The 56,529-nt window shown below is 52.4% G+C and carries 57 protein-coding genes, 1 other RNA gene and 1 pseudogene (2 of these 59 only partly in view); 36 read left to right on the forward strand and 23 right to left on the reverse strand.

Annotated elements, in window-relative coordinates; genetic code table 11:
- The 6 genes and pseudogenes from yajC to N7268_RS10870 all read left to right on the forward strand — a co-directional run.
- A protein-coding gene (gene yajC / locus N7268_RS10845) for a preprotein translocase subunit YajC (RefSeq protein ID WP_002890398.1) crosses the window boundary here: on the forward strand, positions 1-278 show its 3' portion. It extends 55 nt beyond the left edge of the window; the window shows 278 of its 333 coding nt (coding positions 56-333); the start codon falls outside the window, past its left edge; it ends in the stop codon at positions 276-278.
- A 27-nt stretch (positions 279-305) separates the two neighbouring features.
- Positions 306-2,153 carry a protein translocase subunit SecD gene (secD, locus tag N7268_RS10850; RefSeq protein WP_260862907.1) on the forward strand — a complete coding sequence of 616 codons (1,848 nt, stop codon included), beginning with the start codon at positions 306-308 and terminating at the stop codon, positions 2,151-2,153.
- Positions 2,154-2,163: 10 nt separating this feature from the next.
- Positions 2,164-3,135: a protein translocase subunit SecF gene (gene secF, locus N7268_RS10855; RefSeq protein WP_198905130.1), complete on the forward strand. Its 972-nt coding sequence runs from the start codon at positions 2,164-2,166 to the stop codon at positions 3,133-3,135.
- Between the two features lie 290 nt (positions 3,136-3,425).
- Positions 3,426-3,532 (forward strand): annotated as a pseudogene (locus tag N7268_RS10860) (type I toxin-antitoxin system toxin Ldr family protein).
- 155 nt (positions 3,533-3,687) lie between these two features.
- A complete protein-coding gene (locus N7268_RS10865; protein WP_260862909.1) occupies positions 3,688-4,053 on the forward strand; it encodes a VOC family protein in 366 nt (121 codons plus the stop codon).
- Positions 4,054-4,078: 25 nt separating this feature from the next.
- Complete coding sequence (locus N7268_RS10870; protein ID WP_260862910.1) at positions 4,079-4,771, forward strand: helix-turn-helix transcriptional regulator; 693 nt, start codon at positions 4,079-4,081, stop codon at positions 4,769-4,771.
- Positions 4,772-4,845: 74 nt separating this feature from the next.
- On the opposite strand, the gene N7268_RS10875 is transcribed toward N7268_RS10870, so the two are convergent.
- Together N7268_RS10875 and N7268_RS10880 are read right to left on the reverse strand one after the other, a co-directional pair.
- Entirely contained in the window at positions 4,846-5,724 is an 879-nt protein-coding gene (locus N7268_RS10875) for a nucleoside-specific channel-forming protein Tsx (protein ID WP_260862911.1), read from the reverse strand.
- 297 nt (positions 5,725-6,021) lie between these two features.
- Positions 6,022-6,561, reverse strand: coding sequence for a DUF3251 domain-containing protein (locus tag N7268_RS10880; protein WP_260862912.1), 540 nt, complete (start codon positions 6,559-6,561; stop codon positions 6,022-6,024).
- Positions 6,562-6,715: 154 nt separating this feature from the next.
- On the opposite strand from N7268_RS10880, the gene nrdR reads away from it, so the two are divergent.
- The 6 genes from nrdR to pgpA all read left to right on the forward strand — a co-directional run bounded on the left by nrdR (position 6,716) and on the right by pgpA (position 10,826).
- Complete coding sequence (nrdR, locus tag N7268_RS10885) at positions 6,716-7,165, forward strand: transcriptional regulator NrdR (RefSeq protein ID WP_103771102.1); 450 nt, start codon at positions 6,716-6,718, stop codon at positions 7,163-7,165.
- Between the two features lie 3 nt (positions 7,166-7,168).
- Positions 7,169-8,272, forward strand: a complete 1,104-nt coding sequence (gene ribD, locus N7268_RS10890) for a bifunctional diaminohydroxyphosphoribosylaminopyrimidine deaminase/5-amino-6-(5-phosphoribosylamino)uracil reductase RibD (RefSeq protein WP_260862913.1) — start codon at positions 7,169-7,171, stop codon at positions 8,270-8,272.
- Positions 8,273-8,366: 94 nt separating this feature from the next.
- Entirely contained in the window at positions 8,367-8,837 is a 471-nt protein-coding gene (gene ribE / locus N7268_RS10895; RefSeq protein WP_046476205.1) for a 6,7-dimethyl-8-ribityllumazine synthase, read from the forward strand.
- A 19-nt stretch (positions 8,838-8,856) separates the two neighbouring features.
- Complete coding sequence (gene nusB, locus N7268_RS10900; RefSeq protein WP_000801129.1) at positions 8,857-9,276, forward strand: transcription antitermination factor NusB; 420 nt, start codon at positions 8,857-8,859, stop codon at positions 9,274-9,276.
- 76 nt (positions 9,277-9,352) lie between these two features.
- Complete coding sequence (thiL, locus tag N7268_RS10905) at positions 9,353-10,330, forward strand: thiamine-phosphate kinase (protein ID WP_260862914.1); 978 nt, start codon at positions 9,353-9,355, stop codon at positions 10,328-10,330.
- Complete coding sequence (gene pgpA, locus N7268_RS10910; RefSeq protein ID WP_198905124.1) at positions 10,308-10,826, forward strand: phosphatidylglycerophosphatase A; 519 nt, start codon at positions 10,308-10,310, stop codon at positions 10,824-10,826. Before thiL ends, pgpA begins: the two co-directional genes overlap by 23 nt.
- Positions 10,827-10,903: 77 nt before the next feature.
- Here the strand turns inward: pgpA and yajO are convergent, their stop codons facing one another.
- Genes yajO through xseB form a run of 4 tightly spaced genes read right to left on the reverse strand, consistent with a single transcriptional unit; the run spans position 10,904 to position 14,962 of the window.
- Positions 10,904-11,878, reverse strand: coding sequence for a 1-deoxyxylulose-5-phosphate synthase YajO (gene yajO / locus N7268_RS10915; RefSeq protein WP_260862915.1), 975 nt, complete (start codon positions 11,876-11,878; stop codon positions 10,904-10,906).
- A 54-nt stretch (positions 11,879-11,932) separates the two neighbouring features.
- Positions 11,933-13,795, reverse strand: coding sequence for a 1-deoxy-D-xylulose-5-phosphate synthase (gene dxs / locus N7268_RS10920; protein ID WP_260862916.1), 1,863 nt, complete (start codon positions 13,793-13,795; stop codon positions 11,933-11,935).
- Between the two features lie 24 nt (positions 13,796-13,819).
- Positions 13,820-14,719, reverse strand: a complete 900-nt coding sequence (gene ispA / locus N7268_RS10925) for a (2E,6E)-farnesyl diphosphate synthase (RefSeq protein ID WP_198905121.1) — start codon at positions 14,717-14,719, stop codon at positions 13,820-13,822.
- Positions 14,720-14,962 carry an exodeoxyribonuclease VII small subunit gene (gene xseB, locus N7268_RS10930; protein ID WP_096759458.1) on the reverse strand — a complete coding sequence of 81 codons (243 nt, stop codon included), beginning with the start codon at positions 14,960-14,962 and terminating at the stop codon, positions 14,720-14,722.
- Between the two features lie 196 nt (positions 14,963-15,158).
- On the opposite strand from xseB, the gene thiI reads away from it, so the two are divergent.
- Positions 15,159-16,607 carry a tRNA uracil 4-sulfurtransferase ThiI gene (gene thiI / locus N7268_RS10935; RefSeq protein WP_260862917.1) on the forward strand — a complete coding sequence of 483 codons (1,449 nt, stop codon included), beginning with the start codon at positions 15,159-15,161 and terminating at the stop codon, positions 16,605-16,607.
- An 89-nt stretch (positions 16,608-16,696) separates the two neighbouring features.
- Here thiI and yajL read toward each other — a convergent pair whose 3' ends face one another.
- Complete coding sequence (gene yajL / locus N7268_RS10940; protein ID WP_260862918.1) at positions 16,697-17,287, reverse strand: protein deglycase YajL; 591 nt, start codon at positions 17,285-17,287, stop codon at positions 16,697-16,699.
- Positions 17,250-18,161, reverse strand: a complete 912-nt coding sequence (gene panE, locus N7268_RS10945) for a 2-dehydropantoate 2-reductase (RefSeq protein ID WP_260862919.1) — start codon at positions 18,159-18,161, stop codon at positions 17,250-17,252. The genes yajL and panE overlap by 38 nt, the downstream gene beginning before the upstream one ends.
- A gap of 174 nt (positions 18,162-18,335) precedes the next feature.
- Between panE and N7268_RS10950 the strand changes: the two genes are divergently transcribed.
- Positions 18,336-18,827, forward strand: a complete 492-nt coding sequence (locus N7268_RS10950) for a YajQ family cyclic di-GMP-binding protein (protein WP_003831002.1) — start codon at positions 18,336-18,338, stop codon at positions 18,825-18,827.
- A gap of 45 nt (positions 18,828-18,872) precedes the next feature.
- On the opposite strand, the gene N7268_RS10955 is transcribed toward N7268_RS10950, so the two are convergent.
- The 8 genes from N7268_RS10955 to N7268_RS10990 all read right to left on the reverse strand — a co-directional run bounded on the left by N7268_RS10955 (position 18,873) and on the right by N7268_RS10990 (position 27,735).
- On the reverse strand, positions 18,873-20,237 hold the full coding sequence (locus tag N7268_RS10955) for an MFS transporter (protein WP_260862920.1): 1,365 nt from the start codon (positions 20,235-20,237) through the stop codon (positions 18,873-18,875).
- 147 nt (positions 20,238-20,384) lie between these two features.
- Positions 20,385-21,275: a heme o synthase gene (gene cyoE / locus N7268_RS10960; RefSeq protein ID WP_144243050.1), complete on the reverse strand. Its 891-nt coding sequence runs from the start codon at positions 21,273-21,275 to the stop codon at positions 20,385-20,387.
- 11 nt (positions 21,276-21,286) lie between these two features.
- Positions 21,287-21,616, reverse strand: a complete 330-nt coding sequence (locus N7268_RS10965; RefSeq protein ID WP_003831006.1) for a cytochrome o ubiquinol oxidase subunit IV — start codon at positions 21,614-21,616, stop codon at positions 21,287-21,289.
- Positions 21,616-22,230 (reverse strand): cytochrome o ubiquinol oxidase subunit III, encoded by a 615-nt coding sequence (locus N7268_RS10970; protein WP_003831007.1) that lies wholly within the window; start codon positions 22,228-22,230, stop codon positions 21,616-21,618. The genes N7268_RS10965 and N7268_RS10970 overlap by 1 nt, the downstream gene beginning before the upstream one ends.
- On the reverse strand, positions 22,220-24,211 hold the full coding sequence (cyoB, locus tag N7268_RS10975; protein WP_260862921.1) for a cytochrome o ubiquinol oxidase subunit I: 1,992 nt from the start codon (positions 24,209-24,211) through the stop codon (positions 22,220-22,222). Before cyoB ends, N7268_RS10970 begins: the two co-directional genes overlap by 11 nt.
- Before the next feature lie 18 nt (positions 24,212-24,229).
- Positions 24,230-25,177, reverse strand: a complete 948-nt coding sequence (cyoA, locus tag N7268_RS10980) for a cytochrome o ubiquinol oxidase subunit II (protein ID WP_260862922.1) — start codon at positions 25,175-25,177, stop codon at positions 24,230-24,232.
- Positions 25,178-25,636: 459 nt separating this feature from the next.
- A complete protein-coding gene (gene ampG / locus N7268_RS10985) occupies positions 25,637-27,112 on the reverse strand; it encodes a muropeptide MFS transporter AmpG (protein ID WP_260862923.1) in 1,476 nt (491 codons plus the stop codon).
- 44 nt (positions 27,113-27,156) lie between these two features.
- Positions 27,157-27,735: a lipoprotein gene (locus N7268_RS10990; RefSeq protein WP_260862924.1), complete on the reverse strand. Its 579-nt coding sequence runs from the start codon at positions 27,733-27,735 to the stop codon at positions 27,157-27,159.
- Positions 27,736-28,043: 308 nt separating this feature from the next.
- Between N7268_RS10990 and bolA the strand changes: the two genes are divergently transcribed.
- From bolA to fadM, 9 genes are all read left to right on the forward strand, one after another.
- Positions 28,044-28,361 (forward strand): transcriptional regulator BolA, encoded by a 318-nt coding sequence (gene bolA, locus N7268_RS10995; RefSeq protein WP_042285914.1) that lies wholly within the window; start codon positions 28,044-28,046, stop codon positions 28,359-28,361.
- 346 nt (positions 28,362-28,707) lie between these two features.
- Positions 28,708-30,006 carry a trigger factor gene (gene tig, locus N7268_RS11000; protein ID WP_198905113.1) on the forward strand — a complete coding sequence of 433 codons (1,299 nt, stop codon included), beginning with the start codon at positions 28,708-28,710 and terminating at the stop codon, positions 30,004-30,006.
- 247 nt (positions 30,007-30,253) lie between these two features.
- On the forward strand, positions 30,254-30,877 hold the full coding sequence (clpP, locus tag N7268_RS11005; RefSeq protein ID WP_003021624.1) for an ATP-dependent Clp endopeptidase proteolytic subunit ClpP: 624 nt from the start codon (positions 30,254-30,256) through the stop codon (positions 30,875-30,877).
- 126 nt (positions 30,878-31,003) lie between these two features.
- Entirely contained in the window at positions 31,004-32,278 is a 1,275-nt protein-coding gene (gene clpX / locus N7268_RS11010) for an ATP-dependent protease ATP-binding subunit ClpX (protein WP_198905112.1), read from the forward strand.
- A 184-nt stretch (positions 32,279-32,462) separates the two neighbouring features.
- Positions 32,463-34,817: an endopeptidase La gene (lon, locus tag N7268_RS11015; protein WP_016152052.1), complete on the forward strand. Its 2,355-nt coding sequence runs from the start codon at positions 32,463-32,465 to the stop codon at positions 34,815-34,817.
- 190 nt (positions 34,818-35,007) lie between these two features.
- Positions 35,008-35,298 (forward strand): nucleoid-associated protein HU-beta, encoded by a 291-nt coding sequence (gene hupB / locus N7268_RS11020; protein WP_219352570.1) that lies wholly within the window; start codon positions 35,008-35,010, stop codon positions 35,296-35,298.
- Positions 35,299-35,501: 203 nt separating this feature from the next.
- Positions 35,502-37,376: a peptidylprolyl isomerase gene (ppiD, locus tag N7268_RS11025; protein ID WP_260862925.1), complete on the forward strand. Its 1,875-nt coding sequence runs from the start codon at positions 35,502-35,504 to the stop codon at positions 37,374-37,376.
- A gap of 146 nt (positions 37,377-37,522) precedes the next feature.
- Positions 37,523-37,897: a helix-hairpin-helix domain-containing protein gene (locus N7268_RS11030; protein ID WP_260862926.1), complete on the forward strand. Its 375-nt coding sequence runs from the start codon at positions 37,523-37,525 to the stop codon at positions 37,895-37,897.
- Positions 37,898-38,001: 104 nt separating this feature from the next.
- A complete protein-coding gene (gene fadM, locus N7268_RS11035; RefSeq protein WP_198905109.1) occupies positions 38,002-38,400 on the forward strand; it encodes a YbgC/FadM family acyl-CoA thioesterase in 399 nt (132 codons plus the stop codon).
- 55 nt (positions 38,401-38,455) lie between these two features.
- Here fadM and queC read toward each other — a convergent pair whose 3' ends face one another.
- Complete coding sequence (gene queC / locus N7268_RS11040; RefSeq protein ID WP_260862927.1) at positions 38,456-39,151, reverse strand: 7-cyano-7-deazaguanine synthase QueC; 696 nt, start codon at positions 39,149-39,151, stop codon at positions 38,456-38,458.
- A 64-nt stretch (positions 39,152-39,215) separates the two neighbouring features.
- Positions 39,216-40,916, reverse strand: coding sequence for an SgrR family transcriptional regulator (locus tag N7268_RS11045; RefSeq protein ID WP_260862928.1), 1,701 nt, complete (start codon positions 40,914-40,916; stop codon positions 39,216-39,218).
- Positions 40,917-41,087: 171 nt separating this feature from the next.
- Between N7268_RS11045 and cof the strand changes: the two genes are divergently transcribed.
- Positions 41,088-41,906, forward strand: a complete 819-nt coding sequence (gene cof, locus N7268_RS11050; protein WP_260862929.1) for an HMP-PP phosphatase — start codon at positions 41,088-41,090, stop codon at positions 41,904-41,906.
- A gap of 51 nt (positions 41,907-41,957) precedes the next feature.
- Here the strand turns inward: cof and N7268_RS11055 are convergent, their stop codons facing one another.
- Entirely contained in the window at positions 41,958-43,013 is a 1,056-nt protein-coding gene (locus N7268_RS11055) for a PLP-dependent cysteine synthase family protein (RefSeq protein ID WP_260862930.1), read from the reverse strand.
- Positions 43,014-43,125: 112 nt separating this feature from the next.
- Here N7268_RS11055 and decR point away from each other — a divergent pair, with 112 nt between their 5' ends.
- The 6 genes from decR to N7268_RS11085 all read left to right on the forward strand — a co-directional run bounded on the left by decR (position 43,126) and on the right by N7268_RS11085 (position 50,408).
- The gene (gene decR, locus N7268_RS11060; RefSeq protein WP_198905104.1) at positions 43,126-43,584 is read left to right on the forward strand and encodes an Lrp/AsnC family transcriptional regulator; all 459 of its coding nucleotides are present in this window, start codon (positions 43,126-43,128) and stop codon (positions 43,582-43,584) included.
- A gap of 44 nt (positions 43,585-43,628) precedes the next feature.
- Positions 43,629-45,401 (forward strand): SmdA family multidrug ABC transporter permease/ATP-binding protein, encoded by a 1,773-nt coding sequence (locus tag N7268_RS11065; protein WP_260862931.1) that lies wholly within the window; start codon positions 43,629-43,631, stop codon positions 45,399-45,401.
- The gene (locus N7268_RS11070; protein ID WP_260862932.1) at positions 45,394-47,172 is read left to right on the forward strand and encodes a SmdB family multidrug efflux ABC transporter permease/ATP-binding protein; all 1,779 of its coding nucleotides are present in this window, start codon (positions 45,394-45,396) and stop codon (positions 47,170-47,172) included. The genes N7268_RS11065 and N7268_RS11070 overlap by 8 nt, the downstream gene beginning before the upstream one ends.
- 224 nt (positions 47,173-47,396) lie before the next feature.
- A complete protein-coding gene (gene glnK / locus N7268_RS11075) occupies positions 47,397-47,735 on the forward strand; it encodes a P-II family nitrogen regulator (protein WP_002891893.1) in 339 nt (112 codons plus the stop codon).
- A gap of 31 nt (positions 47,736-47,766) precedes the next feature.
- Positions 47,767-49,053 (forward strand): ammonium transporter AmtB, encoded by a 1,287-nt coding sequence (gene amtB / locus N7268_RS11080; protein WP_260862933.1) that lies wholly within the window; start codon positions 47,767-47,769, stop codon positions 49,051-49,053.
- A 320-nt stretch (positions 49,054-49,373) separates the two neighbouring features.
- The gene (locus tag N7268_RS11085) at positions 49,374-50,408 is read left to right on the forward strand and encodes an MBL fold metallo-hydrolase (protein ID WP_260862934.1); all 1,035 of its coding nucleotides are present in this window, start codon (positions 49,374-49,376) and stop codon (positions 50,406-50,408) included.
- A 98-nt stretch (positions 50,409-50,506) separates the two neighbouring features.
- Here the strand turns inward: N7268_RS11085 and tesB are convergent, their stop codons facing one another.
- Positions 50,507-51,367, reverse strand: a complete 861-nt coding sequence (gene tesB, locus N7268_RS11090; RefSeq protein ID WP_260862935.1) for an acyl-CoA thioesterase II — start codon at positions 51,365-51,367, stop codon at positions 50,507-50,509.
- Positions 51,368-51,579: 212 nt separating this feature from the next.
- On the opposite strand from tesB, the gene N7268_RS11095 reads away from it, so the two are divergent.
- On the forward strand, positions 51,580-52,149 hold the full coding sequence (locus N7268_RS11095) for a YbaY family lipoprotein (RefSeq protein WP_198905098.1): 570 nt from the start codon (positions 51,580-51,582) through the stop codon (positions 52,147-52,149).
- Between the two features lie 31 nt (positions 52,150-52,180).
- On the opposite strand, the gene N7268_RS11100 is transcribed toward N7268_RS11095, so the two are convergent.
- Positions 52,181-52,570, reverse strand: coding sequence for an MGMT family protein (locus N7268_RS11100; RefSeq protein WP_260862936.1), 390 nt, complete (start codon positions 52,568-52,570; stop codon positions 52,181-52,183).
- Positions 52,571-52,654: 84 nt separating this feature from the next.
- Here N7268_RS11100 and ffs point away from each other — a divergent pair.
- From ffs to N7268_RS11115, 3 genes are all read left to right on the forward strand, one after another.
- An RNA gene (gene ffs, locus N7268_RS11105) (signal recognition particle sRNA small type) lies at positions 52,655-52,751 on the forward strand.
- Positions 52,752-52,951: 200 nt separating this feature from the next.
- Entirely contained in the window at positions 52,952-53,203 is a 252-nt protein-coding gene (locus tag N7268_RS11110) for a hypothetical protein (protein ID WP_260863548.1), read from the forward strand.
- A complete protein-coding gene (locus N7268_RS11115) occupies positions 53,200-53,418 on the forward strand; it encodes a hypothetical protein (protein WP_260862937.1) in 219 nt (72 codons plus the stop codon). The genes N7268_RS11110 and N7268_RS11115 overlap by 4 nt, the downstream gene beginning before the upstream one ends.
- Positions 53,419-53,453: 35 nt before the next feature.
- Here N7268_RS11115 and N7268_RS11120 read toward each other — a convergent pair whose 3' ends face one another.
- The gene (locus N7268_RS11120) at positions 53,454-54,881 is read right to left on the reverse strand and encodes a PLP-dependent aminotransferase family protein (RefSeq protein WP_260862938.1); all 1,428 of its coding nucleotides are present in this window, start codon (positions 54,879-54,881) and stop codon (positions 53,454-53,456) included.
- An 89-nt stretch (positions 54,882-54,970) separates the two neighbouring features.
- On the opposite strand from N7268_RS11120, the gene N7268_RS11125 reads away from it, so the two are divergent.
- Positions 54,971-55,582 (forward strand): YczE/YyaS/YitT family protein, encoded by a 612-nt coding sequence (locus N7268_RS11125; RefSeq protein ID WP_260862939.1) that lies wholly within the window; start codon positions 54,971-54,973, stop codon positions 55,580-55,582.
- 82 nt (positions 55,583-55,664) lie between these two features.
- Positions 55,665-56,018: a DUF1428 domain-containing protein gene (locus N7268_RS11130; RefSeq protein WP_198905093.1), complete on the forward strand. Its 354-nt coding sequence runs from the start codon at positions 55,665-55,667 to the stop codon at positions 56,016-56,018.
- Positions 56,019-56,072: 54 nt separating this feature from the next.
- Here N7268_RS11130 and N7268_RS11135 read toward each other — a convergent pair whose 3' ends face one another.
- Positions 56,073-56,529: the final stretch of an EAL domain-containing protein gene (locus N7268_RS11135; RefSeq protein WP_260862940.1), read on the reverse strand. It continues 1,094 nt past the right edge of the window; 457 of the gene's 1,551 nt are visible here — the last part of the coding sequence; its start codon lies off the right edge, out of view; the stop codon is at positions 56,073-56,075.

Below are 56,529 nucleotides of genomic sequence, written 5' to 3' on the forward strand. Positions count from 1 at the left end.
GCCCGATGTCTCTGATTCTGATGCTGGTGGTGTTTGGTCTGATTTTCTACTTCATGATCCTGCGCCCGCAGCAAAAGCGCACCAAAGAACATAAAAACCTGATGAACTCCATTGCCAAAGGCGATGAAGTGCTGACTAACGGTGGCCTGGTCGGTCGCGTGACCAAAGTAGCAGAAACTGGCTACATCGCTATCGCGCTGAACGACACCACTGAAGTGGTTATCAAACGTGATTTCGTAGCTGCCGTTCTGCCGAAAGGCACGATGAAGGCGCTGTAATTTATTGTTTTCCCAAAGGGAACTGCCGTGTTAAACCGTTATCCTTTGTGGAAGTACATCATGCTGGTCGTCGTCATTGTCGTCGGCCTGCTTTACGCACTTCCCAACCTGTATGGTGAGGATCCGGCTGTTCAAATCACTGGCGTGCGCGGTGCCGCCGCCAGTGAGCAAACGCTGATCCAGGTCCAGAAAACGTTACAAGAAGAAAAAATTACACCTAAGTCTGTGGCTCTGGAAGAGGGCGCTATTCTTGCGCGCTTCGACTCCACCGATACCCAACTGCGCGCACGTGAAGTGCTGCTGGGCGTGCTGGGTGATCAATACGTCGTGGCGCTTAACCTTGCTCCGGCAACACCACGCTGGCTGGCTGCGATTCACGCAGAACCGATGAAACTCGGTCTCGACTTGCGTGGCGGCGTTCACTTCCTGATGGAAGTGGATATGGACACCGCGCTGGGTAAACTGCAGGAACAAAATATCGATAGCCTGCGCAGCGATCTGCGTGAAAAAGGCATTCCTTATACTACCGTTCGCAAAGAAGACAACTACGGTTTGAGCATCACTTTCCGTGATGGTAAAGCCCGTGACGAGGCTATCTCTTACCTGAGCAAGCGTCATCAGGATCTGGTGATTTCAAGCCAGGGCAGCAATACGCTGCGTGCGGTGATGACCGATGCACGTCTGAGCGAAGCGCGTGAATACGCGGTCCAGCAGAACATCAACATTCTGCGTAACCGTGTTAACCAACTGGGTGTTGCTGAACCTGTAGTACAACGTCAGGGCGCGGATCGCATTGTCGTTGAACTGCCTGGTATTCAGGATACCGCGCGTGCGAAAGAGATTCTGGGTGCAACTGCAACGCTGGAATTCCGTCTGGTGAATACCAACGTTGACCAGTCTGCTGCGGCATCGGGTCGTGTACCGGGTGACTCGGAAGTGAAACAGAGCCGCGAAGGGCAGCCCGTTGTGCTGTACAAACGCGTGATCCTGACCGGTGACCATATCACCGATTCCACTTCGAGCATGGATGAGTACAACCAACCGCAGGTTAACATCTCGCTGGATAGCGCAGGTGGTAACATCATGTCTAATTTCACGAAGGATAACATTGGCAAGCCGATGGCGACCCTGTTCGTGGAGTACAAAGACAGCGGTAAAAAAGATGCCACCGGTCGTGCCATTCTGGCGAAACAGGAAGAGGTGATTAACATCGCCAACATCCAGTCTCGTCTGGGTAACAGCTTCCGTATCACCGGTATCAACAACCCGAACGAAGCGCGTCAGCTTTCTCTGCTGTTGCGTGCCGGTGCGTTGATTGCGCCAATTCAGATTGTTGAAGAACGTACCATCGGCCCAACTCTGGGTATGCAGAACATCAAACAGGGTCTGGAAGCATGTCTGGCCGGTCTGGTGGTGTCTATCCTGTTTATGATCTTCTTCTACAAGAAGTTCGGTCTGATTGCGACAAGCGCGCTGATTGCGAACCTGGTTCTGATTGTCGGTATCATGTCTCTGTTGCCGGGTGCGACGTTGAGTATGCCGGGTATTGCGGGGATCGTCTTAACCCTTGCGGTTGCGGTCGATGCTAACGTACTGATCAACGAACGTATCAAAGAAGAGTTGAGTAACGGACGTTCGATACAGCAGGCGATCAACGAAGGTTATGCGGGCGCGTTCAGTTCCATTTTCGATGCCAACATTACGACGCTGATTAAAGTCATCATCCTGTACGCAGTCGGCACTGGGGCAATTAAAGGGTTCGCGATTACTACCGGTATTGGTGTGGCGACGTCGATGTTTACCGCGATTGTCGGTACACGTGCCATCGTAAACCTGTTGTATGGCGGCAAGCGCGTCAAAAAGCTGTCAATCTGAGGAGTGCGATGTGGCACAGGAATATACTGTTGAACAATTGAACCACGGCCGTAAAGTCTGGGACTTTATGCGCTGGGACTACTGGGCTTTCGGCATCTCTGGTTTCCTGCTGATTGCGGCCATCGTGGTGATGGGCGTACGTGGGTTTAACTGGGGACTCGATTTCACCGGTGGTACGGTGATTGAAATTACGCTGGAAAAACCAGCGGAAATGGACGTGATGCGCGATGCGCTGGAGAAAGCGGGCTTTGTTGATCCGCTGCTGCAGAACTTCGGGAGCAGTCACGACATTATGGTGCGTATGCCGCCAACTGAAGGCGCAAACGGTGGTCAGGTGCTGGGCAGCAAAGTGTTGAGTGTGATTAACGAATCCACCAACCAAAACGCAGCGGTGAAGCGAATTGAATTCGTTGGACCAAGCGTGGGGGCTGACCTGGCACAAACGGGTGCGATGGCGCTGATGGCTGCGTTGATCTCCATCCTGGTCTATGTCGGTTTCCGCTTCGAGTGGCGACTGGCGGCAGGGGTGGTTATTGCGCTGGCGCACGACGTGATTATCACACTTGGGATCCTGTCGTTGTTCCATATCGAGATTGACCTGACTATCGTCGCATCATTGATGTCGGTAATCGGTTATTCGCTGAACGACAGTATCGTGGTCTCTGACCGTATTCGTGAAAACTTCCGCAAAATTCGCCGCGGTACGCCTTACGAAATCTTTAACGTGTCATTGACCCAGACGTTGCACCGTACGTTGATTACCTCCGGTACCACGTTGATGGTAATCCTGATGCTGTTCCTGTTTGGTGGCCCGGTGCTGGAAGGCTTCTCGCTGACGATGCTGATCGGGGTCTCCATCGGTACTGCCTCTTCTATCTATGTGGCATCAGCGCTGGCGCTGAAGCTGGGTATGAAGCGTGAGCACATGCTGCAGCAGAAGGTCGAGAAAGAAGGGGCGGATCAGCCGTCTATTCTGCCTTAATCAACGCAAAGCGTAAGAACTGGAATCCCGATCGCAAGGTCGGGATTTTTTTTGCTCGTAGTATGCTGATTTCGTGTGGTTATGAAGGAACGGAGTAGAATCGTTGACAAGCCGGGGTGACCCGGTGAGGCGCAGTGTTGCGGGGGCTTGATCCCCGGTGGCCTTGTCGCTGGAAAGAGAAAACCCCCGCACATTGTTCGGTATTCACCGGCAACGCAACGGGGGCAATCCTAACCCTAGACAAGTTCAGGATAGCCGCGAACCGTTGCCATTGCAACCAAGGTGGCTATATGACTCTTACAGAGTTAAGCATTATTTTTTGGCACGATCTGGCAGCACCAGCGCTGGTCGGCATAGGCACCAGTCTTTTTTTGGCTGGTGGCGTAGCAGGAAGTAATGTTCTGTGGGCGTAACTCGCCATCGCATGGCAACATGCGCCCGAAACGGGCCAGAGGGCAACTTCTGGCCCTTTTTGCAAACATTACTGACAGTATGCTGTCAGTAGGCCTGACTTATATTTCTCCTGAACTTACCACTGAGGCAGGAGGAAGTATGAAAAATGTCATTAACTGGTTCGAAATCCCGGTCGCCGAAATGGAACGTGCCATTGCGTTTTATGAACCGATCATGCAGGTCTCATTACGTCGCGAAAATATGGATTGTGCCGAGCTGGCTGTTTTCCCTCATCAGGATCCGGCGCCCGGCGGCGCACTGGCAAAATTTGAGGGCATCACCCCTTCGCAACAAGGCGCTATTATTTATCTGCATACAGACGATCTCATGGCAACACTTGACCGTGTCGCAACGGCCGGGGGGAAGTGCGTATTGGGTCCGCTAGAACTGGGGCAGGATATCGGCACAATTGCGCTATTTACCGACAGTGAAGGCAATCGTGTTGGCTTGCATCAACCTGCATAATATTTCATAAATACAGAGAGTTAAAATGACCAGGCGCGCCGATCGTTTATTTCAGATTGTACAGATCCTGCGTGGCAGGAGGCTGACAACGGCGGCGCACCTGGCGGAGCGGCTCGAGGTCTCACCGCGTACGATTTACCGGGATATCTCTGATTTGTCGCTATCTGGCGTGCCCGTCGAAGGTGAGGCGGGCAGCGGCTATCGCCTGATGGCGGGATTCGATCTCCCTCCACTCATGCTCACGCAACGTGAATCAGAAGCACTGATGGTCGCCATTCGTCTGTTGAAAACCTGGGGTGGTGACGCCCTCTCGCGGGAGCTGGAGTCGGCACAGGAAAAAGTGTTGGCCATTTTACCGCAGGAAAGTCGCCGCAAGGCTGAGCATTCACGGATCTATGCCCCGGACTTTGGTACTCAACCGCACTCACGCAGCACGTTTGATCTTATCCATCGTGCCGTATCGGCACAGCAGGTGTTGGCATTACATTATCGTGATGAGGGAGGGCAGCTTTCGTGGCGGGATGTGCAGCCGATGGGGTTATTTTTCTGGGGGGAGCACTGGCTTCTGGTCGCATGGTGCGAAAGGCGTGAGGATTACCGCTGTTTCCGTGTTGATCGTTGTCTCTGCGTTACTCCCGTGGACAGGCATTTTCGTGAGGATGTCGGACGGTCGCTAAGCGACTTTTTGCGTAAAGTTCGCTGTGACGATAAGCCATAAAAAAGCCAGCGGTTACGCTGGCTTTTACGCGGTGGTTTCCGGGCTTGCGCAGTGCCACCCGGAACCCGGCAAAATTAGAAGTTGTAACCGACAACCAGGTAACCACCCCAGCCGGTAGAACGCACGTTTTCGTTCATCCAGTTCAGGTCAGCGTCATCCTTCCACTGACCACCGTTGTGCCAGTAACGCGCAACGACGGAATAGTGCCAGTGGTCGTAGTTCAACGCCAGAATATGGCTGGAGGCGATAGAATTATTCGTACGCGCCTTGTTGCCATTCACATCAGTGAAGTCCTTGTCGCCCAGATCGGAGCCCCAGTCAAAGTTGGTGAAGCCGATATAGCTCAGGTTACCGCCCCACAGTTCAGTGATCGGGACGAAGTATTTCACTTTGAAACGGTAGCCGTCCCATTCGTTTTCGTTTGCTGCGCCATAGTTCTGCCACTGATACTTCGCGTACACGTTCAGGGACAGGCTCATTGGCAGCCCTGTGTCGATATCGGTACCCAGACCCATATACCAGGTGCTCTGACGGCCATCTTCGTTACGACCCATATCGTAAATATAGTTGTTGGCGAAGTACCACTCTTTGAACGGACCAAAGCTCAGGTCAGTCCCGGTCAGTTTATCGATGGAGAAACGCGGTTCAATTTCCATAAACAGCGGGGAACCGTGGTTCCAGATACCTTTCGCATCGGTGTTACCACCGAAGAATACTGGTGCATCCATGTAACCATAGAAGTCGAACCAGTCTTTTTTAGCGAAAGCTTCATATTCCAGATAGGTATCGTTACGGATCTGCGGTCCGAAACGCGTGTGGTAGCTACCCACTACGTTAACGCTCTGATGCCACCAGTCGGAAAGATACTGCGGTTTGTCATTTTCTGCCGCATTCGCGGTAAATGACGCGGAGAGCGCCAGCACTGCACCGGCTGCAAGTAATGTTTTTTTCATATGTATGCCACTGTTTGAAATCCCTTTCGGGAGTGAAAAAGGCGCAAATTGCGTTTCTAAATATTTCGTATTTCTTCGGAGCCTATTATAAAAATCATTGTTCACAAAAATATGTCTTGTTTCACAGTTCTATCATTTACGTAATCGATTGCGTTCACGTTTGCGTACTTTGGGTGGCGAATTGTACTGGCTCTTGTAAATGTTGCCAAGTTTTACGAAAAATATCGCGGGTGTCACTGGGGTAACAAAATGAAGGAGAGTCTTGTTGCGGAACGCACAAAACGTTCCGCAAAAAGTTTATTGTGTAACAGGCTGGATATCGTGGATGCGAACGAACCCTAACTGGTCCGGTGAGAGGCCATTAAGTTGCAACGGAATGTCAACGTCACTCGGCGCAAGGATACTGGCCGGAGCGTTTATCAACTGGTTCTGGACATTCACTTCCTGATAATTATCCGTGGTGCCCTGGATTTGCCCGAACTCTACGGTTCCGCTAAAGGCGGGTAAAGGTGTGTCGGACTCACCCTGAATACGCAACGTCAGGCGTGTACCGTCTGCATTCGGCGCAATATTTATCAGCGACATCCGCAGGGTGCCAATCTGACTATTCAGGCGGGCTGGGGTTTTGGAACCCGGCAACAGATAAACACCACGGGTAGATTTCGCATTCAACATATTTTGCTGTGTTATTTTTACCGTTTCCTGATTGAGTTGCGTCATTTCTTTATTCAGCGTGCTAACGCTTTGATGCATCTGGCGTACTTCGCTTTGCTGCGCACAGGCGCTCAGACTAAAGAGGCTTCCCACCAGGAGAATTCTTAGGTAACGTCTTGTCATAGTGATTACTTCCTTCATTGTCGCGATAGCATAATGGTAGTGTGCGTGGAGCACGAAGGCATCGATCCTTTGTCTCAAAAGCGCTCCGCCTTTGTTGTCGGGTCAGTTCAGGGTAAAATAGATCTCTGATAACCACTGAGGTACAGGACGCCGTATGCATTGCCCATTCTGTTTCGCCGTAGACACAAAGGTGATTGACTCTCGTCTTGTAGGCGAGGGTTCCTCTGTTCGCCGCCGCCGGCAGTGTCTGGTTTGTAACGAACGCTTTACCACTTTTGAAGTGGCCGAACTGGTCATGCCGCGCGTTGTGAAAAGCAACGATGTGCGTGAACCTTTTAATGAAGATAAACTGCGCAGCGGCATGCTCAGAGCGCTTGAGAAACGACCGGTCAGCGCAGATGACGTCGAGATGGCGTTGAACCATATAAAATCACAACTGCGTGCGACTGGCGAGCGCGAAGTGCCGAGTAAGATGATCGGCAATCTGGTGATGGAGCAACTGAAAAAGCTCGATAAGGTGGCATACATTCGCTTTGCTTCTGTCTATCGCAGTTTTGAAGATATTAAAGAATTTGGCGAAGAGATTGCTCGCCTACAGGACTAAGCCATGCAGGATGAATTGTACATGGCGCGAGCGCTGAAACTGGCTGAGCGCGGGCGTTTCACCACGCACCCTAACCCTAACGTGGGTTGTGTGATTGTAAAAGACGGGGAGATCGTCGGTGAAGGATACCATCACCGTGCGGGCGAACCTCACGCCGAAGTCCATGCACTGCGTATGGCCGGCGAAAAAGCGCAAGGCGCGACAGCCTACGTCACGCTTGAACCTTGCAGTCATCATGGTCGTACACCACCGTGCTGTGATGCGTTAATTGCCGCTGGCGTGACGCGTGTTGTCGCTGCCATGCAGGATCCTAACCCGCAGGTGGCGGGGCGCGGACTTTACCGCTTGCAGCAAGCGGGCATTGACGTCAGCCATGGGCTCATGATGAGTGAAGTCGAGCGACTGAATAAAGGCTTCCTTAAACGGATGCGTACGGGATTCCCGTATCTGCAACTTAAACTGGGTGCGTCGCTGGATGGGCGTACGGCCATGGCCAGCGGTGAAAGCCAGTGGATCACCTCGCCGCAAGCGCGGCGTGACGTGCAGCGTTTGCGCGCGCAAAGTCATGCCATCTTAACCACCAGCGCAACGGTGCTGGCAGATAATCCGCAGCTTACCGTCCGTTGGGAGGAGCTGGGTGAGTCTACGCAGGCAAGTTACCCGCAGGAGAACCTGCGACAGCCGATCCGCATTGTTCTTGATAGCCAGAACCGGGTAACACCGGAACATCGTATTGTGCAGCAGCCTGGAGAAACCTGGATTGCCCGCACCCAAGAAGACTCGCGCGTCTGGCCTGAGTCTGTTCGCACCCTGAGCGTGCCGGAACATAACGGGCATCTGGATCTGGTGGTGCTAATGATGCAACTGGGTAAGCAGCAAATTAACAGCATCTGGGTTGAAGCTGGACCCACGCTTGCGGGAGCGCTCTTACAGGCAGGCCTGGTTGATGAGCTAATCGTCTATGTTGCGCCTAAACTGTTAGGGAGCGATGCGCGAGGATTATGTGTGCTGCCGGGGCTTGAGAAACTGGCTGATGCCCCCCATTTCAAATTCAATGAGATACGCCATGTGGGGCCGGACGTCTGCCTGCATTTAACCACTGCGTGAGGCTTTCTGAATAAGAGGAAGCAGCGCACAGAATATTATGATAAAATCCGCCCCCCTTGCGGGGCCATAATCAAAATCGACCCGAAGGAAGACTATGAACATTATTGAAGCTAACGTTGCTACCCCGGACGCTCGCGTCGCCATCACCATTGCGCGTTTCAACAACTTTATCAATGACAGCCTGCTGGAAGGTGCGATCGACGCCCTGAAACGTATTGGTCAGGTTAAAGATGAAAACATTACCGTCGTTTGGGTTCCAGGCGCATATGAGCTGCCGCTGGCGGCTGGCGCACTGGCAAAAACCGGTAAATATGACGCGGTGATTGCGTTAGGTACGGTGATTCGTGGCGGTACCGCACACTTTGAATATGTGGCTGGCGGAGCAAGCAACGGCCTGGCGCATGTCGCTCAGGAGAGCGAAATTCCGGTGGCCTTCGGTGTTCTGACCACCGAAAGCATTGAACAAGCTATCGAACGTGCTGGCACCAAAGCTGGCAACAAAGGCGCAGAAGCTGCACTGACTGCGCTTGAAATGATTAATGTATTGAAAGCCATTAAGGCCTGATTTTTGTAAGGGGAAATCCGTGAAACCTGCTGCTCGTCGCCGCGCCCGTGAGTGTGCCGTCCAGGCGCTTTACTCCTGGCAGTTGTCCCAGAACGACATCGCTGATGTTGAATACCAGTTCCTGGCGGAACAGGACGTAAAAGATGTAGACGTTCTGTATTTCCGCGAACTGCTGTCCGGGGTGGCGACTAACAGCGCGTACCTGGATGGACTGATGAAGCCTTACCTGTCTCGTCTGCTGGAAGAGCTGGGTCAGGTAGAAAAAGCCGTACTGCGTATTGCGCTGTTTGAACTGTCTAAACGTAGCGATGTGCCTTATAAAGTGGCCATCAACGAAGCGATTGAACTGGCGAAAACCTTCGGCGCTGAAGATAGCCATAAATTCGTCAACGGCGTACTGGATAAAGCAGCACCTGTGATTCGCCCCAACAAAAAGTGATCCTGAGGCCGGTAGGATGGCGGAACCTGTTTCCGCTGTCTCCGGCTTTTTCTTTTTTCCTGCTGAGGCATAACGTATGGCATGCGGCGAGTTTTCCCTGATTGCCCGTTATTTTGACCGAGTTAGAAGCTCACGTCTTGATGTCGAAACCGGTATTGGTGACGACTGCGCACTCTTGAACATTCCCGAAAAACAGACCCTTGCGATCAGCACCGACACGCTGGTGGCGGGTAATCACTTCCTTCCTGACATCGATCCTACTGACCTTGCCTGGAAAGCGCTGGCGGTTAACTTGAGCGATCTGGCGGCGATGGGGGCAGACCCGGCGTGGTTGACGCTTGCACTGACATTACCTGACGTCGATGAAGCCTGGCTTGAAGCCTTCAGTGATGGTCTGTTCGAACTCCTTAATTATTATGATATGCAGCTGATCGGCGGGGACACGACGCGTGGCCCCTTGTCGATGACGTTGGGTATTCATGGCTACGTTCCGGTAGGCCGGGCCTTAAAACGTTCTGGTGCGAAGCCGGGGGACTGGATTTACGTCACCGGCACGCCTGGCGACAGCGCGGCCGGGCTGGCGATTTTGCAGCACCGATTGCAGGTCGCAGACGCAAAAAATGCGGACTATTTGCTTAAACGCCACCTGCGCCCAACTCCCCGTATATTGCAGGGGCAGGCCCTGCGCGATCTCGCCAGCGCGGCGATCGATCTGTCTGACGGACTGATTTCCGATCTGGGGCACATCGTTAATGCCAGCGGCTGCGGCGCGCGGGTTAACGTCGATGCGTTGCCTTATTCCGCCGCGGTTGAGCAATGCGTCGAGCCTGAGCAGGCGCTACGCTGGGCGCTCTCCGGCGGTGAAGACTATGAATTGTGCTTTACCGTACCGGAGATTAATCGTGGCGCTCTGGACGTGGCGCTGGGACATCTGGGCGCATCGTTTACCTGTATTGGGCAGATGAGTGCGGACGTGGAAGGCATTCACTTTACGCGTGACGGTAAGCCTGTCACTTTTGACTGGAAGGGATATGACCATTTTGCCGCGCCTTAAAAAAGATGTCGCAAAAAGCCGCTTGAGCATGCGTAACCCGTGGCATCTGCTTGCCACCGGGTTTGGCAGCGGGCTGAGTCCAGTCATACCCGGTACAATGGGATCGCTTGCCGCGATCCCATTTTGGTATGTCATGACGTTTCTGCCGTGGCAGCTTTACTCGCTGGTTGTCATGCTGTCGATTTGTATTGGCGTCTATTTATGCCATCAAACGGCGAAAGATATGGGCGTACACGATCACGGCAGTATTGTCTGGGACGAGTTTGTCGGGATGTGGATCACGCTGATGGCGTTGCCGACTCTCGACTGGCAATGGGTTGCCGCCGGATTTGTGATTTTCCGTATTCTGGATATGTGGAAACCCTGGCCGATCCGCTGGTTCGATCGTAATGTGCATGGCGGGATGGGGATCATGGTGGATGATATTGTCGCCGGCGTGATTTCGGCGGGGATATTGTACTTTATTGGCCACCACTGGCCGGTTGGTATTATTTAAACGGGGTTGCCGGAGGGTGGCGAACCACCTGATCCGGCCTCCAGATACAGCATACGCGGACGTCGTCGCTCCGACAGTTATTTAAAACCGACCACCGGATGCTGTTTGTACGGCGTTTCCAGTTCGGCAATCTGCTCCGGTTGCAACGTGATATCCACTGCGTTGAGCAACTCATCAAGCTGTTCTTCCCGCGATGTACCGATAATCGGCGCGGCAACGCCGGGTTTGCTTAGCAGCCACGCCAGCGCCACCTGCGCACGCGTCGCGCCAAGCTCCTCACTGACGCCGCTCAGCCGTGCTGCAATTTGAGCATCATTTTCATCGCTCTCACGATACAAGTTTTTACCCACTTCATCCGAGACCAGGCGTGCTGTGGTTTCTCCCCAGGGACGCGTCAGACGGCCACGTGCCAGCGGACTCCACGGGATCACTGCCACACCTTCCCGGGAGCAAAGCGGTAGCATTTCACGTTCTTCTTCGCGGTAGATGAGATTGTAGTGATCCTGCATGCTGACAAACTGCGCCCAGCCGTGCTGCTTTTGTAAGGCAAGCGCCTGAGCAAACTGTGAGGCATGCATTGAAGAGGCGCCGATGTAGCGTGCTTTACCGGATCTCACGACGTCGTTTAGGGCTTCCAGCGTTTCTTCGATCGGCGTGTTGTAATCCCAGCGGTGAATTTGCAGGATATCGACATAGTCCATGCCAAGGCGGGTCAGGCTGTCATCGATGGAACGTAGGATTTGCGGGCGGGATAAACCTTCAGCCAGATCGTCAACCTGGTGAAACACCTTTGTTGCGACCACCACTTCTTCACGGCGGGCAAAATCACGTAGAGCCCGGCCGACAATCTCTTCACTGCTACCTGCGGAATAGCTGTTGGCAGTATCGAAAAAGTTAATACCGCCCTCAAGGGCGCGTTTGATGATGGGGCGACTGCTTTCTTCCGGCAGGGTCCAGGCATGATTGCCGCGATCGGGTTCGCCGAACGTCATGCAGCCCAGACAAAGCCGAGAAACCCGAAGGTCCGTTTTTCCTAAGGTGTTGTATTGCATGCTATCACTCCTGCTATGAATCATCTTTTAAGCATAGCAGGAGCGAAGAGGGGATTATGCCAGCCAGGCGTTGATTTTGGCCTCAATTCCGGCGGCATCAAGACCAAGATCCGCGCGGGCTTCGTCCTGGGTGCCTTGCGGGATGAAGAAGTCCGGCAAACCAATATTCAGCACCGGCACCGGTTTACGATGGGCCATCAACACTTCGTTCACGCCGCTGCCCGCGCCGCCCATAATGGCGTTTTCTTCCAGAGTGACCAGCGCCTCGTGGCGGGCGGCCATCTCCAGAATCAACGTTTCGTCCAGCGGTTTCACAAAGCGCATATCGACCAGGGTAGCGTCAAGTGACTCCGCGACTTTCGCGGCTTCCGGCATCAGCGTCCCGAAATTAAGGATCGCCAGTTTGCTCCCGTGACGTTTCACAATGCCTTTACCAAGAGGTAATTTCTCCAGCGGCGTTAACTCAACACCGACCGCATTACCGCGCGGGTAGCGCACAACGCTCGGGCCATCATTGTAGTGATAGCCGGTGAACAGCATCTGACGGCATTCGTTTTCATCACTCGGAGTCATAATGACCATTTCCGGGATGCAACGCAGGAAAGAGAGATCGAACGCCCCCTGGTGGGTTTGCCCATCGGCCCCCACGATCCCTGCCCGGTCAACGGCAAACAACACCGGCAGTTTCTGAATCGCGACATCGTGCAGCACCTGATCGTAGGCGCGTTGCAGGAAGGTTGAATAAATAGCCACCACTGGCTTGTAGCCGCCGATAGCCAGACCCGCTGCAAAGGTTACCGCGTGCTGTTCGGCAATCGCCACGTCAAAGTAGCGGTCCGGGAATTTGCGAGAAAACTCCACCATGCCGGAACCTTCGCGCATCGCCGGGGTGATCGCCATCAGCTTGCTATCTTTGGCGGCGGTTTCGCACAGCCAGTCGCCGAAGATTTTTGAGTAGCTCGGCAGGCCGCCGCTGCTTTTTGGCAGACATCCGCTGGAAGGATCGAATTTAGGCACCGCGTGGAAGGTGATCGGATCTTTTTCCGCTGGCTCATAGCCACGACCTTTCTTGGTCATGATGTGCAGGAACTGAGGACCTTTCAGGTCACGCATATTCTTCAGCGTAGTGATCAGTCCCAGAACGTCATGACCGTCTACCGGGCCAATATAGTTAAAGCCCAGCTCTTCAAACAGCGTTCCCGGTACGACCATGCCTTTAATGTGTTCTTCGGTGCGTTTGAGCAGTTCTTTAATCGGTGGGACGCCAGAGAACACTTTCTTTCCGCCTTCGCGCAGAGACGAATAGAGCTTGCCGGAAAGCAATTGTGCCAGGTGATTGTTCAACGCGCCGACGTTTTCTGAAATCGACATTTCGTTGTCGTTGAGGATAACCAGCATGTCGGGCTTAATATCCCCTGCGTGGTTCATCGCTTCAAACGCCATACCGGCCGTGATGGCGCCATCGCCGATGACGCAAACAGTACGGCGCTCTTTACCTTCTTTCCCCGCAGCAACCGCAATGCCGATGCCTGCGCTGATGGAGGTGGAGGAGTGCCCGACGCTCAGGACGTCATATTCACTCTCTCCGCGCCACGGGAACGGATGCAGGCCGCCTTTCTGGCGAATGGTGCCGATTTTATCGCGGCGACCTGTCAGTATTTTGTGCGGGTAAGCCTGATGTCCCACATCCCAGATCAACTGGTCGAAGGGGGTGTTGTAGACGTAGTGCAGCGCGACGGTAAGCTCTACCGTGCCCAGACCGGAGGCGAAATGCCCGCTGGAACGGCTCACGCTGTCGAGCAAATAGCGGCGCAGTTCGTCGCAAAGCTTTGGCAGGCTCTCTTTAGGCAGCAGTCTCAACTCCTGGGTGGAGTCAACCAGTGCCAGGGTCGGGTATTTGGCTATATCAAAACTCATCGCAAGCTCATTGGATATGTAGGTTTATTTATCACGCTGGATTATGTAGTCCGCTAGCGCTTCCAGTGCCGAGGTATCGAGTGACTGTGCGGCCAGCAGGTTTAGCGACTGGCGGGCGTCCTCAATTAAATCCCGGGCTTTATTCCGGGCTTGCTCAAGACCCAGAAGTGCAGGATAGGTACTTTTGCCAAGCTGCTGATCGGCACCCTGACGTTTACCCAACGTTGCAGTATCGCCCACCACATCCAGTATGTCATCCTGAACCTGGAAGGCCAAACCGATGCTTTCTGCGTATTTGTCGAGTATCGGTAGTACATTTCGTCCTGTGTCGCCGGCGCTTAATGCACCCAGACGAACAGCGGCGCGAATCAACGCACCGGTTTTATGGCGATGGATACGCTCCAGCGCATCCAGCTCAACCTGATGGCCTTCAGCGGCCAGATCCAGCGCCTGACCACCACACATCCCTGCAATGCCGCTGGCCTGAGCCAGTTCAGAGAGCATCGCGATGCGATCACGGTCGGCAACCTCCGGCATCGGCGCATCGCTGAGAATGGAGAATGCCAGCGTTTGCAGTGCATCCCCGGCCAGAATCGCGTTCGCCTCGCCAAATTTCACGTGGCAGGTCGGCAAACCGCGACGCAGATCATCGTCGTCCATGGCGGGTAAATCGTCGTGCATCAGCGAATAGGCATGGATACATTCGACGGCGGCTGCGGGGGCATCAAGGGTACTCAGGCTGACGCCAAACATCTGACCGGTTGCGTAAACCAGGAACGGGCGCAGACGTTTACCGCCTAATAATGCGCCATACTGCATGGTTTCGACCACGGGAGTGTTCTGAAAGGGCAGTGGCGCAATAAAACGGCTCAGTGCCTGGTTGGCCTGCTCAACGCAAGCCTGTAGCTGCTGCGTAAAATCCATTTATTCATTATCCGGTGTAAAAGGCGTGAGTGCGGCGTCTTCAGTCTCTGACAGCAGGATTTGCACGCGCTGTTCAGCCTGTTGCAACTTAACCTGCCCTTGACGTGCCAGCTGTACGCCACGTTCGAATTCGTTCAGCGCCTCTTCCAGCGGCAGATCGCCGCTTTCCAGACGGGTAACAATCTGTTCCAGCTCGCTCAGCGCAGTTTCAAAGCTGGCGGGCGCTTCATTTTTCTTCGGCATAATGAATGTCAGACTCTCAATATTTTCAGCCCCAGCCATGGTAACGGACTTAGAGCAATTATCAAATAACGCGCAATGTGCACAGCATGCCCGCGAAAGTGGTATACTCCCGCGCCTGGATGCAGCCGCAGGTATGGGCTGCTGTATTATTCTCCAATACAAGCCTTTGATGGCTTGCCAAAGAACCATTGCCGCCATGAAGTTTATCATTAAATTGTTCCCAGAAATCACCATCAAAAGCCAATCTGTGCGTTTGCGCTTTATAAAAATTCTGACAGGGAACATCCGTAACGTTTTAAAGCACTATGATGAAGACCTTGCCGTCGTTCGCCACTGGGACCACGTTGAGGTTCGCGCCAGGGATGAAAGCCAGCGTCAGGATATTCGCGACGCGCTGACCCGTATTCCGGGTATCCACCATATTCTTGAAGTTGAAGACGTGCCGTTCACCGATATGCACGATATTTTCGAGAAAGCACTGGTACAGTATCGCGATCAACTGGAAGGAAAAACGTTCTGCGTACGCGTTAAGCGTCGCGGTAAGCATGAGTTTAGCTCTATCGAAGTGGAACGTTATGTTGGCGGTGGATTGAACCAGCATATTGAATCCGCGCGCGTGAAGCTGACGAAACCCGATGTCACCGTTAATCTTGAAATCGAAAACGACCGTCTGCTGCTGGTAAAAGGGCGCTATGAAGGTATTGGCGGTTTCCCGATTGGCACGCAGGAAGATGTTCTGTCGCTGATTTCCGGCGGTTTTGACTCTGGTGTTTCCAGCTACATGCTGATGCGTCGTGGTTGCCGCGTGCATTACTGCTTCTTTAATCTCGGCGGTGCCGCGCATGAAATCGGCGTCCGTCAGGTTGCGCATTATCTGTGGAACCGTTTTGGTAGTTCGCATCGTGTGCGTTTTGTCGCCATCAACTTTGAGCCGGTGGTGGGCGAGATCCTTGAGAAAATCGATGACGGCCAGATGGGTGTGGTTCTCAAGCGTATGATGGTTCGCGCGGCCTCTAAAGTGGCTGAACGCTATGGTGTACAGGCGCTGGTGACCGGCGAAGCGCTGGGTCAGGTATCCAGCCAGACGCTGACCAACCTGCGCCTGATCGATAATGTTTCTGACACCCTGATTCTGCGTCCGCTGATCTCTCACGACAAAGAGCACATCATTAATCTGGCGCGTGAAATTGGCACTGAAGACTTTGCCCGTACGATGCCGGAATACTGTGGCGTGATTTCGAAAAGTCCGACAGTGAAAGCGGTTAAAGCGAAGATTGAAGCTGAAGAAGAGAACTTCGATTTCTCTATCCTCGACAAGGTGGTTGAAGAAGCAAACAATATCGATATTCGCGATATTGCTCAGCAGACGCAGCAGACCGTGGTGGAAGTGGAAACCGTTAGCGGTTTTGGTCCGAACGACGTGATCCTTGATATCCGCTCTGTGGATGAACAGGATGACAAACCGCTGAAGGTTGACGGTGTGGATGTGGTTTCTCTGCCGTTCTATAAGCTGAGCACCAAATTCGGCGATCTGGACCAGAATAAAACCTGGTTGCTGTGGTGTGAACGCGGAGTGATGAGCCGTCTGCAGGCGCTTTATCTGCGTGAGCAGGGCTTTGAGAACGTGAAGGTGTATCGCCCGTAGTTAGGGTGTTGCCCGGTGGTGCGATGCTACCGGGCCCACAATCTTATAGGCCGGATAAGACGTTTACGCCACTATCCGGCACCCTCATCTTACTCGTAGTAGTTATAAATTCCCGCCGCCATGACCAGTTGTGACGCCACTTCATGTGCCTTTTCGCGGCCAACCAGCAGCTCAATCATTTTTAAGCCGAAGTCGATAGACGTCCCCGGTCCCTGGCTGGTTAACAGGTTGACGCGAGGATCCCACACGACGCGCTTGTCCTGCCATTGTTCCGGTGGAATACCCTCTTTTAATCCAGGATAGCCGGTCATATTGCCCATGGGGAAAATAGCGTGCGGGACGAGTACCGTCGCGGCGGCTGCACAAATAGCGGCAACAATACGCCCCGAGCGGTGAAACTGTTTCACGGTTTCGACCAGCAGCGTGCTGTCGCGAAAACACTCAGCACCTTTAATGCCGCCAGGCAAGACGATGATGTCGTAATCACCGTCTGCGACTTCGACCAGCGGTGCATCGGCCAGCAGCTTCACGCCGCGAGAGCAAACGATAGTGAGGTTACCATCGCTGGCCACGCTGGCGGTTGTCACCTGAATTCCGCCGCGAACCAGCAGATCGATAGTGGTGACCGCTTCGGTCTCTTCACTACCAGGGGCGAGGCAAACCAGTGCCTGAGCGCTCATACTCACTCTCCTTTCGCTTTACCATTTCAAACAGATGGGCATTTTCCGGGACGGCAATGCCATGGGCACGCGCGCGCTTTAATAAATAGCCGGTAATATAGTCGATCTCGGTATGGCGCATGGCACGAATGTCCTGCAGCATCGATGAGATATTTTCTGCCGTACTGTCAATCACTTGCTCGACATAATAGCGTAAATCATCGGTTGATGTATGGTGACCTTCGCGTTCGATGACGGCCGCCACTTCCTGACAGATGAGCGCGATTTTTTCCGGATGCTGGCGTAACTCACCGTTTGGACAATCCCACAGCGCGGTCAGCGGGTTAATGACACAGTTCACCGCCAGCTTACGCCACAGTTCAGCGCGAATCGTGTTATGCCACGCAACATCCGGCAGAACATCTTGCAGGATTTCAGCCAAATAACTGAAATCACCGTCCTGTTCACGAGCCGGGCCAATACGCGTTGTTCCTTTTGCCACATGAATAATGACATTCCCGTCACGGCGTGCCGCGTGGGTTGTGGTTCCGATCAGCAGCGGTTGGGCGATGCTACGCAGCTCTTCAATTGTTCCCATTCCGTTGTGAATCAACAGGATTGGCGTCGTTTCAGGCAGAATTGTGGCAAGACTTTTTACCGCGTCAGAAACTTGCCAGGCTTTTAGGGTGACCAGTAACAGATCGCTCTTCGCCAAAAAATCAGGGTCGTTTGCCGTCAGGGACTCATTAAATACTGACCCGTCCGTGTCAATCAGGTTAACGCTGCAATAAGGTTGTGGCACACGTAGCCACCCTTGTACTTCATGTCCATGTTTGCACAGCGCTGTAAGCCAAAGCTGCCCTAAGGCTCCACATCCCAGCACGGTAATTTTCATTCTTCCTCCTCACCTGCAACAGCTCCAGATGTTATTCCATATCGGCTGTACCCCATTATTGTTCGCCGATATCAGTACCACGTACAATGACAGGATACAGCCTAGTATAGCGCTGTCTGTTGTGTAACTTTGCAGGTATTATGCTTTGCATCAAAAATGAAGGGAGAAGAAAAGATGCCATCTTTCGATATTGTCTCTGAAGTTGATCTTCAGGAAGCCCGTAACGCGGTTGATAATGCCAGCCGCGAAGTGGAGTCACGCTTCGATTTTCGTGGCGTTGAGGCCACTTTTGAACTCAATGAGTCAAATAAGACGATTAAGGTGCTGAGCGAATCTGATTTCCAGGTCAATCAGTTACTGGATATTTTACGTGCCAAGCTGCTGAAACGCGGCATTGAAGGGACGTCGCTGGACGTGCCGGAAACGTTTGTTCACAGCGGTAAAACCTGGTTTGTGGAAGCGAAGCTGAAGCAGGGCATTGAAAGCGCTGTGCAAAAGAAAATCGTTAAGCTGATTAAAGACAGCAAGCTGAAGGTGCAGGCGCAAATTCAGGGCGAAGAAATTCGTGTAACTGGCAAGGCGCGTGACGATCTGCAATCTGTTATGGCGCTGGTTCGTGGTGGTGATTTGGGACAGCCATTCCAGTTCAAAAACTTCCGCGATTAAGGCTATGCCGGGTGGCGGGCTGTCCGCTACCCGGTATTCTTACGATCACGCCTGGCTTATGACCTGCTCAACGTCAAAGCGGTTGGTCACCTTGCTGTCAATCTTCACGTAGGCCGAATGCTCCTTCGCCACAATTAGCACTTCGCTTACCCCTTCTTTTGCCAGCAGGCGTTGCTTCAGAACATCATCCGCGGTTATCTGTGGTGGGATTTCTATGCGCAGGCTGCTGACATACGGCGGCTCTTTCATCGTACTTGCCACCAGCAGCCAGACGGCGGCCAGCAAGGCCCCGGCGAGAAACACCGCCTGACCATCGAACATTTCGACCACCCAACCACCGAGTGAACCGCCAATTGCCACGCCGAGAAACTGGCTGGTGGAGTAAACGCCCATTGCTGTCCCTTTATAACCCGCAGGGGATTCTTTGCTGATCAGCGAGGGGAGGAGGGCTTCCATCAGGTTAAACGCCAGGAAGAATAGCTGAACTCCCGCAATCAGCCCCCAAAAATGCGCATCTGCTCTCCACAGCACAATCTCTGCGATGAGGATCAACACCACGCATGACAGGAATACGCGCTTCATCCGGCGTTTCACTTCAGCGTAGATGATGAACGGAACGACGGAAACGAAAGACAGTAGCATTGTCACCAGATAAATTTTCCAGTGTTCGGCGGCAGGGAAACCGGCCTTCGCGAGCTGGCCTGGCAGGGCGACGAAAGTGGACATCAGTAAAATGTGCAGACACATGATGCCGAAATTGAGCTTCAGGAGTTTAGGCTCCGCCAGCACTTTGCTGAAGCTCCCTTTTACCATGCCAGACTCACGGTTTAACACATGGGTTGTGCTATCAGGAACCACCCAAAGCGTCAGCGCGATACCGGTGGTCGCCAACGCGGCGATCATCCAGAACAGCGCGTGTAACCCCAGCGCATGAGTGACGATCGGCCCGAGCACCATCGCAATGGCAAAGGTGATACCAAAGCTGACGCCAATAAATGCCATCGCCTTTGTACGGTTTTGCTCGCGGGTCAGGTCAGACAGCAGGGCCATCACCGCGGCGGCAATGGCCCCGGAGCCTTGTAATGCGCGACCGAGAATAATTCCCCAGATAGAGTCTGAGAGCGCGGCAATCACGCTACCGAAAACAAATACCGCCAGTCCGCCGACAATGAGCGGTTTACGGCCGATACGGTCAGAAAGCAGTCCGAAGGGGATTTGGAAGATGGCTTGCGCCAGGCCATAAATACCGATAGCCAAACCGATGAGCGCTTCGCTGGCACCCTGTAGCGCCATACCGTATGTGGTCAGAACCGGCAGGACCATAAACATGCCAAGCATGCGCAAAGAGAATACGGTCCCTAAACCCCAGGTGGCGCGCAACTCACCGGGCGTCATTTTATAATCGTTCATTCCCACCTCTGTATTGATTTCGCGAATAGTGTAAAGCGGTAAGCTGGCGGGGTAAATACACGGTTAATGAGTAAATATTACGTTTCAGGAGGGATTGTGACGCACATAAAAAAGGGTGCCTAAGCACCCTTTTAGCATTCACTGATGTTACCAGACGTATGTCAGCAGGTTCTGCGAGTTTGGCACCATAAAGTCAACGGACATCATCACGGAGAGCGCGGTAATGGCGATAATGGAGAAGCCAAACAGCTTACGCGCCCAGACGCGGTCGTCTTCGACTTTATAACCACGCAACGCCATACCTAACCACCAGACGCTCACGGCAGCTGCTACCACCAGATATTTGTATCCAGCGTAACCGCCCAGCGAGAGCATTAGCGTAGCGATGGCAAACGCAATGATATACAGCGTGATGTGGTTCTTCGCGACTGAGATGCCTTTCACCACCGGCAGCACCGGAATGTTGGCAGCCTGATAATCCTTGAAGCGGAAAATCGCAATCGCGTAAGAGTGCGGCATCTGCCACAGGCTGAAAATAGCCAGCAGAATCAGCGCACCGCTATCGAACTCACCGGTCACTGCGCAGTAGCCAATAACTGGCGGCGCAGCGCCGGAAAGTGAACCAATCAGCGTGCCATAAACGGAATGACGCTTCATGTACAGGCTATAAACGCCCACATAGACCACGAAGCCCATTACGCCCAGCCAGCAGGCCAGAGGATTCGCACCAAACCACAGCAGCATAAAGCCAGCAATACCCAGCAGGGTGGCGTATACCAGCGAGACCGCAGGTGAAATCAGACCTTTAACCAGCACGCGGTTTTTGGTCCTCTCCATCTTCCTGTCGATATCCCTGTCGATGTAGTTGTTAAATACACAACCCGACGCCACAACCAGTGACACCCCAACCAGCGTGTAGATAAACAGGGGATAATCAATGCTGCCCTTAGAGGCCAGCAGGAACCCCCCAATCACCGAGATCAGGTTGCCAAAGATGATGCCTGGTTTCGTTACTTGCAGGTATTGCTTAAACATCATAATCGCCGCTCTTAGTGCATCATCATGTTGTAGTTAAGGTTCCACATAATCCAGATGGAGCCCACAACCAGGATGGCGATGATTAGCACAGTAAAGACAAAGGCCGTCATGTTCCAACCTTCATCAGATTTGCTATTCATGTGCAGGAAGCACACCAGGTGCACCAGAATCTGTACCACTGCCATTGCCAGAATAGTTCCCAGAATGACGGCCGGAGAGGCAGAACCTGTCATGACCATCCAGAACGGAATGACCGTCAGGATGATCGACAGGATAAAACCTGTCATGTAGGTTTTTACGCTGCCATGGGATGCGCCGCCGCTCTCGTTAGAATGACTCATTACATCGCCCCCATCAGATAAACAACAGTGAACACACAGATCCACACCACATCCAGGAAGTGCCAGAACAGGCTCAGGCACATGATGCGGGTACGGTTAGTACTGGTCAGGCCGCGACGAGCAACTTGCACCATCAGCACCGCCATCCAGATCAGACCGGAGGTGACGTGCAGACCGTGCGTGCCGACCAGCGCGAAGAAGGCAGACAGGAATCCGCTGCGATCCGGGCCCATACCGTTAACAATCAGGTGATGGAATTCATAGAGTTCCATCCCGATGAAGCCGGCACCGAACAAGAAGGTCAACGCCAGCCAGGAGATAACCTGGCTCTTGTTGTTCTTGTACATGGCGATCGCCGCCATGCCGTAAGTAATGGAGCTGAATAACAGCAGGAATGTTTCAACCAGAACGAACGGCAGTTCAAAAATGTCCTTACCTGTCGGGCCACCAGCGGTGCCGTTCACCAGAACGGCATAGGTTGCAAACAGAATAGAGAACAGAATGCAGTCGCTCATCAGGTAGACCCAAAATCCGAAGATTTTGGTCTGGCCTGCATCGTGGTGCCCGTGTTCGTGCGCGTGGGCAGTCGCGTGCGTTAAAGTATCAGTTGCCATTTTTCAGCCCTGCCTTAGTAATCTCATCGAAATGCTGGTTTTCCAGTTTTTCGACTTCCGGGACCGGCACGTAGTAATCCACGTCTTCATCAAAGCTTTTCACAATCCAGCTGATGATCATGCCTGCGAAGCTTGCAATCGCCAGCCACCAGATATGCCAGATCATGGCGAAACCAAACAGAGTGGCGAAGGCAGTAATCACGATACCTGCACCGCTGTTCTTCGGCATATGAATCTCTTCATAGTGCGCAGGTTGCTTGTACGCTTCGCCTTTTTCTTTCATTTCCCAGAATGCATCACGCTCGTGAACGTGCGGCACAACGGCAAAGTTATAGAACGGAGGCGGGGAAGAGGTTGCCCACTCCAGCGTACGACCACCCCATGGGTCACCGGTCAGGTCACGGTTCTGCTCGCGGTCACGAATAGAAACGAAGATCTGAATCAGCTGGCACAGGATACCCAGTGCAATCAGCGCGGCGCCACAGGCGGCAACAACCAGCATAGGATGGAACTGCGGGTCAATCTGCTGGCTGAGGCGACGGGTCATACCCATAAAGCCCAGCACGTACAGCGGCATAAATGCCACGAAGAAGCCGATGATCCAGAACCAGAATGCGCGTTTACCCCAGGTTTCGTTCAGCGTGAAACCGAAAGCTTTTGGCCACCAGTAGGTCATACCTGCGAAGCAACCAAATACCACGCCGCCGATGATGACGTTATGGAAGTGCGCAATCAGGAACAGGCTGTTGTGCAGAACGAAGTCTGCGCCCGGAACGGCCAGCAGTACGCCGGTCATACCGCCGACTGAGAAGGTGACGATAAAGCCAATCGTCCACAGCATCGCTGAGTGGAACACGATACGACCTTGATACATCGTAAACAGCCAGTTGAAGATCTTCACCCCGGTCGGGATGGCGATAATCATGGTGGTAATACCGAAGAAGGCGTTTACGTTAGCGCCCGCACCCATGGTGAAGAAGTGGTGCAGCCACACAACGAACGACAGTACGGTAATACATACGGTTGCCCACACCAGTGAGGTGTAACCAAACAGACGCTTACGTGAGAAGGTTGCAGCGATTTCGGAGAACACCCCGAAGACCGGCAGAACCAGGATGTACACTTCCGGATGGCCCCAGGCCCAAATCAGGTTGATGTACATCATCATGTTGCCGCCCATATCGTTGGTAAAGAAATGGGTGCCCAGATAGCGATCCAGGGTCAGCAACGCGACGGTAACGGTCAGAATTGGGAAGGAGGCGATAATCAGGATGTTCGCGCACAGAGATGCCCAGCTAAAGACTGGCATCTTGAACATGGTCATACCTGGTGCACGCATCTTAATGATGGTCACAAAGAAGTTGATACCGGTCAGAGTGGTACCAATACCGGACAACTGCACCGCCCATATCCAATAATCGACCCCGACGCTCGGACTGTACTCTATTCCCGAAAGTGGCGGATAAGCCAGCCAACCGGTCTGCGCGAATTCACCTACGCCCAGGGACAGGTTAACCAGGATAACGCCGACAACGGTGAACCAGAAGCTCAGGTTGTTCAGGAACGGGAATGCAACGTCACGTGCGCCGATCTGCAGTGGAACCACCAGGTTCATCAGACCGATAACAAATGGCATTGCGACGAAAAAGATCATGATCACGCCGTGAGCCGTGAAGATCTGGTCGTAGTGGTGAGGTGGCAGGAAGCCCGCTTCCCCCGCTGAAGCCAGTGCTTGCTGACTACGCATCATGATGGCGTCAGCAAAACCACGGATCAACATAACGATAGCGACGATGACATACATGATGCCAAGGCGCTTGTGGTCAACCGAAGTTAGCCACTCTTTCCACAGGTAGGTCCACTTACCGAAGTAAGTGATGAGGGCCAGTAAGGCCGCACCACCGATGATAATCGCAGCGATCGTAACCATGACAATTGGTTCATGGAACGGAACTGCATCCAGTGTCAATTTTCCGAACATCGTATTCTTCCTCGGCCCCTAGTGAGCGGATTCCGCGTGGCTCATGTCCATGCCTTCCATTCCTTCGTGTGCGCTGTGCTCACCTTCGGGTTGGGTCATGTCCATGCTCTTACCGTGAGCCATAAATTTGTTAATAACGTCTTTAAACAAATCGGGTTTCACGTTGGAGAAGTATTCCACCTGGTTGTATTCGCTTGGTGTAGCCACTTTTTCGAACGCAGCCATGTCGCTCATGGTGTTCGTGGACTGTTTAGCTTTAGCAACCCATTGGTCGAATTCGGCGCGGTCCTTTGTTGCGATAGCCTTGAACTTCATACCGGAGAAGCCTGGTCCGCTGTAGCTTGCGGAGATACCATCATAAGTACCGACTTCGTTGGCGATCAGATGCAGTCGAGTCTGCATACCGGCCATGGCATAGATCTGGCTACCCAGACGCGGGATAAAGAAGGAGTTCATCACGGAGTTGGACGTGACTTTGAATTCAACCGGAGTGTTCGCCGGGAAGGCGATTTCATTCACGGTAGCAATTCCCTGTTCCGGATAGATGAAGAACCATTTCCAGTCCATGGAAACCACTTCGATGGTAATGGGCTTCTCGTCGTGGGCCAGCGGCTTGCTAGGCTCAAGAGCGTGAGTGGTTTTCCAGGTCAGTACCGCAAGGAAAATGATGATTAAGATAGGCACCGTCCAGACCACAGCTTCCACTTTATTGGAGTGTGACCAGTTCGGGCTGTACTTCGCATCTTTATTGCTTGCTCTGTACTTCCAGGCAAAACCAACAGCCATCAAGATGGCGGGAATAACGACAATCAACATCAGGCCAAACGCCGTCAGTATCAATGACCGTTGTTCCAGTCCAATCTGTCCTTTAGGGTCAAGCAGCGCAGAATTACAGCCACTGAGTAATGCAGTGCCTGCAATTAATGACAACCATCCCAAACTTTTATTGTATTTCCTGAGTCTCATTTAACGACCTCAATTCCACGGGACCGGGTGGCGTTTAAAGTGTGAGGGCATTTTACGGGAAGGTTACATTACTGTAAACATCATTGGATCTGTGTTACTGGGTTCTGCCGAGCGTGTCACATATGTTGCAATATATGTCGGGTTGGCTTTAAGAACCTGTTGCAACATCACGTTATAACGAAAGCGGGCACGTGGGGAGGGTGTGGAGGGCAATTGGTATAACCAATGCAAAAATAAAACAATTGGTTAACAATTGATTATCAATAAAAAGACAAATGAAGAACAAAAAATAAAACCACGTTGGCTGAATCGAGTACAGGAAATAGAATTTATAAAAGGAGCCAATAATTTCCAAATTCTATGGCGCACAAAAGAACAAATATTATTTTTATCAGTTGCTGTTTATTTAGCCGTTATAATTACGCAAGGTGATTACAACGGCCAAATAAACGGGGATGATTACGCCAGGCGCGTTTTGCGCAGTGCCAGATAATCCAGTAATCCACCGAACACCACACCGCAAACCGCCACCAGGACCGAGACTTCAAGTAGTGCTGGCAGGAACGAGAAGTTGGTGTAATCCAGAGCGTTCAGGGTTAACAGCAACAGCCATACAGCCAGCAAGCAGCAACCCGCCACCAGCGTCATTAATGCCAGACTGTAAGCGCCACGAAATTCCGTGCGCGGGATAAAGCTTTCCGTTTGCCAGCTATGTTCCAGCGTTTGTCGGCAGACCAGCAATAACAACAGTCCTGGAACGGCTGCAACCACGGAGAAAAGATAAAACGTGGGCCAGCCGTGTGCTTCGACAAACCAACCCGCCACCGGGCCAACGTAAACGCGTCCAACGGCCGAAAGCGCAGAGAGCAGAGCAAATTGTGTTGCGGAAAAGGATTTGTTACACAGCGTCATTAACAGCGCGACAAATGCCGCTGTCCCCATGCCACCGCACAGGTTTTCGAAGAAGACGGCGGCACCCATACTGAACATGTGTTTGTCCGTGATGGAAAGCAGCCAGTAGCCTGCGTTCGATGCGCCTTGCAGAAGGCCGAAGATCAGTAATGCGCGGAACAGTGAAAGGCGCTGCATCAGAATACCACCGTAGAGGGCGCCAACAATCGTGGCCAGCAGCCCCAGCGTTTTATTCACCACGCCGACTTCACCGGCGTCAAATCCGACGCCGCGGATTAAAAATGTGGTGGTCAGACTCATGGCAAAGGCATCGCCAAGTTTATACAGCACGATAAGCAGCAGGATCAGCCAGGCATTGTTACGACCAAAGAAATCGCGCAGCGGAGCCGCAACCGCCTGTTCCAGTGTTTTAGGTACCGGAATGGCATCAGTGGGTTCGGGTGCTAACAGGGTGGCGATGATACACGGTATCAGCAGCGCGGCCATCAGCCAGTACATGCCTTGCCAGCCCAGCCAGCGATCGGCCATCCACAGAGCCAGTCCACCCGAAACCAGCATCCCTAAGCGATAGCCCAGCACGCTAATTGCAGCGCCGGTCCCACGTTCTTCCGCGGGGAGAACATCCGTTTTCCAGGCGTCAAAGACGATATCCTGTGAGGCGGAACAGAAAGCAATAACAACGGCGAGCGCAGCCATCCAGCGTAAGTGCGAACCAGGATCAAGAAAACCCATCGCCGCAATCGAAATAAGTAACAGCACCTGGGTGGTCAACAGCCAGCCGCGGCGTCGGCCTAAAAAAGGCGGCGTGTAGCGGTCCATCACCGGAGACCAGAGGAACTTAAAGACATAGGCCTGGCCGACCAGAGAAAAGAAACCGATGGTTTTAAGATCGATATTTTCGACCGTCATCCAGGCCTGAAGCGTACCGGAGGTCAGGGCGAGCGGTAAACCAGAAGCGAACCCCAGAATAAGCAGGATAGCGGAGCGCGGTTGTTGAAAAATACGTAAGTAATGACTGGACATGGGCTTCTTTAGGCCCGACGAGCGCCGGGCCATAAGGGCAGAAATTAACGCGCGTTCTGCTTAATGAAATCATGAACGCTGGTGTCCTGAGACATATCAGCGATGGTGTCGGTCAGGACGCTGTTAACGGCGTCAGCAATATTTTTGTTAGAGACCTGGAACGCGCCTTCAATCGAATAGCTTGCACGGTAGTTTTTGGTCATTTTGTTGCCGTTTGCAGCGGTCGCAATAATGGCGATATCTGCTTTGGTGGCGATGTTATAGCGCACACTACCCTGAGACACATCAGCATACAGCTGGCTAACGATGATTTGCAGGTTAACCGCGCCGTTTGGACCCACCATATAACCGCGTGCGGTCATCTGTTTTTCCAGCACTTCTTGCAGCAGGAAGCGCAGATCACGGGAGGCGGTCAGAGTAACCAGTTGGTTATCGCGGGTGACCTTTGCCAGCGCTTGATCCTGACGCTGATCGGCACCGTTAATGCTAACAGTCACGCCCATCAGGCTTGGGTCCTGCTGCGGCAGAGTGATTTTCGGAGAGACATCAATAGTGGTTGGCGGTGTAGCACAACCAGCCAGCATAAACAGCGCGACTAACGGAAAGAGGATTTTTTTAAACATGTTCGGGCTCTCAGTAAATCTTAAGCATGTGTGAATCGGAAAAATTCCCGCCATCATAACATCGCCAACGATGAGGGGAAGTAGGTAACGCATGTAAATTCATCGTGTTGTCCGTTTAATGGCGTGTCAGAGACCATAAATGGACATTTTGCAATGAAACGAACAGTTGAATCAGTGAACTTCATTCGTTTGGATGAGAAAATCGGACAAGTGCCAATTTTTTGTTGCTAAGGTGTAATGGAAACGGTAAAAGCGGCTAGTATTTAAAGGGATGGGTGACATCTCAACGTTGTCGGAGGGAATATTTCATGATGATTCGTGAGCAAATAGAAGAAAAATTAAGGGCAGCGTTCCAACCCGTGTTCCTCGAAGTTGTGGATGAAAGCTATCGTCACAATGTTCCGGCTGGTTCGGAAAGCCATTTTAAGGTTGTGCTGGTCAGCGATCGCTTTGCTGGTGAACGTTTTCTTAACCGTCATCGGATGATTTACGGTACGTTGACCGCGGAGCTCTCTACAACCGTACATGCGCTCGCCCTGCATACCTACACTATTAAGGAGTGGGAAGGGTTGCAGGATACTATTTTTGCATCGCCTCCTTGTCGTGGAGCGGGAAGCATCGCATAGAAAAACGGATTTGCAACAACCGGCGCTTTTCCAGTATGTTGCTACCCATTATGTAAAAACGGCCTGCGGGCCGTTTTGTTTTGTCTGAATTCTGAGTGAGTCGTACAGTATTCAGACAAAAATTAGCCGGGAATTGTGAAAAAAGCCGCAGCAACGCGCGATAACCGTTCTCGACTCATAAAAGTGATGCCGCTATAATGCGCGTCTTATTTTTCGGAATGTCTTCGGGATGATTCTGACGACAGGGAATGTGATTGATTATGAGAACATCCCAGTTCCGCGAAGCCAACCATCTGTGCTTGCGGAGAAGAGTTGACCGAGCACTGTGATTTTTTGAGGTAACAAGATGCAAGTTTCAGTTGAAACCACTCAAGGCCTTGGCCGCCGTGTAACGATTACTATCGCTGCTGACAGCATCGAGACCGCTGTGAAAAGCGAGCTGGTCAACGTAGCGAAGAAAGTGCGTATTGACGGTTTCCGCAAAGGAAAAGTACCGATGAATGTTGTTGCTCAGCGTTATGGCGCGTCTGTACGCCAGGACGTTCTGGGTGACCTGATGAGCCGTCACTTTGTTGATGCAATCATCAAAGAAAAAATTAACCCGGCTGGCGCACCGAACTACGTTCCGGGCGAATACAAACTGGGCGAAGACTTCACTTATGCCGTTGAGTTCGAAGTTTACCCGGAAGTTGAGCTGACGGGTCTGGAAGCAATCGAAGTTGAAAAACCGGTTGTTGAAGTGACTGACGCTGACGTTGACGTCATGCTGGATACCCTGCGTAAGCAGCAGGCTACCTGGAAAGACAAAGATGGCGCAGCTGATGCAGAAGACCGTGTCACCATCGACTTCACCGGTTCTGTAGACGGTGAAGAGTTCGAAGGCGGCAAAGCGTCTGACTTCGTACTGGCGATGGGCCAGGGTCGTATGATCCCGGGCTTTGAAGAAGGCGTTAAAGGTCACAAAGCTGGCGAAGAATTCACTATCGACGTGACCTTCCCGGAAGAGTACCACGCTGAAAACCTGAAAGGTAAAGCGGCTAAATTCGTTATCAACCTGAAGAAAGTTGAAGAACGTGAGCTGCCGGAACTGACTGAAGAATTCATCAAGCGTTTCGGCGTTGAAGATGGTTCCGTTGCGGGTCTGCGCGCTGAAGTCCGTAAAAACATGGAACGTGAGCTGAAAGGCGCGGTACGTAACCGCGTTAAATCTCAGGCGATCGAAGGTCTGGTGAAAGCGAACGACATCGACGTTCCTGCTGCACTGATCGACAGCGAAATCGACGTTCTGCGTCGTCAGGCTGCTCAGCGTTTCGGTGGCAACGAGAAACAAGCTCTGGAACTGCCGCGTGAACTGTTCGAAGAACAAGCTAAGCGTCGCGTCGTTGTTGGTCTGCTGCTGGGCGAAGTGATTCGTACCAACGAGCTGAAAGCTGACGAAGATCGCGTTAAAGGCCTGATCGAAGAGATGGCTTCTGCTTACGAAGATCCGAAAGAAGTTGTTGAGTTCTATAGCAAAAACAAAGAACTGATGGACAACATGCGTAACGTCGCTCTGGAAGAACAGGCTGTTGAAGCGGTTCTGGCGAAAGCAAAAGTGACTGAAAAAGCCACTTCTTTCAACGAGCTGATGAACCAGCAGGCGTAATTCGTCGCTTTTTTAGCACGAAATTCGCACGCAAGCCCGTCACCTTCTGGTGGCGGGTTTTTTTTTGTCACGCATTTTGCATGGGAAGAGTGCGAAAACAGCGTTTCAGTGTTAGCGTTAGAGCAAAAGATTGTTATGCTTGAATTATGGCGATGTCGTACCCATTACTGAGGGACTAGCTGATAATCCGTCCATAAGGTTACAATCAGCACAGCAGGTTTTTTCAAATTTTATCCAGGAGACGGAAATGTCATACAGCGGCGAACGAGATAACTTTGCACCCCATATGGCGCTGGTGCCGATGGTCATTGAACAGACCTCACGTGGTGAGCGCTCTTTTGATATCTATTCTCGTCTACTTAAGGAACGCGTTATCTTTCTGACTGGCCAGGTCGAAGACCATATGGCTAACCTGATTGTGGCGCAGATGCTGTTCCTGGAAGCAGAAAACCCGGAAAAAGATATCTACCTGTATATTAACTCCCCTGGCGGAGTGATCACTGCAGGGATGTCTATCTATGACACCATGCAGTTTATTAAGCCGGACGTTAGCACCATTTGTATGGGCCAGGCGGCCTCAATGGGTGCGTTCCTGCTGACTGCAGGGGCAAAAGGTAAGCGTTTTTGCCTGCCTAACTCTCGCGTCATGATCCACCAGCCTCTGGGCGGTTACCAGGGCCAGGCGACGGATATTGAAATTCATGCCCGTGAAATTCTGAAGGTGAAAGGGCGCATGAATGAACTTATGGCGCACCATACGGGTCAATCTCTTGAGCAGATTGAACGTGATACCGAGCGCGATCGCTTCCTCTCCGCTTCTGAGGCGGTGGAGTATGGTCTGGTCGACTCAATTTTGACCCATCGTAATTAATGCCCAGGGCGTAGGTGTGCCGCTATAATTACCAGGAGCGGCACAACGCTGACTAGCGTCTTGCGCCTGAGAATGGCATTTGCGTCGTCGTGTGCGGCACAAAGAACAAAGAAGAGGTTTTGACCCATGACAGATAAACGCAAAGATGGCTCGGGCAAATTGTTGTACTGCTCTTTTTGCGGCAAAAGCCAGCATGAAGTGCGTAAGCTGATTGCCGGTCCATCCGTGTATATCTGCGACGAATGTGTTGATCTATGTAACGACATCATTCGCGAAGAGATTAAGGAAGTAGCACCGCACCGTGAACGCAGTGCGCTGCCGACGCCACATGAAATTCGCAACCACCTGGACGATTACGTTATCGGCCAGGAGCAGGCGAAGAAAGTGCTGGCGGTCGCGGTATACAACCATTACAAACGTCTGCGCAACGGCGACACCAGCAATGGCGTCGAGTTGGGCAAAAGTAACATTCTGCTGATTGGCCCGACGGGTTCCGGTAAAACGCTGTTGGCGGAAACGCTGGCACGTCTGCTGGACGTTCCGTTTACTATGGCTGATGCGACCACCCTGACCGAAGCCGGTTATGTGGGTGAAGACGTCGAAAATATCATCCAGAAACTATTGCAGAAGTGTGATTACGACGTGCAGAAAGCGCAGCGTGGCATTGTCTACATTGATGAAATCGACAAGATTTCACGCAAATCAGACAACCCGTCCATTACGCGTGACGTTTCCGGCGAAGGCGTACAGCAAGCGCTGCTGAAACTGATCGAAGGGACCGTTGCCGCTGTTCCGCCACAAGGTGGGCGTAAACATCCGCAGCAGGAGTTCTTACAGGTTGATACCTCTAAGATCCTGTTTATCTGTGGTGGTGCTTTCGCCGGTCTGGATAAAGTGATTTCTCATCGTGTGGAAACCGGCTCCGGCATTGGTTTTGGCGCGACGGTTAAAGCCCAGTCCGATAAAGCCAGCGAAGGTGAGCTGCTGTCTCAGGTTGAGCCGGAAGATCTGATCAAATTTGGTCTGATCCCTGAGTTCATCGGTCGTCTGCCGGTAGTGGCAACGCTGAGTGAACTGAGTGAAGAAGCGCTGATCCAGATCCTGAAAGAGCCGAAAAACGCCCTGACCAAACAGTATCAGGCGCTGTTCAATCTCGAAGGTGTTGATCTGGAGTTCCGCGAAGAAGCGCTGGATGCGATTGCCAAGAAAGCGATGGCGCGCAAAACCGGTGCGCGTGGTCTGCGTTCCATCGTAGAAGCTGCGTTGCTCGACACAATGTATGACCTGCCTTCAATGGAAGACGTCGAAAAAGTGGTTATCGACGAGTCCGTCATCGGTGGTCAGAGCAAGCCGCTATTGATTTATGGTAAACCAGAAGCGCAGCAAGCGTCTGGCGAATAATTAATCAATTTTTACAGGCCTTTAATGAAAAAGGGGGGATTTTATCCCCCCTTTTATTTTTCCGTAAACATGGCGTTGAATGTGTGGGAAACATCCCCATATACTGACATACATGTTAAAGGTGGTGTGAAGCACAGTCGTGCCACCTGATTACCTGGCGGACACTAAACTAAGAGAGAGCTCTATGAATCCTGAGCGTTCTGAACGCATTGAAATCCCCGTATTGCCGTTGCGCGATGTGGTGGTTTATCCGCACATGGTCATACCCTTATTTGTAGGGCGGGAAAAATCTATCCGTTGTCTGGAAGCGGCTATGGACCATGATAAAAAAATCATGCTGGTCGCTCAGAAAGAAGCATCAACGGATGAGCCGGGTGTAAACGATCTTTTCACCGTCGGGACCGTGGCCTCTATTTTGCAGATGCTGAAACTGCCTGACGGCACCGTAAAAGTGCTGGTTGAGGGGTTACAGCGCGCGCGTATTTCTGCGCTGTCTGATAACGGCGAGCATTTCTCTGCGAAAGCGGAGTACCTTGATTCGCCAGCCATTGATGAGCGTGAACAGGAAGTGCTGGTGCGTACCGCAATCAGCCAGTTCGAAGGCTATATCAAGCTGAACAAAAAAATCCCACCAGAAGTGCTGACGTCGCTTAACAGCATTGACGATCCTGCGCGTCTGGCGGACACCATCGCTGCGCACATGCCGCTGAAACTGGCGGACAAACAGTCCGTTCTTGAGATGTCCGACGTGAATGAACGTCTGGAATATCTGATGGCGATGATGGAATCTGAAATCGATCTGCTGCAGGTTGAGAAACGCATTCGCAACCGCGTTAAAAAGCAGATGGAGAAGTCCCAGCGTGAGTACTATCTGAACGAGCAAATGAAAGCCATTCAGAAAGAACTCGGCGAGATGGACGACGCGCCGGATGAAAACGAAGCGCTGAAGCGTAAAATCGACGCGGCGAAAATGCCGAAAGAGGCAAAAGAGAAAGCGGAAGCAGAACTGCAGAAGCTGAAAATGATGTCTCCAATGTCGGCAGAAGCAACCGTGGTACGTGGCTACATCGACTGGATGGTGCAGGTTCCGTGGAATGCGCGCAGTAAGGTTAAAAAGGATCTGCGTCAGGCGCAGGAAATCCTGGATACCGACCATTATGGTCTGGAGCGCGTAAAAGATCGCATTCTTGAATATCTCGCGGTTCAAAGCCGTGTGAACAAAATCAAGGGGCCGATCCTGTGTCTGGTTGGACCGCCGGGGGTTGGTAAAACGTCTCTGGGGCAATCCATCGCCAAAGCTACCGGACGTAAATACATCCGCATGGCGCTGGGCGGCGTACGTGACGAAGCGGAAATCCGCGGTCACCGCCGGACGTATATCGGTTCGATGCCGGGCAAACTGATCCAGAAAATGGCCAAAGTGGGCGTGAAAAACCCGCTGTTCCTGCTGGATGAGATCGACAAAATGTCATCTGACATGCGCGGTGATCCGGCTTCCGCACTGCTTGAGGTGCTGGATCCAGAGCAGAACGTGGCGTTCAGCGATCACTACCTGGAAGTGGATTATGATCTCAGCGACGTCATGTTCGTTGCGACGTCTAACTCCATGAATATTCCGGCGCCGTTGCTGGATCGTATGGAAGTGATCCGTCTGTCTGGCTATACCGAAGACGAGAAACTGAACATCGCCAAACGCCACCTGCTACCGAAGCAGATTGAGCGTAACGCGCTGAAAAAAGGTGAACTGACGGTCGATGATAGTGCCATTGTGGGCATTATTCGTTACTACACCCGTGAAGCTGGCGTCCGTAGTCTGGAGCGTGAAATCTCCAAACTGTGCCGTAAAGCGGTTAAACAGCTGTTGCTGGATAAGTCACTGAAACATATCGAGATCAATGGCGATAACCTGCACGATTATTTAGGCGTACAGCGCTTTGACTACGGTCGTGCGGACAACGAAAACCGCGTGGGTCAGGTCACCGGCCTGGCATGGACGGAAGTGGGCGGCGATCTGCTGACCATTGAAACGGCCTGTGTGCCGGGTAAAGGTAAGTTGACCTACACCGGTTCTCTGGGTGAAGTGATGCAGGAATCCATTCAGGCGGCACTGACCGTGGTACGTGCGCGTGCGGAAAAACTGGGCATTAACCCTGATTTTTACGAAAAACGCGACATCCACGTTCACGTACCTGAAGGGGCGACGCCGAAAGATGGTCCAAGCGCGGGTATTGCCATGTGCACCGCACTGGTCTCCTGTCTGACGGGTAACCCGGTTCGTGCTGATGTGGCAATGACGGGCGAAATCACCCTGCGTGGTCAGGTTCTGCCTATCGGTGGTTTGAAAGAAAAACTGCTGGCGGCGCATCGTGGCGGAATTAAGACCGTCTTAATTCCAGATGAAAATAAACGTGACCTGGAAGAGATTCCGGACAACGTGATTGCCGATCTGGACATCCATCCGGTCAAACGCATTGAGGAAGTTCTGACACTCGCACTGCAAAATGAACCGTCTGGCATGCAGGTTGTAACGGCAAAATAGTGACCTCGCGCAAAGAGCACTAATAAAAACAGGGCTGGCAGGCCATTTCGGACTTGCCAGCCTTTTTTTGTATAGCTAATTTAGATGACGGATTAGGTCTGCCATTATTAACGGGTGTTGTAAGGGCATGGCAGGCCTGATATAACTGCTGCGCGTTCGCACTTTGAAGGATTCAGGTGCGATATAAATTATAAAGAGGAAGAGAAGAGTGAATAAATCTCAACTGATCGACAAAATTGCTGCAGGGGCTGATATCTCTAAAGCTGCGGCTGGCCGTGCGTTAGATGCAATTATTGCTTCTGTTACCGAATCTCTGAAGGAAGGTGATGACGTAGCGCTGGTAGGTTTTGGTACTTTTGCCGTTAAAGAGCGTGCTGCCCGTACTGGTCGCAACCCGCAAACTGGTAAAGAGATCACCATCGCTGCGGCTAAAGTACCGGGTTTCCGTGCAGGTAAAGCACTGAAAGACGCGGTAAACTAAGTGATTCCCCCTTTGGGGATGTGACTAAGTACAAGGGCGCATCAACAGATGTGCCTTTTTTATTTGTGATTCCGGGACTTTCTACGCGTTGTGGGCTGACAATTGCCCCCGTTTCTTGTCACAATAGGTCTTTCCACGCAGCGTTCAGAAAACGCTATGCTGCGTGAGGTATACAGTCACCTACAGCGGAGTGTGGTTACACCATGATGGACAGCTTACGCACGGCTGCTAACAGTCTCGTGCTCAAGATTATTTTCGGTATCATTATCGTGTCGTTCATTTTGACCGGCGTGAGTGGTTACCTGATTGGCGGAAGCAATAACTACGCCGCAAAAGTAAATGGCCAGGAAATCAGCCGCGGGCAGTTTGAGAATGCGTTTAACAGTGAGCGTAATCGCATGCAGCAGCAGCTGGGGGATCAGTATTCTGAACTGGCGGCGAATGAAGGCTACATGAAAACGCTGCGCCAGCAGGTCCTGAATCGTCTGGTGGACGAAGCGCTGCTGGATCAATATTCCCGTGAGCTTAAACTCAGCATCAGCGACGAGCAGGTTAAACAGGCTATTTTCTCGACGCCTGCTTTCCAGGTGGATGGCAAATTTGATAACAACCGCTACAACGCGATTGTGAATCAGATGGGGATGACTGCGGATCAATATGCGCAGGCATTGCGTAACCAGCTCACTACACAGCAGTTGATCAACGGTGTCGCCGGGACAGATTTCATGCTGAAAGGCGAAACGGATGAGCTGGCAGCGCTGGTCGCACAGCAGCGTGTTGTGCGTGAAGCGACGATTGACGTTAACGCGCTTGCCGCAAAGCAGCCGGTGACTGATGAAGAAGTGGCCAGCTACTACGAGCAGAATAAAAATCGCTTTATGATGCCGGAGCAGTTCCGTGTGAGCTACATTAAGCTGGATGCCGCAGCCATGCAGGAAACGGCCAGCGATGCAGATATTCAGTCTTATTATGACCAGCATCAGGACCAGTTCACCCAGCCGCAGCGTAACCGTTACAGCATCATCCAGACCAAAACGGAAGATGAAGCAAAAGCGGTACTGGATGCGTTGAACAAAGGCGGTGATTTTGCCACGCTGGCGAAAGAAAAATCCGCTGACATTATCTCTGCCCGTAACGGCGGTGATATGGGATGGCTGGAAGAGTCCACCACGCCGGATGAGCTGAAAAATGCCGGCCTGAAAGAAAAAGGCCAGCTGTCAGGCGTGATTAAGTCTTCCGTCGGTTTCCTGGTGGCGCGTCTGGACGATGTACAGCCCGCGCAGGTTAAACCGCTGAGCGAAGCGCGTGACGATATCGCGGCAAAAGTGAAGCAGGAAAAAGCGCTGGATGCGTACTATGCGCTACAACAGAAAGTCAGCGATGCGGCAAGCAATGACAACGAATCCCTGGCGGGTGCGGAGCAGGCTGCAGGCATGAAAGCGGTTGAAACGGGCTGGTTTAGCCGCGACAGCCTGCCGGAAGAGCTGAACTTCAAACCAGTTTCCGATGCCATTTTCAATGGCGGTCTGGTGGGCGAAAACGGTACGCCGGGTAGTAACTCCGACATCATCACCGTCGATGGCGATCGCGCGTTTGTGCTGCGTATAGCGGAACACAAAGCGGAGGCGGTTAAGCCGCTGGCTGATGTGAAAGAGCAGGTTACCGCGCTCGTTAAGCACAATAAGGCGGAGCAGCAGGCGAAACTGGATGCAGACAAACTGCTGGCTGAACTGAAAGCAGGCAAAGGCGATGACGCGTTGAAAGCGGCTGGTCTGAGCTTTGGCGAGGAGAAAACGCTTAGCCGTACGGGTCAGGATCCGCTGAGTCAGGCGGCATTTGGCCTGAGCCTGCCAGCGAAAGACAAGCCGAGCTACGGTGTTGCAAATGACATGCAGGGTAACGTCGTTCTGTTGGCGCTGGAAGAAGTGAAAGCGGGTTCTATGCCTGAAGCGCAGAAGAAAGCGATGGTTCAGGGTATCACCCAGAATAACGCGCAGATTGTCTTCGAAGCACTGATGAGCAACCTGCGCAAAGCGGCAAAAATTAAAGTCGGCGATGCGCTGGACCAGCAGCAATAACCGAGGCTCCTCGCAAAAAATTGCAAAAAGTTGTATTCACCAAAGGCCGCTTTCGCGGCCTTTTCCATTTCTGAGATTTGCCATTTGTCCGTCGTTCCAGAGCTCGCTATCGTGATTCCACTGTAACCAAACAAGGAGAAAACAGTATGAAACATGGAATCAAAGCGCTGCTTATTACACTGTCGTTAACCTGTGCGGGCATGACGCAAAGTGCGCTGGCCGCCGAACCTGTCGCTAAAACTCAGACGACCCACACCAAAGCGGATAGCGCCGGTGCAGCGCAAAGCAAAGCCGCTGCACCGGCAAAAGCCAGTGATGATGACGGTACCAGAGTGAGCATCAACACCGCCTCAGCAGAAGATTTAGCGCGGGTGATGAATGGCGTCGGACTGAAGAAGGCGCAGGCTATCGTCAGCTATCGTGAAGAGTATGGTCCGTTTAAAACGGTGGATGATTTAAAACAGGTACCGGGAATGGGAAACTCGCTGGTGGAACGTAATCTGTCAGTTTTAACACTTTAATAACTTGCAGAGCGCCTAAAGTTTGCCAGACTATAGAGGTCATACCAGTTATGGCCTCTTTGTCTTACAGTATTCCTATAAAAACAAATTAGGGTTTCAGCGCTATGCAAACACAAATCAAAGTCCGTGGTTATCATCTCGATGTCTATCAGCACGTCAACAATGCCCGCTATCTTGAATTTCTGGAAGAGGCTCGCTGGGATGGTCTGGAGAACAGCGACAGCTTTCAGTGGATGACTGCCCACAACATCGCTTTTGTGGTCGTGAATATCAATATCAACTATCGCCGTCCTGCTGTACTGAGCGACCTGTTGACGGTGACCAGCCAGGTACAGCAGCTTAACGGAAAAAGCGGTGTCTTAAACCAGACGATCACCCTGGAGCCAGAAGGGCAGGTCGTCGCCGACGCGCTGATTACCTTTGTTTGCATTGATTTGAAAACGCAGAAAGCGTTGCCGCTGGAAGGCGAGTTACGCGAAAAGCTGGAGCAGATGGTTAAGTAGTCGATGGTAATGCCGGATCAGGTGCTTGCACCACTGTCCGGCATTACCCATCACATTATTGTAATCCGGTTTTTTGCTTCATTGCGGCCATGATAGCCGGTTTGTTTGCCAGATAATGGTTTAGCCCGTTGGCGCGCAAATTACAGGCTGCGCAGTGACCACAGCCGTCACCTTTAATGCCGTTATAGCAGGTCAGCGTTTCTTCACGTACCAGATCCAGTTTGCCCCAGTAGTCGGCCAGCGCCCAGGTTTCGGCTTTATCAATCCACATTAGCGGGGTTTCGAAGCGGATATCCTTGGCCATCCCCAGACTAACCGCATGGTTCAGGGCTTTGACAAATTCATCGCGACAATCCGGATAGCCGGAGAAATCAGTTTCGCACACGCCGGTAATGACCGCTTCGGCTTTTACCTGGTAAGCGTAAATCGCGGCCAGTGTTAAAAACAGGATATTGCGCCCCGGCACAAATGTATTGGGAATACCGTCTGTATCCGGTTCGTAATCAGGAACCGGAATGTTATCGCGTGTCAGGCTGCTGACAGCCAGTTCACTGAGCAGCGTAACATCAAGCACTTTGTGTGCACGGGCACCCAGTTTTAAGGCCAGGTCACGTGCGACATCAATCTCAGCGCGATGACGCTGACCATAATCAAAGGTCACGCAGTGTACTTCATCATACTGATGCAGCGCTTGCGCCAGACAGGTTGTGGAATCCTGGCCTCCACTAAATACGACAACGGCACGTTTCATGGCTTTTCCTGACAAATAACAAAAACCCTATGGTAGCGCCTGGGCGTGGCGTCGACCAGCTTCTTCACGTCGAAGGCGGCGGCAGCCAGGCTTCAGCAAACTCAAACCAGCCTCTTGGATTCAGTCTGACCCCATTGACCCCCGGCGGGGCGCTAATGCGGTAGTGATAGTTGAACAACGGCGTCAACGTCGCGTCATTCATCAGGTTGGCGAAAACCAGTTGTAAAGCAGCATGACGATGGTCCTCATCGGCTTCAATTTGCAGCGCATCCAGCGTGGTTTGTAGATGAGCAAATGCCGGTGCATCCAGAACATGCGGCCAGAGCTGATCGCAACGCAACCACTGTTCCAGGGTATATTCTGGTGCTTCGCCAATCAGTCTGTCACCCATCATCAGGTCCGCTTCAGCCAGAGAAGGGTTACCATCCCAGTTTTTGGCATTATGAAAAATGAGTGTTAATTCGCAGCCGAGTATCGCCAGCGCCTGACGAAGCTGTTCAGCCATCGCATGCAGTTCGACCGGAAGGTGATAAACCAACGTCAGTTTTTCCGGGAGCGCAACGTCGTCCACATCATCCCATTGCGGAATTGTCCAGCCAGGCAGCAGCGCATTGCTCGGGGTAATGAGATTTTCATCCACTTCAAGCGTCCGTAACAGGGAGGAGCGGTGAATAATATTGACCAGCCGTCGCGCCTGGGACGTGCTCAGACGCGGGCTTTTTCTGAGCGTTAAATAACAAAAACCCAGGCTGATGCCGCTGCTGACCTGGCTGAGCGTCGCCAATTCTTCAGGCTTGCCGATAGCAATTTGTACCGGATGTCGGCAACTGGTCCCCAAATCCTGGGCGAAAAGCTGCGGGGTGATCCAGTATTCAATCGCTTTGAGTAGCGGATGACTAAGGTGGTAGTGATCATGGCTTTCAATGCGGACCAGCTCAGGTGTAAACAGCGTTAGCCGAAACGGACCGCTGCCGACGAGCGGTTGTTCAGGATGCGCCAGATGGCTACTGTAGCTGGCCAGACGGTGTGCCAGCCAGAAATCCGGGCGATGCAGAATAAAGGTCAGGCACTGAGGATGGGTCACCTTAATGCATTTGATGCTGATAAAGAGCTTATTAAGTGCAGGGATCTCAAGCAGCATCAACAGGCGTTGATGTAGCTGTGCGGTGCTTATCACATCACCGTTATGCCAGTGTAATGTCGAACGAATATAGAAATCCCAGCGTAGTCCGTCGGCAGAGATATCCCAGTGGTGAGCTAAATCGCCACAGGGGCGTTGAGTCTTGCTGTCAAATCGGGTCAGGCCAGAGAATATCTGCCCGGCGAGATGCTGCTCTGCACGCCCCGGGAGAAAACCGGGATGTAACGGATCAAGCGGGCGGTAATAAGGGATACGCAAGGTTGGCGTATCGTTTTGCCACTGACCGCCCATAAACGGTTGCAGCAGGGTTCTTAACTCTCCGGGCGCCAGTTGAGCCAGCTCCAGCACGCTGAGCTGTTCTCCCTTTTGTAGCGCCTGTTCCATCATAGTGTTGCGTAGAGAATCTGGCGTCACTAAAAAACGCAACTGACCTCGTTTCCCGCGCCCGGACTGTGCTTCCCACATCAGCCACCCGGCATCCTGTGCCTGTCTCAGCAGTGTACGTACGTGGCGCTCGCTACAAAAACAGCGCTCAGCCAGTTCCCCGACGGTGACCGACTGCGGTTCACCATTTGAGGGCTGCCAGAGGCGTTGGTACTGGTTCAGGCGATTTAAAAGTCGCATTGACACTTCATCATTCAAGTTGCCTCGTTGTTGGCTGTGTATGACTCAGCCCGTCCCGGGAGTTTGCGTAAAGAAACCCGGAACAATTTGCTTTATCTATTCACTATTACTTCCGTATATCTCAGGTGATACTGGACCACAAGTTAACCGCGTCACAGAGTGGAGAAAGAAATGGCTCGTCTGGCAGCATTTGATATGGATGGCACCCTTTTGATGCCGAATCACCATTTAGGTGAGGAAACGCTCTCGACGCTGGCGCGCCTGCGTGAACGTGACATTACCCTTACGTTTGCCACGGGTCGTCATGTGCTGGAGATGCGCCATATTCTGGGCTCGATCTCACTGGACGCCTTTTTAATCACCGGCAACGGGACGCGGGTGCATTCACTGGAAGGTGAAGTGCTTCATCATCAGGATCTGGATCCCGCAGTGGCAGATATCGTGTTACATCAGGCGTGGGATACGCAGGCCAGCATGCATGTTTTTAATGATAATGGCTGGTTCACCGGACAAGAGATCCCGTGGATGCTAAAAGCGCACGTCTACAGTGGATTTCGCTACCAGATCGTCGATGTAAAACGTATCCCGGCCCATCAGGTGACGAAGGTCTGCTTCTGCGGGGATCATGACGATCTCATTCGTTTGCGTATCCAACTGAATGAGGCGCTGGGCGAACAGGCCAATCTCTGTTTTTCCGCAGTAGATTGCCTGGAAGTGCTGCCGCTGGGCTGTAACAAAGGTTCGGCGCTGGCGGTGCTGAGTAACCACTTAGGTTTTTCGATGGCTGAATGCATGGCGTTTGGCGACGCCATGAACGATCGCGAAATGTTAGGCAGCGTTGGCCGCGGCCTCATTATGGGTAATGCGATGCCACAACTGATTGCTGAGTTGCCACATTTATCGGTGATCGGCCATTGCCGCAATCAGGCGGTATCTCACTTTTTGACACATTGGCTGGACAATCCACATCTACCTTATTCCCCCGAATGAGAGATCCCTTCCAGCAAGCCAGACTTTAGCGTCTGGCTTTTTTTTCGCGGTTTAATGGGTATTCAGTAGACGAGCGATTTCCGCTTTCCACGGTGCCAAATCACCAATATGCATGTTGACCCATTGTGGGTTGTAGTACGTGTCCAGGTAGCGTTCGCCGCTGTCGCACAGAAGCGTCACCAGCGATCCTGTTTCTCCGGCTTCGCGCATACGGGCGGCAAGTTGCAGCGCGCCCCACATATTGGTTCCGGTTGAGGCACCCACTTTTCGGCCCAGTTGGGTTTCCAGCCAGTGCGCGGTGGCAACGCTTGCAGCATCCGGTACGCGCAGCATTTCATCAACCACGTCAGGAATGAAAGAGGGCTCTACGCGCGGGCGACCGATACCTTCAATTTTACTTCCCACCGGGCTGCGTAACGTAGCGTCACGATCCTGCCAGTAGGGCAGAAACACGGAGTTTTCCGGGTCAACCACCATCAGATGTGTGTCATAACCCTGACAGCGGATATAACGGCCAATCGTTGCTGATGTCCCACCGGTGCCGGCGCTCATCACGATATGTCTGGGGACAGGGTTTGGCTCACACGCCATCTGGCGGAAGATGCTGTCGGCAATATTGTTATTGCCACGCCAGTCGGTAGCTCGTTCGGCGTAAGTGAACTGGTCCATATAATGACCGTTTAGCTCACGCGCCAGTTGTTCAGACGCAGCGTAAATTTCGCAGGCGCTTTCAACGAAATGGCAGCGCCCGCCATAAAATTCAATCTGCTCAATTTTCCGTTTTGCCGTGCAGGAAGGCATCACGGCAATAAACGGCAATCCCAGCAGTCGGGCGAAATAGGCTTCGGATACGGCCGTTGACCCGGAGGAGGATTCAATAATGGTGGTGCCTTCTTTTATCCAGCCATTACACAGCCCGTACAGGAACAGTGAACGCGCCAGACGATGTTTCAGGCTGCCGGTTGGATGCGTGCTCTCATCTTTCAAATACAACTGAATGCCCGGGAACGCCGGTAGAGTCAGACGAATGAGATGCGTATCCGCAGAACGCTGATAATCCGCGTTGATTTCATTGATGGCGTTTTTAACCCAGGAGCTATTCATCATTAATATCCATTTGTCATTTTGTGCCTAGATTAGCGAAAAGCACGGAAAAAATTGTTGCTATTTAGCCTTTAAAATAGAATGTAAGGAGAAAATTCTTCTCTGTGGAGTGGATATGTTAGACAAAATTGACCGCAAGCTGCTCTGTTTACTGCAACAGGACTGCACCCTTTCTTTGCAGGCGTTAGCGGATGCCGTTAATCTGACTACAACGCCCTGCTGGAAGCGACTCAAAAGGCTTGAGGATGACGGTATTCTCCTCGGTAAAGTCGCGCTGCTGGACCCGGAAAAACTGGGGCTGGGTTTAACCGCTTTCGTGCTGATCAAAACGCAGCATCACAGCAGTGAATGGTACTGTCGTTTTGTCACCGAAGTGACCGGTATGCCGGAGGTTCTGGGATTCTGGCGCATGGCAGGGGAGTATGACTACCTGATGCGTGTTCAGGTCGCCGATATGAAACGCTACGATGACTTCTACAAGCGCCTGGTGAACAGCGTACCGGGTTTGTCAGATGTCACCTCCAGTTTTGCGATGGAACAGATCAAATATACGACTGCTCTACCTATTGAATAACTCTCCCGGCGGTCATTGCTGGAAATCATGTCAGGACATAACGCGTGCGATTATTTGCTCAATTAAGCTGGTACTTCCGTCGGGAGTGGCGTCGCTACCTCGGGGCAGTGGCCTTGCTTATCATCATCGCTATCCTTCAGCTCATCCCGCCAAAAGTGGTTGGTATCATCGTGGATGGTGTGACGGCACAACGCTTTACGACTGAACGGCTGTTGATGTGGGTCGGTACAATTGCCCTGATTGCGGTGGTGGTCTATTTGTTGCGCTATGTCTGGCGCGTGCTGCTGTTTGGTGCCTCTTACCAACTGGCGGTCGAACTGCGGGAAGATTATTACCGCCAGCTCAGCCGTCAGCATCCTGAATTTTATCTGCGTCATCGCACGGGCGATCTGATGGCGCGCGCCACCAACGATGTCGATCGCGTGGTGTTTGCCGCCGGTGAGGGCGTGTTGACGCTGGTGGACTCGCTGGTGATGGGCTGTGCGGTGCTGATCGTGATGTCTACGCAAATTAGTTGGCAACTGACGCTTATCGCGCTGCTTCCGATGCCTGTCATGGCGTTGATGATCAAACGTTACGGCGATCGGCTACATAACCGCTTTAAGCTGGCACAGGCCGCGTTCTCCAGCCTCAACGATCGTACCCAGGAGAGCCTGACCAGCATTCGCATGATTAAAGCGTTTGGTCTGGAAGATCGGCAATCGGCCTTGTTTGCTGCGGATGCCGAAGATACCGGGAAGAAAAATATGCGTGTGGCGCGTATTGACGCCCGTTTTGACCCAACGATTTATATCGCCATTGGTATGGCTAATCTCCTCGCGATTGCGGGGGGAAGCTGGATGGTAGTTCACGGTACGCTGACCCTCGGACAATTGACCAGCTTTATGATGTATCTCGGTTTGATGATTTGGCCGATGCTGGCGCTGGCGTGGATGTTCAATATCGTCGAGCGCGGTAGCGCCGCGTACAGTCGTATTCGCGCCATGCTGGCTGAAGCGCCCGTGGTAGACGATGGAACTGAACCGGTGCCGGAAGGGCGCGGTGAACTGGCGGTGTCGATTCGCGAATTTTGCTATCCGCTGATGACTCACCCGACGCTGGAAAATGTGAGTTTCCACCTTAAGCCCGGACAGATGCTGGGCATCTGCGGCCCCACCGGCGCGGGGAAAAGTACCGTGTTGTCGCTGATTCAGCGCCATTTTGATATCACCCAGGGGGATGTGCGCTTTCATGATATCCCTTTAACGCGTTTACAGCTGGATAGCTGGCGTAGTCGGCTGGCCGTCGTCAGTCAGACGCCCTTTTTGTTCTCAGACACGGTTGCCAACAACATAGCGCTTGGACGACCTCAGGCAACCCAGGCTGAGATTGAGCATGTGGCGCGTTTGGCCAGCGTGCACGAGGATATTTTACGTCTCCCGCAGGGATACGACACCGAAGTGGGCGAGCGTGGTGTGATGCTCTCGGGGGGGCAAAAACAGCGTATTTCCATTGCCCGCGCGCTGCTGCTGAATGCCGAAATCCTGATCCTGGATGACGCCTTGTCGGCGGTAGACGGTCGTACCGAACACCAGATCCTGCATAACCTGCGGCAGTGGGGCGAGGGGCGAACGGTGATTATCAGCGCCCACCGCTTATCCGCATTAACGGAAGCCAATGAGATTATTGTCATGCAGCATGGGCATATTGCGCAGCGCGGCGAGCATGACTCGCTGGTACAGCAATCTGGCTGGTATCGCGATATGTACCGCTATCAGCAGCTCGAAGCGGCGCTGTCTGACGCACCAGAAATAAGTGAAGAGGCTGCTAATGCGTAGTTTTGGGCAATTATGGCCAACCCTGAAAAGGCTGCTGGTTTATGGATCGCCATGGCGTAAACCGCTGGCTATCGCGGTGGTGATGCTGTGGGTTGCGGCAGCAGCAGAAGTCAGTGGTCCGCTGCTGATCAGTTATTTTATCGATAACATGGTGGCGAAAAACAACCTGCCCCTGGCGATGGTTGCCGGGCTGGTCGCGGCTTATATCGGTTTACAATTACTGGCGGCGGGTTTGCACTATGCGCAGTCGCTGTTATTTAACCAGGCGGCTGTCGGCGTGGTGCAACAGCTACGCACGGACGTGATGGACGCAGCGCTGCGCCAGCCGCTCAGCGAGTTTGACACCCAACCCGTCGGACAACTTATTTCGCGTGTCACCAATGATACCGAGGTTATTCGCGATCTGTACGTTACGGTGGTGGCGACGGTGTTGCGCAGTGCCGCATTAATTGGTGCGATGCTGGTCGCGATGTTCAGCCTGGAATGGCGTATGGCGTTGGTGGCGATGGCCATTTTCCCTGCCGTGCTGGTGGTGATGGTGATTTATCAGCGCTATAGCACGCCTATTGTGCGCCGCGTTCGCGCTTATCTGGCTGATATTAACGATGGCTTTAACGAAGTCATTAATGGTATGAGCGTGATCCAGCAATTCCGTCAGCAGGCACGCTTTGGGGAGAGAATGGGGGAGGCCAGCCGTTCACACTATATGGCGAGGATGCAGACCTTGCGGCTGGACGGGTTTTTACTGCGCCCGCTGCTCAGCCTGTTTTCTGCGTTAATCCTCTGTGGCTTGTTGATGCTGTTCAGTTTCACCTCCGGCAGCGCCATTGAAGTTGGGGTGTTATATGCGTTTATTAGCTATCTCGGTCGTCTGAATGAACCCCTGATAGAGTTGACGACCCAACAGTCAATGTTGCAACAGGCGGTGGTCGCTGGCGAACGCGTTTTTGAACTGATGGACGGGCCTCGCCAGCGTTATGGAGATGACGTCCAACCGCTGAAGAGCGGGAACATCGAGGTTGATAACGTTTCCTTTGCTTATCGCGACGACAATCTGGTACTGCAAAATATCAGCCTGTCCGTTCCCTCGCGCAGTTTTGTTGCCCTGGTGGGTCATACCGGGAGCGGCAAGAGTACGCTCGCCAGCCTGCTCATGGGGTATTACCCGCTGACAGAAGGTGAGATTCGGCTCGACGGGCGGCCGCTCTCCTCGTTAAGCCACAGCGTTCTGCGTAAGGGCGTCGCAATGGTGCAGCAGGATCCGGTCGTGATGGCCGACACTTTCCTTGCCAACGTTACGTTGGGTCGCGATATCTCCGAGGAGCAGGTCTGGCAGGCACTGGAAACCGTGCAACTGGCGGAACTGGCGCGCGGCATGAGTGAAGGCATTCATACCCGACTGGGCGAGCAAGGCAATAATTTGTCTGTCGGGCAGAAACAGTTGTTGGCTCTGGCGCGGGTACTGGTCGACACGCCGCAGGTGCTGATTCTGGATGAAGCCACCGCCAGTATTGACTCGGGTACGGAACAGGCGATCCAGCTCGCGCTGGCAGCGGTACGCGAACACACCACGCTGGTGGTGATTGCTCATCGGTTATCAACCATTGTTGATGCCGATACTATCCTGGTGCTGCACCGGGGTCAGGCCGTTGAGCAGGGGACGCACCAGCAGTTGCTGGCGGCGCAAGGGCGTTACTGGCAGATGTATCAGTTGCAGTTAGCGGGTGAAGAGCTGGCGGCCAGTGCGCACGAAGAGTCGCTTATCGCCTGATGCCCTGATGTCGTGTCGCCAGCTGTTACGGCACCCTCTGGCCGTCAACAATCTGGTGCAAAAATGTAACGCACTATGCACCGTTATAGTGCGTTTTTTCTTTCTTTCCCCCGACAGCACCCTGCGATCCTGAATTATTCCGCGTTTTTCATTCCTGGCACACCCCTTGCAATATCCAGCATGTGTATCTGCAGCCATTACCGAATTCTGACTGGAGGGGATCTATGAAGCTGGTTACCGTGGTAATCAAACCGTTCAAACTGGAAGACGTCCGTGAAGCATTGTCTTCTATTGGTATTCAGGGACTGACCGTCACCGAAGTAAAAGGTTTTGGCCGACAGAAAGGCCATGCCGAGCTGTACCGGGGGGCTGAATATAGCGTCAATTTTTTACCGAAGGTGAAGATTGATGTGGCGATTGCCGACGACCAGCTTGATGAAGTGATTGATGTCATCAGTAAGGCGGCCTACACCGGAAAAATTGGCGACGGCAAAATTTTCGTCGCTGAGCTGCAACGTGTTATTCGCATTCGTACCGGCGAAGCCGACGAAGCCGCACTGTAACTTTTGGCACACAGTGATAGGAAACCAAAAAATGAAGATAGCAACGATGAAAACAGGTATTGCTTCACTGGCGCTGCTGCCGGGACTGGCAATGGCGGCACCGGCGGTCGCGGATAAAGCAGATAATGCTTTTATGATGATTTGTACCGCACTGGTGCTGTTTATGACCATTCCGGGCATTGCGTTGTTCTACGGCGGTTTGATTCGCGGTAAGAACGTGTTGTCGATGCTGACTCAGGTTACGGTAACCTTCGCACTGGTCTGCATTTTATGGGTGGTTTATGGCTACTCGCTGGCGTTTGGCGAGGGGAATAGCTTCTTCGGCAACTTTAACTGGGTGATGCTGAAGAGCATTGCGCTGACGGCGGTAACGGGGAGTTTCTATCAGTATATCCACGTGGCTTTCCAGGGGTCGTTTGCCTGCATCACCGTAGGGCTCATTGTTGGTGCGCTGGCTGAACGCATCCGCTTCTCCGCGGTGCTGATTTTTGTGGTGGTGTGGCTAACACTGTCTTATATCCCTATTGCGCATATGGTGTGGGGCGGTGGTTTGCTGGCCTCTCACGGTGCGCTGGATTTCGCGGGCGGGACGGTGGTGCATATTAACGCGGCGATTGCTGGTCTGGTTGGGGCTTATCTGATTGGTAAACGTGTCGGTTTTGGCAAAGAAGCGTTTAAACCGCATAACCTGCCGATGGTCTTTACGGGTACCGCGATCCTCTACATCGGTTGGTTTGGTTTTAACGCAGGTTCTGCGGGTATGGCCAATGAAATCGCGGCGCTGGCCTTTGTGAACACGGTTGTTGCCACTGCGGCGGCCATTTTGGGATGGATCTTCGGTGAGTGGGCATTGCGTGGCAAACCCTCTTTGTTGGGCGCCTGTTCCGGTGCCATTGCGGGTCTGGTTGCCGTCACGCCTGCCTGTGGTTATATCGGTGTCGGTGGTGCGCTGATTATTGGCGTGATTGCGGGACTTGCGGGGCTGTGGGGCGTGACGATGTTAAAACGTTTTCTGCGCGTCGATGACCCGTGTGATGTGTTTGGTGTCCACGGCGTTTGCGGCATTGTCGGCTGCATCCTGACCGGGGTATTCGCGGCCAGCTCTCTGGGCGGCGTGGGCTTTGCTGAAGGCGTCACGATGGGACATCAGCTCCTGGTGCAGCTGGAAAGCGTGGCGATCACCATTGTCTGGTCCGCTGTGGTGGCCTTCATCGGTTATAAGCTGGCGGATATGATTGTGGGTCTGCGTGTACCGGAAGAGCAAGAGCGCGAAGGTCTGGATGTTAACAGCCATGGTGAAAACGCCTACAACGCGTGATTTATAGCATTCGCAACAACGTCTACAACCTCCCGTGAGTACGGGAGGTTTTTTTTTACCGCAGCCTGAATAAACGCAATGTGCGATCTACTGTAAAATAATGTTTCAGTCTGGACGTTATTACCCGTGTATATCATCCTGACACGTAGTACCCAAATCATTCGCCATCATTAAATATTTTCTGATACTCGATTTTTTTGAAATATTTGAGCGCTTTGTAATGAATGATTTTTCATCTTTTAAAGTAATATCCCGCAGTTAGAAACGTAATGTAATTATTCATGGGTTTTATTTTTCTAATATATAAATAAGGATGTTTTATGATAAAAATAAAAACTATTTTATTGCTTATTACTGTATTATCCAGCTCAGGGGGTTTTGCACAAAAAACGGTTTCAGCGACATCCACGGTAAATGCACATTATGTGGAGCCCTCTGCTAAAAAAGTGATCATGATAAATGATAAAATTAATGATCTTTTTAACAGGAATATAGAACAGCCATACATTCTACAAAAGATTGGCGAACGAACTTATTTTGTACAGCGCTATTTTTATGCAACGATATTTTATGTCGGGGATAACGGTGTGTTGCTGTTTGATGCCCCGGAAGGGCGGGGAGAGTATCTGCTACGCGCCATTCGTGAGGTGACGCCATTGCCTGTCACTGCGCTTATCTACTCTCATTACCATGTTGACCATATGGGTGACAGTCATTTTTGGGTGGCTCAGGCGCAAAAAGCCGGTGTCGCTCTGCGTATCATTGCCGGTAAAGCAACCGTCGATAAAATGCATGACATGTACAGCCAGCTACCAAAGGCTAACGAAATCCTGAGCAAAAATGACGATTGGTTTAATTTTGAAAAATTAATTGTTGAATACCACCGTTTCAGAAAACCTGCTCATACTGACGACCATTCGGTCTGGTTACTCAAAGAACAAAAGGTGGCATACAGTCCTGACCTGCTTAATCCAGATCAACTGCCTGTCATGGGGTTTTCGGCATCGGATACGCTGGTTTATCATGATGAGAATTTACGACAAGTCGAAGCGCTGGATTGGGATTATTTTATCGGTGGTCACGGAAATATCGGATCACGCGAGGATTTCCAGTTTCAGCGTCGTTTCTTTAACGATCTTCGCGAAGCAACAAGCACTGTCAGAAAAGAAGAACCCTTTTGGAAATATATTAATAAATCGACCAATAATCATGCTGACTTTGTTCGTGCGCAACGCGATGTGATTATTAAACGGGTGACAGAGATATTACGTCCTGAATATGGTCATATGTACGGTTATGATGCTTCCATGCCTGCGAACATAGAACTGGCGATCAGGCTGGTGGGCTCCTATTAGCCTTATATATTCAGACAAAGTTATTGCGTCATTGTGGTGCGCAGTATGATGGCGACAGGTCTCCACCCGGGAGAATCTGTCGCCGTCGAATGGCAATCTTAGTTGCGATTGCGCATCACGCCTTCCTGCACGGTCGAAGCGACAAGCACGCCGTCCTGAGTATAAAACTCACCGCGCACAAAACCACGGGCACCGGAGGCAGAAGTGCTTTCTACGTTATACAGCAACCACTCGTTAATATTGAAAGGACGATGGAACCACATTGAATGGTCGATGGTGGCTATCTGAATGCCTTTCTCCAGAAAACCGATGCCATACGGTTGTAGTGCGACGGGCAGGAAGTTCAGGTCAGACGCGTAGCCAAGAAGATATTGATGTACGCGAAGATCGCCCTCCAGCGTACCGTTGGCGCGGATCCACACCTGACGAGCAGGGTCGGCAACGTGCCCTTTTAACGGGTTATGAAACTCTACCGGACGAACTTCCAGCGGTCGGTCGTTGATAAATTTTTCTTTTAACAGCGGCGGCAATAAATGCGCAACTGAGCGGGCAATTTCTGTTTCGGATTTCAGCATCTCAGGACCTGGTGCTGCAGGCATCGTTTTCTGATGCTCGAATCCCTCTTCTGGTGCCTGAAAAGAGGCGGTCATATAAAAAATGGGTTTTCCGTTCTGGATTGCAGCAACGCGGCGTGCGCTGAAGCTGTTACCATCGCGCAGAACTTCCACATCGTAGATGATCGGCTTTTGGCTATCGCCGGGACGTAAAAAATAACTGTGGAAGGAGTGCACCTGACGTTCTTCCGGCACAGTTTCTTTTGCGGCATACAGCGCCTGACCGACGACCTGTCCCCCAAAAACCTGACGTAACCCTAAGTCTTCACTTTGGCCCCGAAAGAGTCCTTCTTCTATTTTTTCCAGATTCAACAATGTCAGCAAATTTTTCAGTGCCAGACTCATACGTGCTCTCCAGGTGATATCGATGTCGCAGCGAGGTAGGCAGAGTATAACGCAATTTTGAAAGTGGTCCGATGGGTGCAATTGTCTGAATAACAGGTCTATTACAGGCAAAAATAGCTGATTTGTGCCACACTTAGTCACGTTATGTTTTTGTTAACCACTCTTCTGGCGAGGAAAGTTCTCGCTGGTGCATTGATGATAAGGAGAATTTAATGAAACTCGTGCACATGGTAAGTGGTTTAGCGGTTGCGGTCGCTCTGGCGGCCTGTGCTGATAAAAGTGCAGATATTCAAACACCTGCGCCAAGCCCAAATACGTCAATTGCTGACACACAGTCAAAAATTCAGCAGCCGAATGTTTCTGGTACGGTATGGATCCGTCAGAAAGTTGCCTTGCCACCGGATGCCGTGCTGACCGTCACGCTGTCGGATGCGTCGCTTGCGGATGCGCCGTCAAAAGTGCTGTCACAAAAAGCGGTGCGTACTGAAGGTAAGCAAGCGCCGTTCAGCTTTGTGCTCCCGTTTAACCCGGCAGACATTCAGCCCAACGCCCGTATTCTGTTAAGTGCGGCGATCACAGTGAATGACAAACTGGTGTTTATCACTGATACCGTCCAGACGGTCATTAATCAGGGCGGAACCAAAGCGGATCTGACACTGGTTCCGGTTCAGCATACGGAAGTCCCGGTTCAGGCCAGCGGTGGTGCGGCGACGACTGTTCCGTCTACGTCTCCCACACAAGTGAACCCTTCTTCTGCGGTGCCTGCTCCTACGCAGTACTAAGGCAGCCATAACCCTCTCCGTCAGGAGAGGGTTAATACACCCACCGATAGCGCTGTAAATCGATTTCCCCCTTGCCCGAAACCACTACCCCTTCAGCCAGTAAGGCCTGACGTTGGCGCTGTAAATCCGGTCCGGTCAGGGATATTGCGCCATGGCGATTGACGACACGATGCCAGGGGAGGGTGCTGCCTTCGGGGAGGCGTTTTAGTACGCCTCCCACCTGACGTGCAGCACGCGGTGAACCGGCAAGTCTTGCTACATCGCCATAAGTCGTGACGAATCCTTCGGGGATTGAGGCGACGATTTGCCAGACACGTTGGGGGAAAGAGTCTTGTATATCCATTATTTTTTCCTGCGCTAATCTTTCAGCATAATCCTCAATGGCGTGGGAGTGAAGCCGCATTGCACAAGAAAACAGCATCCGATGCGGGATGGGTTGCAATTACAGGGTGCAGCAGTGATAATGCGCCTGCGCGTTGGTTAACAACGCTCTCAATGGGGGCTCTGTTGGTTCTCCCGCAACACTACTCTGTTTACCAGGTCAGGTCCGGAAGGAAGCAGCCAAGGCAGATGACGTGTGTGCCGGGATGTAGCTGGCAGGGCCCCCACCCAATTCTGCCGTCCGGCGACTCTCTTTCCGTAAATCTTCTCTTTTTTGTCATCGTAGTGTCATTTTAATGTCATCAAATGCTGCCACTGTGTTTCGGGGATGTTATTTGCTGCCGTTATTTCCCGTCCGCACTGTCAGGACGTAGGTTCTGTTTGTGGTGCGTTTTGGCTGATGACCACAAGGATTTTTACGATGTCGAATGCCGTACTAAATGTCAAAATTGATGAGGCGCTAAAAGAAAAACTTCGCCATTACGCCGAAGTGAATAATGAGAATTTAAGTATCTCAACGGAAAAACTGCTGCTTATCGCATTTTCCGCCGTAGAACAGGCGGGAGTCTCCGCTGATGAGATTGACAGCCAGCATACGGAAGAATCCGTGGTTGAAGCACTGACTCCTAAAGAAATCAAAGCATTGCGTAGATTGCTGAAGAAGAAAAAATGAAACAACAACCGCTCTCAACTGCCCGTAATTATGGCGAAGCCTGTGAATTGCTGCGCTCCGGTTATGTGAAACATGTTCGCCTGAGCTGGAATGTCGGCAGCGATGAATTTTTTCGTATCGCTTCCGACTGGTGCGATGCCGGGGCGAAGATCAAAAAAGACGGCGAGAATTTTGTTATTTCTCTGAAGGGGTTTCCCGTTCCCCGCCAGCCGTAACTCATGCAAGAAGATGGGCCTTTTTGGCTCATCGCTTAAATTATTTTGCGTATTTTTCCGCTAGTGGCCTGTAAACGCAGGTTGTCCCAAATCGGCTGTAACGTGTTAAAAGCTGAACGCATTGTGTCGTCCGGTAGTGCGAAGGGCATACGCAAGAAGCGATCGAATGCGCCATCCAGACCAAAACGCGTGCCGGTGCCAAGCTGAATGCCTGCACTTTCAGCGCGAGTGGCAAATAATGTCGCCAGCGTGTCGGGCAATTCGACCCAGAACGATAATCCTCCTTGTGGCTGAGTGAAGCGCCATTCCGGGAAATGTGCGCTCATCAACGAGCGGCACAGATCGCGACGTGCCGCGAGTAATTGTCTTCTGTCGGGCAGAAACGTGTCGGCGTGATCCAACAGCCAGCCGGTGGCAAGCTGCTCAAGTACAGGCGAGCCTAAATCAAATGTGTCACGGGTTTGTACCAGTGCCGCAATAGTCCGCGACGACGCACGAACCCATCCCAGACGCAGTCCTCCCCAAAAACTCTTACCAGCCGATCCCAGCAGAATAATAGGAGCCTCGCGATGGTAAGCGGCGAGGGGGAGGGGCGGTGGTGCGTCGTACCACAGATTAACCATCGTTTCGTCTATCACCAGCGTGGTATGCGTTCTGGCGGCGATATCGGCCACTATCTGGCGAGTGGCGTCATCCATACAGCGTCCGGTGGGATTGTGAAAATCGGGCATCAGGTAGGCCATTCGCGGAGCGGTTTGTGCGAAGGTGGCAACCAGCCCGGCCGTATCCCAGCCGTGCTCGGGCAGCGATACGCCGACCGGGCGACAGGATGCGCCCTGAATTGCCGCAATGGCGAGCGGATAAGTCGGATGATCAACCACTACGCGATCGCCTGGCCCAGTGAGTAATCGCAGGATCAACGCCAGGCCGCTGACGGCGCCATTCACCACCATTATTTCATCGGGCTGAGTCGGCAGCCCACGAGCACAATAATGGCGGGCAATGGATTCGCGTAAAGATGACAATCCTTGCGGCAGATACCCGGAACTCAGCAGATGCTGTGGCATGGCGAACAAGGCCTGCTGGTAAGCCTGATGTATTTCTGGTCCGGCGTTGAGCGCCGCAGTAGACAGATCGAGTGCGGTGCTGGTGTGCGTGCGCGTGGGAACATGACGAATATGTTCCGGCAGGATAACACGTGAGCCGCTACCGTGGCGGCTTTCCAGATACCCTTCTTCACGCAGTTGCGCCATTGCGCTGGCGATGGTGGTACGGCTCACCTCGAGTACGGCGGCGAGTTCGCGCTCACCGGGCAACCGGCTATCCAGTGCCAACCGTCCATCCAGGATCAGCAAACGCAGGGCTTCCGCCAGCTGTCGCCAGAGAGGCATTCGTGAGGAGGTCTCTTGCCAGCGCCCGAGTAGACGCTGCAGAGACTGGCTTCCATAGCGACGAGAGGTCATAGCAGTCCACTTTTTGAAAACTGGACATTAATCATAGTGCCATTTACGACGAAGATGAAAGTCAACTGCGTGGGGGAGAGGAGAAAAACATGCTGCGTCGTTTACTTCAACTGTATGCCGGGCTGGCGTTATATGGTGTCTCGACAGCCATGTTTGTGCGTGCAGATCTCGGTGCCGACCCCTGGAACGTTTTTCATCTCGGGGTGGCGAATTTACTGGCGATGAATATCGGTGTGGTGATTATTGGCGTTGGGGTTCTGGTGCTTTTGTTATGGATACCGCTGCGTCAGCGTCCAGGATTTGGCACATTGAGCAACGTTATTATGATTGGGCTGGCGGCAGATGTGGCGCTGATGGTGATTCCGCCCTTTGAATCCCTTTTTACGCGCAGTGGACTGCTGGTTTTCGCGGTGATACTGAATGCGCTAGCGACCAGCCTGTATATTGGCGCCGGTTTTGGTGCCGGTCCACGAGACGGCCTGATGACCGGTATTCATGCGCGTACGGGGTGGTCGGTAAGGACCATTCGTACTGCAATTGAACTCTCTGTTCTGCTGACGGGCTGGCTGCTTGGCGGTACCGTTGGGGTCGGTACGGTACTGTACGCGCTGGCCATTGGCCCGTTAATTCAGCTGTGCCTGCCGTGGTTTCGGCATCAACCACAGTCACGAATCCGGGTTCGCGATGAGCCTACGGCATGATCCTGTGATGGCGACTAAACTTAAGCTCGACTGACGCGGTCGGAATCGGCTTGCCGCGCAGTACACTTCGGAGGTTTTTCTCATGAAGTATGTCGATGGTTTTGTTGTTGCCGTACCCGCAGAAAACAAGGAGGAGTACATCGCGATGGCGGCAAAAGCGGCTCCGCTTTTTAAGGAGTTCGGTGCATTGCGCGTTGTGGAGTGCTGGGCGGATGATGTCCCCGACGGCAAATTGACCGATTTTCGCATGGCAGTGAAAGCGCAGGATCATGAAGAAGTGGTATTTAGTTGGATTGAATACCCTTCAAAAGAGGTGCGCGATGCGGCGAATCAGAAGATGATGTCCGATCCCCGGATGAAGGAATTCGGGGAGTCGATGCCCTTTGATGGCAAGCGCATGATCTACGGTGGATTCTCGCCCATTATGGATGACTGACGTGACTGGCTGTGCGGCGTGCCGCCAGCCATCTCAATATCAACAAACCTCAGACTACAGCCGTTTTTCCGCCCACAAGATAAATTCTTCTTTCGCCAGTGCTTTGCTGTAAAGCCAGCCCTGGCCGTATTGCACGCCATGCTGGCGTAGCCAGTCTTGCTGGTATTCGGTCTCAATGCCTTCCGCCACCATCTGCAGCTTCAGCGTTTTGGCAATTTCGATAATATGCGGCGTCACGTTGTTATATTCCAAAGCATCAACGAACGATTTGTCTATCTTCAGGATGTCTACATCCAGATCCTGCAGATAGCTGAGGCTGGAATAACCGGTGCCAAAATCATCAATATAGATAGAATGACCCGCCTGACGGTATCTGGCGATAAACGGTGCGCTGGTTTTCGGATCGGCAAATGCACGTTCTGTCAGTTCCAGGGCGATTTGTGCGGGTTTGATCTGCCAGTGATTCACTTTCCGGCTTAACAGGGCAGGGAAGGTGTCTGACGTCAGGTTA

Origin of the sequence: Citrobacter sp. Marseille-Q6884 (genome assembly GCF_945906775.1) — a bacterium.
In the GTDB taxonomy this organism is placed as follows: Bacteria; Pseudomonadota; Gammaproteobacteria; order Enterobacterales; family Enterobacteriaceae; genus Citrobacter.

What these genes read in the sequence shown, in the direction of transcription:
- glnK (WP_002891893.1), top strand. Translation starts at nt 47,397, where the DNA reads ATGAAGCTGGTTACCGTGGTAATCAAACCGTTCAAACTGGAAGACGTC.
- nrdR (WP_103771102.1), top strand. Translation starts at nt 6,716, where the DNA reads ATGCATTGCCCATTCTGTTTCGCCGTAGACACAAAGGTGATTGACTCT.
- thiL (WP_260862914.1), top strand. Translation starts at nt 9,353, where the DNA reads ATGGCATGCGGCGAGTTTTCCCTGATTGCCCGTTATTTTGACCGAGTT.
- tesB (WP_260862935.1), bottom strand. Translation starts at nt 51,367, where the DNA reads ATGAGTCTGGCACTGAAAAATTTGCTGACATTGTTGAATCTGGAAAAA.
- ribE (WP_046476205.1), top strand. Translation starts at nt 8,367, where the DNA reads ATGAACATTATTGAAGCTAACGTTGCTACCCCGGACGCTCGCGTCGCC.
- N7268_RS10950 (WP_003831002.1), top strand. Translation starts at nt 18,336, where the DNA reads ATGCCATCTTTCGATATTGTCTCTGAAGTTGATCTTCAGGAAGCCCGT.
- N7268_RS11120 (WP_260862938.1), bottom strand. Translation starts at nt 54,881, where the DNA reads ATGACCTCTCGTCGCTATGGAAGCCAGTCTCTGCAGCGTCTACTCGGG.
- dxs (WP_260862916.1), bottom strand. Translation starts at nt 13,795, where the DNA reads ATGAGTTTTGATATAGCCAAATACCCGACCCTGGCACTGGTTGACTCC.
- fadM (WP_198905109.1), top strand. Translation starts at nt 38,002, where the DNA reads ATGCAAACACAAATCAAAGTCCGTGGTTATCATCTCGATGTCTATCAG.
- thiI (WP_260862917.1), top strand. Translation starts at nt 15,159, where the DNA reads ATGAAGTTTATCATTAAATTGTTCCCAGAAATCACCATCAAAAGCCAA.
- N7268_RS10875 (WP_260862911.1), bottom strand. Translation starts at nt 5,724, where the DNA reads ATGAAAAAAACATTACTTGCAGCCGGTGCAGTGCTGGCGCTCTCCGCG.
- ribD (WP_260862913.1), top strand. Translation starts at nt 7,169, where the DNA reads ATGCAGGATGAATTGTACATGGCGCGAGCGCTGAAACTGGCTGAGCGC.
- tig (WP_198905113.1), top strand. Translation starts at nt 28,708, where the DNA reads ATGCAAGTTTCAGTTGAAACCACTCAAGGCCTTGGCCGCCGTGTAACG.
- clpX (WP_198905112.1), top strand. Translation starts at nt 31,004, where the DNA reads ATGACAGATAAACGCAAAGATGGCTCGGGCAAATTGTTGTACTGCTCT.
- N7268_RS11115 (WP_260862937.1), top strand. Translation starts at nt 53,200, where the DNA reads ATGAAACAACAACCGCTCTCAACTGCCCGTAATTATGGCGAAGCCTGT.
- cyoB (WP_260862921.1), bottom strand. Translation starts at nt 24,211, where the DNA reads ATGTTCGGAAAATTGACACTGGATGCAGTTCCGTTCCATGAACCAATT.
- cyoE (WP_144243050.1), bottom strand. Translation starts at nt 21,275, where the DNA reads ATGATGTTTAAGCAATACCTGCAAGTAACGAAACCAGGCATCATCTTT.
- N7268_RS11100 (WP_260862936.1), bottom strand. Translation starts at nt 52,570, where the DNA reads ATGCTGTTTTCTTGTGCAATGCGGCTTCACTCCCACGCCATTGAGGAT.
- bolA (WP_042285914.1), top strand. Translation starts at nt 28,044, where the DNA reads ATGATGATTCGTGAGCAAATAGAAGAAAAATTAAGGGCAGCGTTCCAA.
- N7268_RS11125 (WP_260862939.1), top strand. Translation starts at nt 54,971, where the DNA reads ATGCTGCGTCGTTTACTTCAACTGTATGCCGGGCTGGCGTTATATGGT.
- N7268_RS11045 (WP_260862928.1), bottom strand. Translation starts at nt 40,916, where the DNA reads ATGCGACTTTTAAATCGCCTGAACCAGTACCAACGCCTCTGGCAGCCC.
- ampG (WP_260862923.1), bottom strand. Translation starts at nt 27,112, where the DNA reads ATGTCCAGTCATTACTTACGTATTTTTCAACAACCGCGCTCCGCTATC.
- N7268_RS11055 (WP_260862930.1), bottom strand. Translation starts at nt 43,013, where the DNA reads ATGATGAATAGCTCCTGGGTTAAAAACGCCATCAATGAAATCAACGCG.
- clpP (WP_003021624.1), top strand. Translation starts at nt 30,254, where the DNA reads ATGTCATACAGCGGCGAACGAGATAACTTTGCACCCCATATGGCGCTG.
- xseB (WP_096759458.1), bottom strand. Translation starts at nt 14,962, where the DNA reads ATGCCGAAGAAAAATGAAGCGCCCGCCAGCTTTGAAACTGCGCTGAGC.
- amtB (WP_260862933.1), top strand. Translation starts at nt 47,767, where the DNA reads ATGAAGATAGCAACGATGAAAACAGGTATTGCTTCACTGGCGCTGCTG.
- N7268_RS11110 (WP_260863548.1), top strand. Translation starts at nt 52,952, where the DNA reads ATGTCGAATGCCGTACTAAATGTCAAAATTGATGAGGCGCTAAAAGAA.
- cof (WP_260862929.1), top strand. Translation starts at nt 41,088, where the DNA reads ATGGCTCGTCTGGCAGCATTTGATATGGATGGCACCCTTTTGATGCCG.
- cyoA (WP_260862922.1), bottom strand. Translation starts at nt 25,177, where the DNA reads ATGAGACTCAGGAAATACAATAAAAGTTTGGGATGGTTGTCATTAATT.
- N7268_RS10865 (WP_260862909.1), top strand. Translation starts at nt 3,688, where the DNA reads ATGAAAAATGTCATTAACTGGTTCGAAATCCCGGTCGCCGAAATGGAA.
- N7268_RS10990 (WP_260862924.1), bottom strand. Translation starts at nt 27,735, where the DNA reads ATGTTTAAAAAAATCCTCTTTCCGTTAGTCGCGCTGTTTATGCTGGCT.
- queC (WP_260862927.1), bottom strand. Translation starts at nt 39,151, where the DNA reads ATGAAACGTGCCGTTGTCGTATTTAGTGGAGGCCAGGATTCCACAACC.
- N7268_RS10880 (WP_260862912.1), bottom strand. Translation starts at nt 6,561, where the DNA reads ATGACAAGACGTTACCTAAGAATTCTCCTGGTGGGAAGCCTCTTTAGT.
- N7268_RS10970 (WP_003831007.1), bottom strand. Translation starts at nt 22,230, where the DNA reads ATGGCAACTGATACTTTAACGCACGCGACTGCCCACGCGCACGAACAC.
- N7268_RS11130 (WP_198905093.1), top strand. Translation starts at nt 55,665, where the DNA reads ATGAAGTATGTCGATGGTTTTGTTGTTGCCGTACCCGCAGAAAACAAG.
- N7268_RS10870 (WP_260862910.1), top strand. Translation starts at nt 4,079, where the DNA reads ATGACCAGGCGCGCCGATCGTTTATTTCAGATTGTACAGATCCTGCGT.
- N7268_RS11030 (WP_260862926.1), top strand. Translation starts at nt 37,523, where the DNA reads ATGAAACATGGAATCAAAGCGCTGCTTATTACACTGTCGTTAACCTGT.
- pgpA (WP_198905124.1), top strand. Translation starts at nt 10,308, where the DNA reads ATGACCATTTTGCCGCGCCTTAAAAAAGATGTCGCAAAAAGCCGCTTG.
- N7268_RS11085 (WP_260862934.1), top strand. Translation starts at nt 49,374, where the DNA reads ATGATAAAAATAAAAACTATTTTATTGCTTATTACTGTATTATCCAGC.
- N7268_RS10965 (WP_003831006.1), bottom strand. Translation starts at nt 21,616, where the DNA reads ATGAGTCATTCTAACGAGAGCGGCGGCGCATCCCATGGCAGCGTAAAA.
- yajL (WP_260862918.1), bottom strand. Translation starts at nt 17,287, where the DNA reads ATGAGCGCTCAGGCACTGGTTTGCCTCGCCCCTGGTAGTGAAGAGACC.
- lon (WP_016152052.1), top strand. Translation starts at nt 32,463, where the DNA reads ATGAATCCTGAGCGTTCTGAACGCATTGAAATCCCCGTATTGCCGTTG.
- yajO (WP_260862915.1), bottom strand. Translation starts at nt 11,878, where the DNA reads ATGCAATACAACACCTTAGGAAAAACGGACCTTCGGGTTTCTCGGCTT.
- N7268_RS11095 (WP_198905098.1), top strand. Translation starts at nt 51,580, where the DNA reads ATGAAACTCGTGCACATGGTAAGTGGTTTAGCGGTTGCGGTCGCTCTG.
- N7268_RS11070 (WP_260862932.1), top strand. Translation starts at nt 45,394, where the DNA reads ATGCGTAGTTTTGGGCAATTATGGCCAACCCTGAAAAGGCTGCTGGTT.
- ppiD (WP_260862925.1), top strand. Translation starts at nt 35,502, where the DNA reads ATGATGGACAGCTTACGCACGGCTGCTAACAGTCTCGTGCTCAAGATT.
- ispA (WP_198905121.1), bottom strand. Translation starts at nt 14,719, where the DNA reads ATGGATTTTACGCAGCAGCTACAGGCTTGCGTTGAGCAGGCCAACCAG.
- decR (WP_198905104.1), top strand. Translation starts at nt 43,126, where the DNA reads ATGTTAGACAAAATTGACCGCAAGCTGCTCTGTTTACTGCAACAGGAC.
- panE (WP_260862919.1), bottom strand. Translation starts at nt 18,161, where the DNA reads ATGAAAATTACCGTGCTGGGATGTGGAGCCTTAGGGCAGCTTTGGCTT.
- N7268_RS10955 (WP_260862920.1), bottom strand. Translation starts at nt 20,237, where the DNA reads ATGAACGATTATAAAATGACGCCCGGTGAGTTGCGCGCCACCTGGGGT.